Annotated in this window: 53 protein-coding genes and 1 pseudogene (1 of these 54 cut by a window edge); 31 read left to right on the forward strand and 23 right to left on the reverse strand. The window is 70.4% G+C overall.

All coding sequences use genetic code 11. The features are described 5' to 3' along the window. The 6 genes and pseudogenes from G6W55_RS21730 to G6W55_RS21755 all read left to right on the forward strand — a co-directional run. A pseudogene (locus tag G6W55_RS21730) lies at positions 1-752 on the forward strand (translational GTPase TypA); the annotation flags it as partial. 639 nt (positions 753-1,391) lie between these two features. Continuing rightward, positions 1,392-2,426, forward strand: coding sequence for an ABC transporter permease (locus G6W55_RS21735; RefSeq protein ID WP_175522507.1), 1,035 nt, complete (start codon positions 1,392-1,394; stop codon positions 2,424-2,426). Between the two features lie 50 nt (positions 2,427-2,476). After that, positions 2,477-4,282 carry an ABC transporter substrate-binding protein gene (locus G6W55_RS21740; protein WP_175522508.1) on the forward strand — a complete coding sequence of 602 codons (1,806 nt, stop codon included), beginning with the start codon at positions 2,477-2,479 and terminating at the stop codon, positions 4,280-4,282. 99 nt (positions 4,283-4,381) lie between these two features. Then, complete coding sequence (locus G6W55_RS21745; RefSeq protein WP_175522509.1) at positions 4,382-5,362, forward strand: ABC transporter permease; 981 nt, start codon at positions 4,382-4,384, stop codon at positions 5,360-5,362. A gap of 21 nt (positions 5,363-5,383) precedes the next feature. Further along, a complete protein-coding gene (locus G6W55_RS21750; protein ID WP_175522510.1) occupies positions 5,384-6,445 on the forward strand; it encodes an ABC transporter ATP-binding protein in 1,062 nt (353 codons plus the stop codon). Positions 6,446-6,522: 77 nt separating this feature from the next. Further along, positions 6,523-7,647: an ABC transporter ATP-binding protein gene (locus G6W55_RS21755; protein WP_175522511.1), complete on the forward strand. Its 1,125-nt coding sequence runs from the start codon at positions 6,523-6,525 to the stop codon at positions 7,645-7,647. Between the two features lie 159 nt (positions 7,648-7,806). Here the strand turns inward: G6W55_RS21755 and G6W55_RS21760 are convergent, their stop codons facing one another. The 13 genes from G6W55_RS21760 to G6W55_RS21820 all read right to left on the reverse strand — a co-directional run bounded on the left by G6W55_RS21760 (position 7,807) and on the right by G6W55_RS21820 (position 23,029). After that, positions 7,807-8,586, reverse strand: a complete 780-nt coding sequence (locus G6W55_RS21760) for a BTAD domain-containing putative transcriptional regulator (protein WP_309243781.1) — start codon at positions 8,584-8,586, stop codon at positions 7,807-7,809. Between the two features lie 127 nt (positions 8,587-8,713). Beyond that, entirely contained in the window at positions 8,714-10,549 is a 1,836-nt protein-coding gene (locus G6W55_RS21765) for an ABC transporter ATP-binding protein (protein WP_175522512.1), read from the reverse strand. A 21-nt stretch (positions 10,550-10,570) separates the two neighbouring features. Further along, complete coding sequence (locus tag G6W55_RS21770) at positions 10,571-11,089, reverse strand: MauE/DoxX family redox-associated membrane protein (protein WP_175522513.1); 519 nt, start codon at positions 11,087-11,089, stop codon at positions 10,571-10,573. A 91-nt stretch (positions 11,090-11,180) separates the two neighbouring features. Beyond that, the gene (locus G6W55_RS21775; RefSeq protein WP_175522514.1) at positions 11,181-11,387 is read right to left on the reverse strand and encodes a hypothetical protein; all 207 of its coding nucleotides are present in this window, start codon (positions 11,385-11,387) and stop codon (positions 11,181-11,183) included. Positions 11,388-11,467: 80 nt separating this feature from the next. Next, positions 11,468-11,926, reverse strand: a complete 459-nt coding sequence (locus tag G6W55_RS21780) for a S26 family signal peptidase (RefSeq protein WP_175522515.1) — start codon at positions 11,924-11,926, stop codon at positions 11,468-11,470. Between the two features lie 46 nt (positions 11,927-11,972). Beyond that, entirely contained in the window at positions 11,973-12,548 is a 576-nt protein-coding gene (locus G6W55_RS21785; protein WP_175522516.1) for a hypothetical protein, read from the reverse strand. A 56-nt stretch (positions 12,549-12,604) separates the two neighbouring features. Continuing rightward, entirely contained in the window at positions 12,605-13,177 is a 573-nt protein-coding gene (locus G6W55_RS21790; protein ID WP_175522517.1) for a hypothetical protein, read from the reverse strand. 242 nt (positions 13,178-13,419) lie between these two features. Next, positions 13,420-16,647 carry a BTAD domain-containing putative transcriptional regulator gene (locus tag G6W55_RS21795; RefSeq protein WP_175522518.1) on the reverse strand — a complete coding sequence of 1,076 codons (3,228 nt, stop codon included), beginning with the start codon at positions 16,645-16,647 and terminating at the stop codon, positions 13,420-13,422. 214 nt (positions 16,648-16,861) lie between these two features. Further along, a complete protein-coding gene (locus G6W55_RS21800) occupies positions 16,862-17,923 on the reverse strand; it encodes an ABC transporter ATP-binding protein (RefSeq protein WP_175522519.1) in 1,062 nt (353 codons plus the stop codon). A gap of 26 nt (positions 17,924-17,949) precedes the next feature. Next, a complete protein-coding gene (locus G6W55_RS21805) occupies positions 17,950-18,987 on the reverse strand; it encodes an ABC transporter ATP-binding protein (RefSeq protein ID WP_175522520.1) in 1,038 nt (345 codons plus the stop codon). Between the two features lie 53 nt (positions 18,988-19,040). After that, positions 19,041-20,021, reverse strand: a complete 981-nt coding sequence (locus G6W55_RS21810) for an ABC transporter permease (protein ID WP_175522521.1) — start codon at positions 20,019-20,021, stop codon at positions 19,041-19,043. Positions 20,022-20,146: 125 nt separating this feature from the next. Continuing rightward, positions 20,147-21,916, reverse strand: a complete 1,770-nt coding sequence (locus G6W55_RS21815) for an ABC transporter substrate-binding protein (protein WP_175522522.1) — start codon at positions 21,914-21,916, stop codon at positions 20,147-20,149. Between the two features lie 84 nt (positions 21,917-22,000). Beyond that, positions 22,001-23,029, reverse strand: a complete 1,029-nt coding sequence (locus G6W55_RS21820; protein WP_175522523.1) for an ABC transporter permease — start codon at positions 23,027-23,029, stop codon at positions 22,001-22,003. 515 nt (positions 23,030-23,544) lie between these two features. Between G6W55_RS21820 and G6W55_RS21825 the strand changes: the two genes are divergently transcribed. The 5 genes from G6W55_RS21825 to G6W55_RS21845 are packed head-to-tail and all read left to right on the forward strand — an operon-like array spanning position 23,545 to position 29,147. Then, positions 23,545-25,176 carry an ABC transporter substrate-binding protein gene (locus tag G6W55_RS21825; protein WP_175522524.1) on the forward strand — a complete coding sequence of 544 codons (1,632 nt, stop codon included), beginning with the start codon at positions 23,545-23,547 and terminating at the stop codon, positions 25,174-25,176. Between the two features lie 5 nt (positions 25,177-25,181). Beyond that, complete coding sequence (locus G6W55_RS21830; protein WP_175522525.1) at positions 25,182-26,105, forward strand: ABC transporter permease; 924 nt, start codon at positions 25,182-25,184, stop codon at positions 26,103-26,105. Beyond that, positions 26,098-27,123 carry an ABC transporter permease gene (locus G6W55_RS21835; RefSeq protein ID WP_217687212.1) on the forward strand — a complete coding sequence of 342 codons (1,026 nt, stop codon included), beginning with the start codon at positions 26,098-26,100 and terminating at the stop codon, positions 27,121-27,123. The genes G6W55_RS21830 and G6W55_RS21835 overlap by 8 nt, the downstream gene beginning before the upstream one ends. A 7-nt stretch (positions 27,124-27,130) precedes the next feature. Continuing rightward, positions 27,131-28,105 (forward strand): ABC transporter ATP-binding protein, encoded by a 975-nt coding sequence (locus G6W55_RS21840; protein ID WP_175522526.1) that lies wholly within the window; start codon positions 27,131-27,133, stop codon positions 28,103-28,105. Continuing rightward, the gene (locus G6W55_RS21845; RefSeq protein WP_175522527.1) at positions 28,098-29,147 is read left to right on the forward strand and encodes an ABC transporter ATP-binding protein; all 1,050 of its coding nucleotides are present in this window, start codon (positions 28,098-28,100) and stop codon (positions 29,145-29,147) included. Before G6W55_RS21840 ends, G6W55_RS21845 begins: the two co-directional genes overlap by 8 nt. 157 nt (positions 29,148-29,304) lie before the next feature. Here G6W55_RS21845 and G6W55_RS21850 read toward each other — a convergent pair whose 3' ends face one another. Beyond that, on the reverse strand, positions 29,305-31,422 hold the full coding sequence (locus tag G6W55_RS21850) for a S9 family peptidase (protein ID WP_175522528.1): 2,118 nt from the start codon (positions 31,420-31,422) through the stop codon (positions 29,305-29,307). 178 nt (positions 31,423-31,600) lie between these two features. Here G6W55_RS21850 and G6W55_RS21855 point away from each other — a divergent pair, with 178 nt between their 5' ends. The 8 genes from G6W55_RS21855 (at position 31,601) to G6W55_RS21890 (ending at position 39,306) form a co-directional block, all read left to right on the forward strand. Continuing rightward, positions 31,601-31,795: a hypothetical protein gene (locus G6W55_RS21855; protein WP_030783885.1), complete on the forward strand. Its 195-nt coding sequence runs from the start codon at positions 31,601-31,603 to the stop codon at positions 31,793-31,795. Positions 31,796-31,819: 24 nt separating this feature from the next. Beyond that, the gene (gene mshB, locus G6W55_RS21860; RefSeq protein WP_175522529.1) at positions 31,820-32,719 is read left to right on the forward strand and encodes an N-acetyl-1-D-myo-inositol-2-amino-2-deoxy-alpha-D-glucopyranoside deacetylase; all 900 of its coding nucleotides are present in this window, start codon (positions 31,820-31,822) and stop codon (positions 32,717-32,719) included. After that, entirely contained in the window at positions 32,719-33,129 is a 411-nt protein-coding gene (locus tag G6W55_RS21865) for a DUF6113 family protein (protein WP_175522530.1), read from the forward strand. The genes mshB and G6W55_RS21865 overlap by 1 nt, the downstream gene beginning before the upstream one ends. Before the next feature lie 154 nt (positions 33,130-33,283). Further along, positions 33,284-35,668 (forward strand): hypothetical protein, encoded by a 2,385-nt coding sequence (locus G6W55_RS21870; RefSeq protein WP_175522531.1) that lies wholly within the window; start codon positions 33,284-33,286, stop codon positions 35,666-35,668. Between the two features lie 95 nt (positions 35,669-35,763). After that, positions 35,764-36,747 (forward strand): ABC transporter ATP-binding protein, encoded by a 984-nt coding sequence (locus tag G6W55_RS21875; protein ID WP_175522532.1) that lies wholly within the window; start codon positions 35,764-35,766, stop codon positions 36,745-36,747. Then, the gene (locus tag G6W55_RS21880) at positions 36,744-37,484 is read left to right on the forward strand and encodes an ABC transporter permease (protein WP_175522533.1); all 741 of its coding nucleotides are present in this window, start codon (positions 36,744-36,746) and stop codon (positions 37,482-37,484) included. Before G6W55_RS21875 ends, G6W55_RS21880 begins: the two co-directional genes overlap by 4 nt. Before the next feature lie 5 nt (positions 37,485-37,489). Then, complete coding sequence (locus G6W55_RS21885; RefSeq protein ID WP_175522586.1) at positions 37,490-38,692, forward strand: sensor histidine kinase; 1,203 nt, start codon at positions 37,490-37,492, stop codon at positions 38,690-38,692. Further along, positions 38,689-39,306, forward strand: coding sequence for a response regulator transcription factor (locus G6W55_RS21890; protein WP_175522534.1), 618 nt, complete (start codon positions 38,689-38,691; stop codon positions 39,304-39,306). Before G6W55_RS21885 ends, G6W55_RS21890 begins: the two co-directional genes overlap by 4 nt. 20 nt (positions 39,307-39,326) lie before the next feature. On the opposite strand, the gene G6W55_RS21895 is transcribed toward G6W55_RS21890, so the two are convergent. Together G6W55_RS21895 and G6W55_RS21900 are read right to left on the reverse strand one after the other, a co-directional pair. After that, the gene (locus tag G6W55_RS21895) at positions 39,327-40,172 is read right to left on the reverse strand and encodes a transglutaminase-like domain-containing protein (protein ID WP_309243783.1); all 846 of its coding nucleotides are present in this window, start codon (positions 40,170-40,172) and stop codon (positions 39,327-39,329) included. Further along, a complete protein-coding gene (locus G6W55_RS21900; protein ID WP_175522587.1) occupies positions 40,169-41,203 on the reverse strand; it encodes a GNAT family N-acetyltransferase in 1,035 nt (344 codons plus the stop codon). The genes G6W55_RS21895 and G6W55_RS21900 overlap by 4 nt, the downstream gene beginning before the upstream one ends. A 141-nt stretch (positions 41,204-41,344) precedes the next feature. Between G6W55_RS21900 and fdxA the strand changes: the two genes are divergently transcribed. Continuing rightward, positions 41,345-41,665, forward strand: coding sequence for a ferredoxin (gene fdxA / locus G6W55_RS21905; protein ID WP_030783922.1), 321 nt, complete (start codon positions 41,345-41,347; stop codon positions 41,663-41,665). 114 nt (positions 41,666-41,779) lie between these two features. Then, positions 41,780-42,883: a bifunctional succinyldiaminopimelate transaminase/glutamate-prephenate aminotransferase gene (locus tag G6W55_RS21910; RefSeq protein ID WP_175522535.1), complete on the forward strand. Its 1,104-nt coding sequence runs from the start codon at positions 41,780-41,782 to the stop codon at positions 42,881-42,883. Positions 42,884-43,000: 117 nt separating this feature from the next. On the opposite strand, the gene G6W55_RS21915 is transcribed toward G6W55_RS21910, so the two are convergent. Both G6W55_RS21915 and G6W55_RS21920 read right to left on the reverse strand, forming a co-directional pair. Further along, the gene (locus G6W55_RS21915) at positions 43,001-43,465 is read right to left on the reverse strand and encodes an ATP-binding protein (RefSeq protein ID WP_175522536.1); all 465 of its coding nucleotides are present in this window, start codon (positions 43,463-43,465) and stop codon (positions 43,001-43,003) included. A gap of 336 nt (positions 43,466-43,801) precedes the next feature. After that, positions 43,802-44,824, reverse strand: a complete 1,023-nt coding sequence (locus G6W55_RS21920; protein ID WP_175522537.1) for a heavy metal transporter — start codon at positions 44,822-44,824, stop codon at positions 43,802-43,804. Positions 44,825-44,919: 95 nt separating this feature from the next. Here G6W55_RS21920 and dapE point away from each other — a divergent pair, with 95 nt between their 5' ends. Both dapE and G6W55_RS21930 read left to right on the forward strand, forming a co-directional pair. Then, complete coding sequence (gene dapE, locus G6W55_RS21925) at positions 44,920-45,999, forward strand: succinyl-diaminopimelate desuccinylase (RefSeq protein ID WP_175522538.1); 1,080 nt, start codon at positions 44,920-44,922, stop codon at positions 45,997-45,999. A gap of 119 nt (positions 46,000-46,118) precedes the next feature. Then, positions 46,119-46,877, forward strand: a complete 759-nt coding sequence (locus G6W55_RS21930) for a TIGR00730 family Rossman fold protein (RefSeq protein ID WP_175522539.1) — start codon at positions 46,119-46,121, stop codon at positions 46,875-46,877. A 13-nt stretch (positions 46,878-46,890) separates the two neighbouring features. Here G6W55_RS21930 and folP read toward each other — a convergent pair whose 3' ends face one another. Then, positions 46,891-47,751: a dihydropteroate synthase gene (gene folP / locus G6W55_RS21935; RefSeq protein ID WP_175522540.1), complete on the reverse strand. Its 861-nt coding sequence runs from the start codon at positions 47,749-47,751 to the stop codon at positions 46,891-46,893. 129 nt (positions 47,752-47,880) lie between these two features. Here folP and G6W55_RS21940 point away from each other — a divergent pair, with 129 nt between their 5' ends. Together G6W55_RS21940 and G6W55_RS21945 are read left to right on the forward strand one after the other, a co-directional pair. After that, positions 47,881-48,237 carry a DivIVA domain-containing protein gene (locus G6W55_RS21940; protein ID WP_175522541.1) on the forward strand — a complete coding sequence of 119 codons (357 nt, stop codon included), beginning with the start codon at positions 47,881-47,883 and terminating at the stop codon, positions 48,235-48,237. Next, the gene (locus G6W55_RS21945; RefSeq protein WP_175522542.1) at positions 48,234-48,821 is read left to right on the forward strand and encodes a DNA-3-methyladenine glycosylase I; all 588 of its coding nucleotides are present in this window, start codon (positions 48,234-48,236) and stop codon (positions 48,819-48,821) included. Before G6W55_RS21940 ends, G6W55_RS21945 begins: the two co-directional genes overlap by 4 nt. 4 nt (positions 48,822-48,825) lie before the next feature. On the opposite strand, the gene G6W55_RS21950 is transcribed toward G6W55_RS21945, so the two are convergent. Beyond that, positions 48,826-49,617, reverse strand: a complete 792-nt coding sequence (locus tag G6W55_RS21950; protein WP_175522543.1) for an enoyl-CoA hydratase/isomerase family protein — start codon at positions 49,615-49,617, stop codon at positions 48,826-48,828. A 378-nt stretch (positions 49,618-49,995) separates the two neighbouring features. On the opposite strand from G6W55_RS21950, the gene G6W55_RS21955 reads away from it, so the two are divergent. Continuing rightward, the gene (locus G6W55_RS21955; RefSeq protein ID WP_003966491.1) at positions 49,996-50,163 is read left to right on the forward strand and encodes a DUF3117 domain-containing protein; all 168 of its coding nucleotides are present in this window, start codon (positions 49,996-49,998) and stop codon (positions 50,161-50,163) included. Positions 50,164-50,298: 135 nt separating this feature from the next. Here the strand turns inward: G6W55_RS21955 and G6W55_RS21960 are convergent, their stop codons facing one another. Beyond that, positions 50,299-50,997 (reverse strand): O-methyltransferase, encoded by a 699-nt coding sequence (locus G6W55_RS21960; RefSeq protein WP_078637090.1) that lies wholly within the window; start codon positions 50,995-50,997, stop codon positions 50,299-50,301. 236 nt (positions 50,998-51,233) lie between these two features. Between G6W55_RS21960 and sigE the strand changes: the two genes are divergently transcribed. Beyond that, positions 51,234-51,947 (forward strand): RNA polymerase sigma factor SigE, encoded by a 714-nt coding sequence (gene sigE, locus G6W55_RS21965; protein ID WP_078634728.1) that lies wholly within the window; start codon positions 51,234-51,236, stop codon positions 51,945-51,947. Beyond that, on the forward strand, positions 51,944-52,837 hold the full coding sequence (locus G6W55_RS21970; RefSeq protein WP_175522544.1) for a zf-HC2 domain-containing protein: 894 nt from the start codon (positions 51,944-51,946) through the stop codon (positions 52,835-52,837). The genes sigE and G6W55_RS21970 overlap by 4 nt, the downstream gene beginning before the upstream one ends. Before the next feature lie 118 nt (positions 52,838-52,955). Here G6W55_RS21970 and G6W55_RS38815 read toward each other — a convergent pair whose 3' ends face one another. Next, a complete protein-coding gene (locus tag G6W55_RS38815; RefSeq protein ID WP_254876370.1) occupies positions 52,956-53,441 on the reverse strand; it encodes a hypothetical protein in 486 nt (161 codons plus the stop codon). A 177-nt stretch (positions 53,442-53,618) separates the two neighbouring features. Here G6W55_RS38815 and G6W55_RS21975 point away from each other — a divergent pair, with 177 nt between their 5' ends. The 3 genes from G6W55_RS21975 (at position 53,619) to G6W55_RS21985 (ending at position 56,616) form a co-directional block, all read left to right on the forward strand. Continuing rightward, positions 53,619-55,259: a S1C family serine protease gene (locus tag G6W55_RS21975; RefSeq protein ID WP_254876371.1), complete on the forward strand. Its 1,641-nt coding sequence runs from the start codon at positions 53,619-53,621 to the stop codon at positions 55,257-55,259. Positions 55,260-55,379: 120 nt separating this feature from the next. Next, on the forward strand, positions 55,380-55,820 hold the full coding sequence (locus tag G6W55_RS21980; protein ID WP_175522546.1) for a sec-independent translocase: 441 nt from the start codon (positions 55,380-55,382) through the stop codon (positions 55,818-55,820). Positions 55,821-55,956: 136 nt separating this feature from the next. Next, positions 55,957-56,616, forward strand: coding sequence for a hypothetical protein (locus G6W55_RS21985; RefSeq protein ID WP_030783970.1), 660 nt, complete (start codon positions 55,957-55,959; stop codon positions 56,614-56,616). Positions 56,617-56,693: 77 nt separating this feature from the next. Here G6W55_RS21985 and G6W55_RS21990 read toward each other — a convergent pair whose 3' ends face one another. Next, positions 56,694-57,316 carry the 3' portion of an Mrp/NBP35 family ATP-binding protein gene (locus G6W55_RS21990; RefSeq protein ID WP_175522547.1) on the reverse strand. The gene runs 511 nt beyond the window's last position, so the window shows 623 of its 1,134 coding nt (coding positions 512-1,134); the start codon falls outside the window, past its right edge — the gene reads right to left on this strand; its stop codon occupies positions 56,694-56,696.

A 57,316-nucleotide genomic window follows, 5' to 3' on the forward strand; every position in this document is an offset into this window, starting at 1 on the left:
AGGTGCAGGGCCGCGGTGAGCTGGCGCTGGCCATCCTGGTCGAGCAGATGCGCCGTGAGGGCTTCGAGCTGACCATCGGCAAGCCCCAGGTCGTCACCAAGGACGTCGACGGCAAGACGTACGAGCCCGTCGAGCGCATGACGATCGACGTGCCCGAGGAGCACATGGGCGCGGTCACGCAGCTCATGGGCGTCCGCAAGGGCCGGATGGACAACATGTCGAACCACGGCTCCGGCTGGGTCCGTATGGAGTTCGTGGTGCCCTCCCGCGGTCTGATCGGCTTCCGGACGGAGTTCCTGACCCAGACCCGCGGCACGGGCATCGGGCACTCGATCCACGAGGGCTTCGAGCCCTGGTTCGGCACCCTCCAGACCCGTAACAACGGCTCCCTGGTCGCCGACCGCTCCGGTGCCGTCACCGCGTTCGCGATGACCAACCTCCAGGAGCGCGGTGTGCTGTTCACCGACCCCGGCACCGAGGTGTACGAGGGCATGATCGTCGGCGAGAACTCGCGCTCCGACGACATGGACGTGAACATCACCAAGGAGAAGAAGCTCACGAACATGCGGTCGTCCTCGGCCGACTCGTTCGAGGCGATCGTGCCGCCGCGCAAGCTCTCCCTGGAGCAGTCCCTGGAGTTCTGCCGGGACGACGAGTGCGTCGAGGTGACCCCGGAGGCCGTGCGCATCCGCAAGGTCGTCCTGGACCAGCGTGACCGCGCCCGCACCGCGAGCCGCGCCAAGCACGCCTGATGCGCGGGTAGTTCACCGACGCGGCGCATCGCCGAAGCCCGGGTGTCCCCATGGTGGGGGTGCCCGGGCTTTTCGCAACCCATTTTGTCGCGCGAACTGTCCGTATTGCGGAGATCGCCAACCGATACCCATGTAACACGTCCGTTTCGCGCCTTCTCGCGGCAGAGTGTTTGTCCGCTTTTTGGAAGATCTAAGCGGCGGCTGTGACTGAATTGAGATTTAAAGACGGTGGTCGGCGCCTGGCCCATGCCAGATAGTTAGCCGCGTGGCGCTCGGGTCAACGGGTCTCGCGCTGTGGGGGCGGCGCCGACTCATGAGCACCAGGGGGTGTCTGACCCTCCGTCAAGGCTGACGGGGGACAGGCGTGCGCCCCCTCCTGTTGGTGAACGCGGAGTCACGAAGAGGAGTCCCATGCCGTCCCTGCATTCGATACCAGACCCGTCCGTCCCTGTTCGCGGCGTCTGTCACTGAGTTCGACTCCGGCCGCCCCGTGCGGTCGTTCGGCTACGCGCGTCCGGCTGTGGGTTCTCAGCCGCTTCCGGCCGTGATCTGACGTCCCGTCGTGCCAACCGGTCAGCGATCGCGCCTTCGTGCGCAGGTCGCCGTTCGGCGCACCCACACTTGTGAAATGGGCGAACTGTGACAAGTCCTACCGACATCGAGGGCGGCGGCACCCCGCTCCTCGTCGACGGCGATCCGGCGCCGGCGACCGGGCCCGACGCCAAGGTGCCCGTCGGCCGGTCTCCGGGCCAGCTGATGTGGCTCCGCTTCAAGCGCGACCGCGCGGGCGTGATCTCGGCCTACGTCGTCGTGTTCTTCTTCCTGATCGGACTGCTCGCCCCGCTGATCGCCAAGCTCTACGGAAAGAATCCGTACACCGTCTACGCGGACGAACGGCCGGAGCTGTTCGACAGCGCGGGCGTGCCGGTGCAGCCCAACGGCGGTATCAGCGGCGAGTTCTGGTTCGGCCTCGAACCGGGCAACGGCTACGACGTCTTCACCAAGCTGCTCTACGGCATCCGCAACTCGCTCGGCATCTCCCTGGCCGTCACCGTCGCCACCGTGCTCACCGGCATCGTCCTCGGGGTCGCGGCCGGCTACCTCGGCGGCCGGACGGACTTCCTGATCAGCCGGCTCATCGACTTCCTGCTGGCCATCCCCTCCCAGCTGTTCTTCATCGCGAGCATGCCGGTCGCGGTCTCCCTGTTCGTCAGCCCACGCGACGAGACACCGGTCTACGTCCGTGTCGTCGCGCTGATCGGGGTGATGTGGTTCCTCGGCTGGATGAGCCTGGCCCGCATCCTGCGCGGCACCGCCCTCGCCCTGCGCGAGCGGGAGTTCATCGAGGCGGCCAAGGTGAGCGGGGCGCCACCGGGCCGGATCATCCGCCGGGAGATCCTCCCGAACGTGGTCACCCCGATCCTGGTGCAGGCCACGTACATGCTGCCGAACTTCGTGACCGCCGAGGCCGGTCTGTCCTTCCTCGGGGTCGGTCTGGTCGAACCGACGCCGGACTGGGGCCAGATGTTCTCCAAGGCGGCGACCGAACTCGTGATGCAGAACGACATCACGTACATGTTCTTCCCCGGCGTCTCGATGATCATCTTCATCGTGGCGTTCAACCTGCTCGGGGACTCGGTCAGGGACGCCTTCGACCCCAAGACGGCGCGCTGACCCGCACATCACGCACTGCTGAACCGACAGAGATGGGTGGGAAACGAGTGATGGGTAAGGACGGACGCCGCGCGTACGCCGCGCTCTCCCTCTTCGCGGCCGGAGCGCTGGTGCTCTCCGGATGCAGCGAGGGAGGCAGCAAGGAAGGAAGCAACAAGGACGACAAGGACAACGCCGCACGGCAGCAGTCGTCGATCGACTTCGGTGACGCCAAGGCGTCGACCGGCCCGGCCGCCGAGGTCCCCGGCGCCAAGCCGGGCGGCACGATCACGGTGCCACAGCGGGACAGCTTCGCGCACCTCGACCCCGCGCAGATCTACGTCTCGGACGAGATGGCCCTGTCGCAGGTCATCCACAGAGGTCTGACCGGGTACAAGGCGACCAGCGACGACGGCAAGAAGCACGAGGTCGTCGGTGACCTGGCCACCGACAGCGGCACCACCACCGACGGCGGCAGGACCTGGAAGTACACGCTGAAGGACGGGGTCAAGTGGGCCGACGGCTCCGCGATCACCGCCACCGACGTGCGCCACACCTTCGAGCGCCTCTTCGCTCCCTTCATCTCCAACGGCCCGACCTTCATCCAGCAGTGGCTGGCCGACACACCGGGCACCGAGTACCGCAACCTGCTCAAGGACGGTCCGTACAACGGCAAGCACCTGCCGGACTCCGTCCTGGAGACGCCGGACGCGAAGACGATCGTCTTCAAGTTCAAGAAGGCCAAGCCCGACCTGCCGTACGCGCTGGCCATGGCCGGCTACTCGATCGTCTCCGAGAAGAACGACACCAAGGAGAAGTACGACAAGTCCCCGATGACGGCGGGCCCGTACAAGATCAAGGAGTTCAAGTCCGGCAAGTCGATGGTCCTGGTGAAGAACACCAACTGGGACCCGAACACCGACCCGATCCGGCACCAGTACGTCGACCAGTTCAACTTCGCCTTCAACAAGCAGTTCGAGGACTCCACCAAGGCCATCCTCGACGACTCCGGTGTCAATGCCAGCTCGGTCAGCTTCTCCAACGAGGTGGACGCCGGAAACCTCTCCAAGGTCCTCGCCGACGGCTCGCTGAAGTCCCGCACGATCTCCGGCTACCAGCCCTACGTCGGCCAGATCGACATCAATCTGTCGCACCCGGAGATGCAGAACAAGACGGTCCGCGAGGCCATCGCCTACGCGCTGCCGATCACCCCGTTCGTGCGCGCCTACGGCGGCGCCGCGGCCCGCGAGGTCGCCGGCGGTCTGATCAGCCCGACCGTCTCCGGCTACAACCCGAACTTCGACCCCTTCGGCAAGAAGAAGAAGCCCGCCGGTGACCCGGCCAAGGCGAAGGAACTGCTGGAGAAGGCCGGCAAGGTGGGCCTGAAGCTGACCTTCGGCTACATCAACACGCCCGAGGGCCAGCAGTACTCCACCGCCATGGCGGCGGGCCTGGAGAAGGCCGGCTTCGACGTCCAGCGCCAGGAGATCCCGGCCGAGACGTACTACGACCAGATCGGCAAGGTCGAGAACAACTTCGACATCTACCACACCGCGTGGGGCGCCGACTGGCCGAGCGCCTCGACCGTCATCCCGCCGCTGTACGACGGCCGCCAGATCCAGGACGGCGCGGCCAACTACTCGCACATCAACGACGAGAAGGTGAACGCGGACATCGACAAGGCGGCCACCATCACCGACCCGGTGAAGGCCGCGGAAGCCTGGAACGCGATCAACGAGTACATCGTGAAGGAGGTCGTCTCCAACATCCCGACGGCCTACTACAAGCAGACCCAGATCGCCGGCTCCAAGATCGGCGGCCTCGTGTACGACGACGTCATCGGCGGCGTCGACCCGCGCAGGCTGTTCGTGAAGTAACCCCTTCCCGAGCACGGTGCCCGGTGTGTCCCGTCCCACTCGCGCGGCGGGGCGCACCGGGCGGCCGTACGGCCTTCGAGTCCGAAAGCTGCCCTTGAGATGCTGCGCTTCCTCCTTCGCCGGACCCTCGGATCGATCGTGATCCTGGTCCTGCTGACCGTCGTCGCCTTCCTGCTCTTCTTCGGCATGCCGCGCGATCCGGCACTGCTGATGTGCGGCAAGACGTGCACGCCCGACGCGCTGGAGAACATCCACCGCACCCTCGGCATCGACAAGTCGGTCCCCGAGCAGTTCTGGATCTTCCTCCAGGGGCTGGTCATGGGACGGGACGATTTCGCCCAGGGACCCTGCCCCGCCCCCTGCTTCGGCTACTCGTACCACACCAACGAGCAGGTCTGGTCGACCCTGATGGACCGGCTGCCGCTCACGGTCTCGCTCGCCCTCGGTGCGACCGTCGTCTTCCTCTTCGTCGGCCTCGGCACCGGCATGCTGGCCGCCTGGCGGCGCGGGACGCTGGTCGACAAGTCCTTCACCGCGGGCTCGATGGTGCTCAGCTCGATGCAGATCTACTTCCTGGGCCCGCTCGCCCTCGCCGTGCTGGTCTACCAGACGCATCTGTTCGACGAACCCCGGTACACCGAGGTGACCGAGGATCCGCTCGCCTGGTTCACCGGACTGATCATCCCCTGGGTGGTGCTCTCCACGATCTTCGCGGCGCAGTACACCCGTATGGCGCGCTCCTCGATGATCGAACAGCTCCAGGAGGAGCACATCCGTACCGCCCGCGCCAAGGGCATGAGCCGTCGGTACGTCTTCTTCCGGTACGCCTGGCGCGGCTCCCTCATCCCGATCGTCACCATCCTCGGCATCGACCTCAGCTCGATGCTCGGCGGCGCGATCATCACCGAGTACACCTTCGGACTGCCCGGCCTCGGGCATCTGGCGGTGGAGTCGGTGCAGTTCAGCGATCTGCCGCTGCTGCTGGGCGTGATGCTGTTCGCGGCCGCGGTGATCCTGCTGTGCAACATCGTCGTCGACGCCGCCTACGCCTTCATCGACCCGCGCGTACGGCTGTCCTGACCCGCTGTGAGGAGCACTGTCGTGACCACTGTGACCAAGGAGGCCGGGGCGCCCGCACCGGCCGGCGCGGGCGCGTTCCTCTCGGTGCGGGACCTGCACGTCAGTTTCCGCACCGAGGACGGTGTCGTCCGGGCCGTCGACGGGCTCTCCTTCGACCTCGAACGGGGCCGGACCCTCGGCATCGTCGGCGAGTCGGGTTCCGGGAAGTCCGTGACCAACCTGACCGTCCTGGGGCTGCACAACCCGATGTTCACCACCGTCGAGGGGGAGATCCTGCTGGAGGGGCAGGAGCTGACCACGGCCCGCGAGTCGGAGCTGGAGCGGATCCGCGGCAACAAGGTCGCCATGATCTTCCAGGACCCGCTGACCGCGCTCTCCCCGTACTACACGGTGGGCCGGCAGATCGCCGAGCCCTACATGAAGCACCGGGGCGCGTCCAAACGGGCGGCCTGGGAGCGGACGGTGGAGATGCTCGGCAAGGTCGGCATCCCGAATCCCAAGGAACGGGCGAAGGACTATCCGCACCAGTTCTCCGGCGGGATGCGCCAGCGCGCGATGATCGCGATGGCGCTGGTCTGCGATCCCGACCTGCTGATCGCCGACGAGCCGACCACCGCGCTCGACGTGACCGTGCAGGCGCAGATCCTGGACCTGCTCAAGGACCTCCAGCGGGACACCGGTTCGGCGATCATCTTCATCACGCACGACCTTGGCGTGATCGCCGACATGGCCGACGACATCATGGTGATGTACGCGGGCAGCGCCATCGAGCGCGGCACGGTGGACGAGGTGCTGCGCTCGCCCCGGCATCCGTACACCTGGGGCCTGTTGAACTCGATGCCCCGGCTGGACTCGGACCTGAGCACCCCGCTGGCGCCCATCCCCGGCGCCCCGCCGTCCCTGCTGAACCCGCCGCCGGGCTGCCGCTTCCATCCGCGCTGCACCTTCCAGGACCGGGTCGGCGGCGGTCGCTGCGTCACCGAACGCCCGCTGCTGGCACCGGACCGTTCCTCGGCCTGCCATCTGGCGGCGGACCAGAAACGGACCATCTTCGCCGACGAGATCAAGCCCCGGTTGGGATAGCACCCGGTCGTGATGGAGCACCGGTCGTGATGGAGCCACGGCCGGGGACACAGCCCGCCGGCTCTGAGGAGGAGCACGTGACGAAAGAGGAACTTGTCCTTCCCGCTCCCCGGGCGGCCGAGGCCGTCGACGGGGAGCCGCTGTTGGTCGTGGAGGGGCTCACCAAGCACTTCCCGGTCAAGGGCGGCTTCCCGATCCGGCGCACGGTCGGCCAGGTGCAGGCGGTGGACGGCATCGACCTGACCGTGGGGGTCGGGGAGAGCTTCGGGCTGGTGGGGGAATCGGGCTGCGGCAAGTCGACGACGGGCCGTCTGATCACCCGGCTCCTGGAGCCCACCGGCGGACGGATCGCCTACCGGGGGCGGGACATCAGTCACGCCACGCGCAAGCAGCTCGCGCCGATGCGGTCCGAGATCCAGATGATCTTCCAGGATCCCTACTCCTCGCTGAACCCCCGGCAGACGGTCGGCAAGATCATCTCCGGTCCGATGGAGATCAACGGTCTCGATCCGGCGGGCGGCCGCGAGAAACGCGTACGCGAGCTGCTGGAGATCGTGGGTCTCAACCCCGAGCACTACAACCGCTTCCCCCACGAGTTCTCCGGCGGCCAGCGCCAGCGCATCGGTGTCGCCCGCGCCCTGGCCCTGGAACCCAAGCTCATCGTGGCCGACGAGCCCGTCTCCGCGCTCGACGTCTCCATCCAGGCCCAGGTCGTCAACCTGCTCCAGCAGGTGCAGCGCGACCTCGGCATCGCCTTCCTGTTCATCGCCCACGACCTGGCCGTCGTACGGCACTTCTCGCAGCGCGTCGCGGTCATGTACCTCGGCAAGATCATCGAGGTGGGCGACCGGGACTCCATCTACACCCGCCCCCGGCACCCCTACACCCACGCCCTGCTGTCCGCGGTCCCCGAGGTGTCCGTCACCGAGGGCGCGGCGCCGCAGCGGGAGCGGATCCGGCTGGCCGGGGACGTGCCCTCGCCCATCTCCCCGCCGTCCGGCTGCCGGTTCCGCACCCGGTGCTGGAAGGCACAGGACAAGTGCCGCACCGAGGAACCGCCGTTGGTCCGTATCGCCGGCAACCACGAGGGGCATCTGACGGCCTGCCACTTCCCGGAGGAGCCGACGATCGAGGCCCGGGACGAGGACATCGTGCTGGACCCGGCACTGGCGGCGCTGGAGGAGGGGCAGGGGGAGCCGTAGCCCCGGGGCCGGTTGCCGGCACGGCACAGGGCGACACGGAGAGGCCGTTCTCGTGCTTCGCGACGTCGACATCCCGAAGCGCCGACAACGGCCGCCCCCACCGCCCCGACGAGCACCGCGGATCACCGGGGCGGGTGACGGGCGAGCACAATGCCGAACTCAGAACACGACGAGCTCGTGACCCGGTTCGAGCGAAGGATCTCTGCACAGAACCTTCTGCTGCAGTTCCCGGAGAGCGGCGCCCGGTTCGTCTCCCAGTTGGTCGATCAGGCGACGGCGCATCAGGTCGAAGCAGCCCAGGGCCTCGGTCTGACGCCCGCTCCGGTACAGCGCGAGCATGAGCATCTCGGCGATGGCCTCGTCGAACGGGTGGTCCGCAGCGAGTCGATGGAGCACGGGGACGTTCTCCATGTGGTGGCCCAGCCGCAAGTCGATCCTGAGCCGACCGATCACATTCGCAAGCCGCTCCTGTTCCAGCGAGATCCGTGCCGCGGCCGCCCAGGGGGAACCGAGGTCCGACAGCGGGATGCCGCTCCAGAGTTCGAGCGCACTGTCGTACAGAGCGACTGCGGCGACGGGATCCCCCTCGCGTGCCGCGTTCCGCGCCTGGCAGACGAGGCGTCGAGACCGGTGCAGGTCGATGCAGCCGGGATCGACCATGAGGACGTAGCCGCCCGCCCGCCGGATCACGGGACACGGTGCGTCCAGCCGGCGTTCCGCGAAGGCACGACGCAACCGGGTGGCACAGGTGTAGAGGGCGTCACGAGGACGCTGGGGCGGGTCGTCCCCCCAGACCTGTTCCACAGCCGCGTCGTCCGCGACGAAACTGTTCGGACGCCATGCCAGGGCGGCCAGGAACCGTCGGACCCGCTCCGGCATCACGGATGTCTCCTCCCCGGGCCCGCACAGCCCCACCGGACCCAGAATGCGTATCTCCACCGCTTCTCCTACCGTCGGTCGAATGGTGCCGGTAGGACTGTGGCAGCCCGATGCAGGAACGCTGCATGGAATCTGCATGGGTGGTGGGACCGGCAGCGAGCGGCGCGCTGTGGTCATCGCGTTCCTGTCAGGGAACCTCCTGCGGCGAGTAGCCGGCCGCCTGGGCCCGGAAGAGCTTCGCGTAGACGCCCTCGCGGCTCATCAGTTCTTCGTGCGACCCCGATTCCGTCACTATCCCCTGTGCCAGCACGACAATGTGGTCCGCAGTTCGAACAGTGCCCAGTCGGTGAGATATCACCAGGCTGGTGCGCCCTTCTCGGAGCGCTTTCAGCGCCGAGTGCAGCTCGTACTCGGCCTCCGGATCGAGTCCTGAGGTCGGCTCGTCGAGGATCAGGAAGTCACGGTCACTGCGCAGGAACACACGAGCCAGGGCCACACGCTGCCATTCTCCTCCGGAGAGGAGCACTCCGGAATCCTCGAGTCCTTTCTCGGACTCCAGATAGAAGGTTCTCGAGAGCAATGTGTCGTAGCCGCGAGGAAGACCGGAGATCTTCTTGTGGATTCCAGCGTGTTCGGCTGCGTCGTGGAGGCGCGCAATGTCGCCCAGCGCGCTCAGATCACCCAGTGCGATGTTTTCGCCGGCGGTCATGTCGTAGTGCATGAAGTCCTGGAACACGGCGCCCATTCTGCTGCGCAGCTCGTCCACGTCGAAGTGCCTCAGGTCGACACCGTCCCAGAGGATGCGGCCGCGCGTGGGATCGTAGAACCTGCACAGGAGCTTGACGAGCGTGGACTTGCCGGCCCCGTTCAGACCGACGATCGCGACGGAACGTCCCGCCTCGATGCTCAGGTTCACTCCACGCAGCACCCAGTCGGCGTCCTCCGCATACCGGAACCAGACGTCATGCAGCTCGATCCTGCCGGTCAACGGGGCGATCGCCCGGGGCGCCACGTCGACCACCAGATCCGGCTCGGCACGGGTGACGGCCTCGTAGTGGCCGAACATCACCAGCGCCTCGTGTGCCACGGCAGTCTGCGCGGCGAACTGTGCCAACCCGGACTGTACGGCCGCGATCGCGGCGACCAGCATGGTGATGTCCCCGAGCGTCAGCCGTCCCGAGTCCACCGCACGCACAGCCCACAGCAGCCCGGCTCCAGCCACCAGCGCCGCCATCAGTCCCAGCCCGGCCTGAACGCGGAACGTGTGCCGATCCATCTTCTGCCGCGCGGAGTTGATGAGCCGTTTGTCGTCGAGCATCCGGTTGCGCAGGAAGCGCCCCAGCGAGTGGAGGCGGATCTCCTTGGCCGCATCGACGTTGGAGAGCAGCTGGTTGTAGAAGAGTTCCCGCCGCTCGGTGGGGCTGATGCCCCACATCATCGCGGCTCGCTTTCGCGCCAGGAGCACCTCGGCGAAGATGACGGGAAACCCGAAGACGACGACGAAGACGGACAACTCCGGTGACACGACCGACAGGGAACCGACGAAGGCCGCCATGGTGACCACCGACCTGGATGCCCCGACGAATCCGTCGACCACCTGCAACGGCGCTCTTCCACCGGCCTGTTTGGCAAGGCTCAGACGATCCAGAAAGGCGGGGTTCTCGAAGGGGCCGAGCCCGATGATCCGCCCCACGGCCTCGAAGAGCCGGGTCTGGGCATGGAGCCCGACCTGCCTTTCCAGGCAGCCGCGCACATAGGACGCGGCATGCGGCAGAATGCCGGCGATCAGGCCTCCGACCGCCAGTGCCGCTGCCGGTGCGACGGCCTGCTCCGGGGAGCTTCCCGCCGACAGTTCGTCGAGTGTCAGTTTGGTGAGCCACGCCATGGCGACCGGCAACAAGGCAGCGACGACGGCCGTGGCGATGTGGACGCACAGCAGCCGTGGTGCGGCCGAGACGCTGAGGCGGGCCGCACTGCCGATCTTTCGGACGGCCGGGCTCGCTCTCCTGATCGCCGTCTTCATGGGAACAGCTCCATACCTGTGTCAGCTCGAACGGGTGTATTGCGGAGAGAAGAACTGGCTCATCTCGTCCAGCCAGAGCATTCCGGCGCCGAAGAGCGCGGCGGGCGCGGCGACGATCAGATTGATGGCCACCGGACCGGAGTGGCTGTGAGGTGCCATCAGGAGGCCGGCGGCCGCCACTGCCAAGAGGATCGCGTTCCGGATCAGGTGGATCGCGGAGACCTGGGCATCGGAACTGCCTGCGCAGGCGCAGGACGTTGCTGTTCCCGAGGTGAGCACGCGAGCCAGGTGGACGGTGAACCCGGTGAGCAGAACGAGCGAGGCGGCGAAGCCGAGACGTGGTGCCGTGAAAAGGGCGACGACGATGGCCGCCTCCGCCGCCACGGTCGACATCGCGAGTGTCCGCGCGGCCCGGCCCCCCAAAGGCAGTGTGAGCACGAGGTGGGCGACAAGCGGGCTCAAGTCCCGCGCTTTCATGACGGCCGATACACCGAAAAGGGAAACGAGCGATATTTTACTGAAAGCGAAAAGGATGTCCATGTTCCTCTGCGACCCCCGCGGTGGATATGACTGTGACCGACGGCGACGCCGGCCGGAAGCGGGATGAACCGGCTTCCGGCCGACGTGGTGTCTACACCAGGTGGCAGTAGATCTTGCAGTTCTGTTCCTCGCAGCACGCCTTCAGACAGGGGTTGCTGCCGCCGCCGTTGGGCGGGCAGTTGGTTCCGCCCCAGGTGCAGCGATCACACCAGCACTCACGTGCACAGCCTGCTGCGGCCTCGGTCTTCGGCAGAATGCGCTCGGCCACCTTCGTGCCGAGAGTTCGAAGAATTCTCATTCTGATTCATCTCCTTCACCTGTTGGGAAATTTTCCGCGCAGAATCCGGGTCCTGTCGCGGAGCTCATGCGGGCGCCTCGTCAGAGTGTCCGCCAGACCTTTCCGAGAATTCGGCTCTCTGGAAAGAACCCGATCTGCCTGGAATCCAGGCTCACCCGGGCGTTGTCACCGAGGAGAACGAAGTGGCCCTCGGGGACGCACCGATCGGTGACGTCCCGGTTGCCGAGCTGGCCGGGGAGCACGGGATCACCCGCCACAGCGGCCACGCGTTTGATCAGCCACCTGCGGTTGGACAGCGGCTCGTGCCGGCAGCCGAGGCCCGCCGGTTCGTACGGCCATGCCTCTCCCTTCTGGGAGGGCTGTTCCACCACCACCAGCTGTCCCCGCTTCGGCAGTGCTCCACGCCGGACGAGTACGTGGTCTCCACTGTGGAGTGTGGGCTTCATGCTCTTCCCGTGGACCGTGATGAGAACGGTGGTGCGGGAGGCCCACGTGATCACCAGGGCGAGGCCCGCGGCGACGGCCGACAGCACCAGCATGGTGTGATCGCTCCTCGTTCGTTCCGGTGGTTGCTTCGCAGCGCGGTCAGGCGGCTGGAGCCGATGCGCGCACGGTGTTGCGTGGATCGGGCGCTGTCAGGCGCGCCGAACTCCGTGTCGAGAACAAGACTCGGTCGTCGGGACCGACGACGAGGTAGGTGGGCCAGTGGCTGATCTGCAGGTTCGCGACGACAGGTGAGTTCTGGTCGACGTGCACGACGCGGCCCACCCCGTCCAGGCCGCTTCGCAACCAGCCGAGGTCGGCCGGGTCCCCGATCGCGAGTGAGATCGCCCGCTCGGCCGGTACGCCGTGCTCCTCGAGGAACTTCCGGTAGCCGGGCAGCTGCTGTCGGCATCCTGCGCAGCCCAGCGACTGGAAGGCGAGCACCCAGGGCTGCGCCGACCCCACGGGAAGGGAGAACGGCTCACCGGCCACATCGACCAGCCCGTCGAGGCCGGCGATCCGAGTGCCCTGCTCCACCGACACCTCGGCGGCCGAGCGGATCGAAGCGACGTCGGGGGTCGCACCGATGACCTTTTTGACCCGGGCCGTCAGTGCCCAGGCGAGCGCGCACGCCGCACAGGAGGCGAGCAGTGCGAGAACCAAGAGGATGAAGAGCACAGACCTGCTGCTTCCTTGGAGAGGTTCAGGGGGATCGAGTTCGGCCCGGCCCGCCGTCAGGCGGTGATCGGCGTACGGGCCTCGGTGGCTGCGAGCTCGGGAAGACGCGCGACGTCCTCCGTCGCGAAGCTCACCGATCGGTCCGATGAGACGATCAAGAACGTAGGCCAGATGGAGACCTTGAGGTCCGTGGCGATGGACGGCAATTCGTCCGCGTGCACGATGTGGCTCAGGTCGCCGATCTCGTCGGTGTACATGCCGAGTTCGTCTGCTTCTCCCCACACCACGGAGATCACCCGGTCCCGGGGGACGCCCTGCCCACGGAGGTAGTCCCGGTAGCTCGGCAGCTGTGCCTTGCAGCCACTGCATGTGGTGGAGAGGAAGGTGAGGATCCAAGAGCCGTCCGGGTCGGCGCCCAGGGTCACCGGTTTGCCGTCGATGTCGGTCAGCTGTCCGTAGTCAGGGACCTCCGTACCGATGGCCACCGTCGGCGGGCGACTGGGGCTGAAGGCGCCTTCCTCGATGAGCGGATCGAGGACCTTCTTCACCCTGAGGGAAACCATCAGGGAGAGAGCACACGCGGTGCAGGCGGCCAGCAGGGCGAGAACGGCGATCGGGTACAGCGCCATGGCACATCTCCATTGCGGATGTGGGTGTGTGAGAAGGGCCCCTGGTGGTTCCGGGAGACGAGCTCCACTGTTGCCGCTGCCTCTGTCGCGGATCTTTCGTCGGTCTGTCGACCGCGGTCCGGGCGGGTCGGTGCGATCGTCGTCGGCCGGACCGTCTCCATCGCCGCGGGCAGGCCCCTGCGCCCCAGGACACGCAGCGGGTGCCTGGCGCATCGGGGCGGTTCACGGCTTTCGCCGCCCGGCTACAGGGCCAGAGGGTCGGCGGTCTCGCGGTCGGGGAGGGCCAGGTCGGTCAGTAGTGCGCGGGCGGTTGCCGGGTCGACGGAGGGGTCGATGCGCGCCTGCAACAGCCGGGAGCGGGCTTCGTCGAGGAGCTGGCCGGTTCGCAGGGCGGCCTCGATGCTGTGTCCGCATGCCTGGAGGGCCGCCGCGGTGTCCCCTCGAGTGTGGTGGACGACGGCACGGAGGCGGTGGATCCGGGCGAGGTCGAGTTCGCTGCCCTGCTCGGCGGCCCGGAGCGCATCGTGAAGGTGCGCCGCGGCGGCGTCCTGGTTGCCGAGCAGGTGGTGGTAGTGGGCGAGGTGGTAGTCGACGCTGACGCGCTCGGCGCCGGTCCGATGTGCCAGTTCCTGCGCCGGCCGAAGGTATTCGATGGCCTGGTCGGGCCGGCGTTCGGCCAGTTCCACGGCCGCCATGCCGCAGAGCGAGGCGATGTGGCAGGTGCGGTTTCCGACCTGTACGGCGAGGGACAGCGCCGAGCGGAACGAGTCCATGGCGGCTTCTCCCCGGCCGGCTGTGCAGTACGTCCAGCCGAACGTCTCGTGGATGACTGCCTGGGCATAGGGAAGGGCGGAGGTGACGGAGTGGTCCAGGGCTTCGGTCAGTACGGCCAGGGCCCGGTCGGCGCGCCCTTGTTGCTGCCAGACAAGACCGAGGTTGACGAGCATCAGGGCCTGGAGGCTGACGTCGCCGGCGGCGTCGGCGAGCGGGCGGCCGATGAGCAGCTGCTCTTCGGCCGCCTGAAGGCGTCCTTGCGAAATGTAGGTCGAGGCCAGGTTGTTCAACGCGGCCGCCCGGCCCCTGTCGTTGCCGATGGCCTGGTTGATCTCGGCGCACCGCCGGTGCTGGTCGAGGGCTTGCGACACGTGCCCGAGGCGCTTGAGCGCGACGCCGCCGGCTTGCAGGAGCAGTGCCTCCCCGTGCCGCCAGCCGCTCTCCCTGGCGAGGGACAACCCTTGCTCACAGGAGCGCAGGGCCGCCGCGAAGTCGGCCGTTCGCCAGTGGACCAGCGCCTGTGCGTGGTGCATGGCGGCCTGGCCGACCGGGTCCTCGGCCGCGACGGCCGCCTGGAGTGCCAAGCCGGCGTAACGGAGCCATTCGGTGGGGCCACGGCGCTGATGGAGGAGGTCCTGCATCACGTCGACCATGAGCCAGGCGTAGTGGTGCGGCCCGTTCTCGGCGGTGTGGGTGATCAGCCGTGAGATGTTCTCCCACTCCTGGTCGAACCATTCGACGGCGGCTTGCGGGCCGGCGAACGTGCGGGGAGAAGCACCCTCGGCCGGTGCGGGGTGAGGCAGGTCGGCCGGCTGGTGACGATATGTCGTGGCGACGTTCGTCACCGTGTGGAGGTAGTGGTCCAGGAGCCGGTGCACGGCCAGGGCGCGGGCGGCATCGTCGTCGTCCTGCCGGGAGCGGTTGCGGGCGTACTCCCTGACGAGGTCGTGCCAGTGGTAGGTGTCCGGTGTCTGTTCCCTGATCAGATGGACGCCGGCCATGGCTTCGAGCTGGTACCCGGCGTCGTCGCGATCGAGGCCGGCGAGAGCGGCGGCCGACGGTGTCGAGATGCTCGCCAGCGGCATGAGCCCGAGCAGGCGCAGCATCCGTCGGGCGGGCGGGGGCAGGACGCCGTAGCTGAGGTCCAGTGCGGCGGTGACGGCATGCCTTCGGTCGCCGTCGATGCGGAGCCGTGCCAGGATCCCGTGTTCGCGGAGTTCGCCGACCAGGTGGTGGGGGGTGCGGTGCGGCCCACCCTTGATCCAGCCCAGGGCGATGCGCAGGGCGAGCGGCAGTCGGCCGCAGAGTTCGAGCAGTTCCTCTGTCGCGTGCGCGTCGGCGTCGACCATGGCGTCGCCGAGGTGACGCGCCATCAGTTCGGCGCCCTCGCGCGGGGTCAGCCTGTCGAGGCTGACCCGGTGCGCTCCGTCGAGCGCGACGAGTTCTGCGAGGCGGTCACGGCTGGTGACGAGGGTCAGGCAGGCGGGTTCGGCGGGAAGCAGCCGCCGGACCTGGCTCGGATCGCCGACGTTGTCCAGGAGCATCAGGATCCGCTTGCCGTTCGTGAGCGTACGCAACAGCCCGGCCTGGGCCTCGACACCCAGCGGGATGTCACGCGTGCTGCATCCCAGGCCCTGCAACAGCAGCGGCAGTGCCTCCGTGTCCGTCATCGGATCGCCCGTGCAGAAGCCGCGCATGCTCAGGAACAGCTGGCCGTCGGGGTACTGGCGGGCAGCGTGGTGGGCCCATCGAGCGGCGAACGAGGTCTTGCCCACCCCTGCCTCCCCGACGATCAGGATGAGGCGTTCGGGCGCTCGGACGAGGGTGTCGAGCAGGTCCGTCTCGGCCTGCCGGCCGACGAACCCCGCGGGCACGGGCGGCAGTTGCCGGGGCGTCGACCGGGAGGCGGCAGCGGGCCGGCGGCCCGCCGGGACGGTGCCGGCGTTCGCCTCGTCCTCGGTGAGCAGCAGATGGTGCAGCTTGCGCAGTTCCGGGCCGGGTCCGACACCGAGCTCGTCGACGAGGAGGGAGCGGAACTCCTGGTAGGCGGCCAGTGCCTCGGGGCGCCGACCGAGCCCCGCCAGGGCACGCATGTACAGAGCGCGGGGCCGCTCCCGCAGGGGTTGCTCGGCCACCAGCTTGGAGAGTTCCGCAGCCACCAACTCGAAGTGTCCGAGCGCGATGGTGGATTCCGCCCATCCCTCGACCGCGGTCGTACGGTACTCGGCGTACCGGTGGCGTTCGGGCACCGCCACCAGGTCCGCCAGGTCGGTGAACGGCTCGCCGCGCCACAGCCTCATCGCCCGGGCGAAGTAGGCGCACGCCTGGTCGTGGACGCCCTGCCGCGCGGCGCGCACACCGACGCCGAGCAGGTCGTCGAGGACCTGGAGGTCCAGCTCGCCGGGGTCGCAGCGCAGCAGGTAGCCGGGGTTGCGGGTGAGGATGCGGGACGGCTGCTGCGGGCCGAGGGCGCGGCGCAGTTCGGTCACCAGCGCGCGGACCCGGGCGGACGGCGCGGCAGGCATGTCCTCGCCCCACAGGGCGTCGGCGATGTGCTCGACGGAGACGACCTGATTGGCCTTCAGCAGAAGGGTGGTCAGCAGTGCGCGTTGTCTGCTCGTGAGCGGCACGGCCGTTCCGTCGATCGAGACTTCGGCGACCCCGAGAAGCCTGAACTGCATGGAGGCCTGCTGCATGACAGCAGGATAGTCGTGGGCTCGACGCGGCCGGAGCGCCCGCCTGCCCCACCGCGACGGCAGGGGCCCGGCAGACCCCGCACCCGCTGGGTGCCGGTGTCGTACCGGGCCCTGCACCGGCGTCGAACCGGGCGCAGCACTCACACGTCGTCGGTCCTCGGCGACGGCGACATCACGTCGCTGAGGCCGAGGACCGACGGTGAAGGCGTGTGTGTCAGGCCGCCGTCTCGGGGTCCTTCGCCAGACGCGGGGCCGGCACCGTGACCTTGGCGTCCGTCGTCTCCGGGTAGTGGCACGCGGTCAGGTGGCCGGGCTTGTTGCCGTCGACCTGGACCAGCGGGGGTGCCTCGGTCGCGCATTTCTCCGTCGCCTTCCAGCAGCGGGTGCGGAACCGGCAGCCGGTGGGCGGGTTGATGGGCGAGGGCACGTCGCCGACCAGCCGGATCCGCTCGCGGGACGGGGTGCCCTCGTCCTCCACGGTGGCCTCGGGCACGGCCGACAGCAGCGCCCGCGTGTACGGGTGGCGCGGGTTGCCGTACAGGTCGTCGCGGTCGGCGATCTCGACGATCTTGCCGAGGTACATGACCGCGACGCGCTGCGAGAAGTGTCGTACGACGGCCAGGTCGTGGGCGATGAAGACGAACGCGATGCCGAGGTCGCGCTGTACCTGCTGGAGCAGGTTGACGACCTGGGCCTGGATGGAGACGTCGAGCGCGGAGACGGGCTCGTCGGCCACGATGAGCTTGGGTTCCAGGGCCAGCGCCCGTGCCACGCCGATGCGCTGGCGCTGGCCGCCGGAGAACTCGTGGGGGAAGCGGTTGTAGTGCTCGGGGTTGAGACCCACGATCTCCAGCAGCTCACGCACCCGCTTCTCGTGGCCGCCCGCCGGGTTGATGCCGTTGATCTCCATCGGACCGGAGATGATCTTGCCGACGGTCTGTCGGGGGTTCAGCGACGCGTACGGGTCCTGGAAGATCATTTGGATCTCGGAGCGGACCGGCGCGAGCTGCTTGCGGTTGGCGTGGGTGATGTCCTTGCCGCGGTAGGCGATCCGTCCGCCGGTGGGCTCCAGGAGCCGGGTGATCAGACGGCCCGTGGTCGACTTGCCGCAGCCGGACTCGCCGACCAGACCGAGGGCCTCGCCCTCGTTGACCTGGAAGTCCAGCCCGTCGACCGCCTGCACGGCACCGACCGTGCGCCGGATCGGGAAGCCGCCCTTGATCGGGAAGTGTTTGGTGAGCCCGGAGACGTCCAGGAGGGGAGTGGTGCTGCTCATGGTTGTGAAATCCCGTCTCTTGTACGTCAGTTCGCCGCGCTGCCGGCGAGGTCGGAGAAGTACTCACCGCGCTGGTCGGCGGTCAGGTGGCAGGCGGAGCCACGTCCGTCCAGAACTTCCAGGAGTGGCTGCTCCTTGGCGCACAGGCCGCCCTCGACCTTCTCGGCGAAGGTGCACCGGGGGTGGAAACGGCAGCCCGACGGCGGGTTCAGCAGGGAGGGCGGCGACCCCGGGATCGGGTTGAGCGGCACGTCCACCGGGTGGTCCAGGCTCGGCATCGAGCTGAGCAGACCCACCGTGTAGGGGTGCTGAGGAGTCTTGAGGACCTCGCGCTTGGTGCCGCGCTCCACACACCGGCCGCCGTACATCACCAGGACGTCGTCGGCGATGTCGGCGATCACGCCCAGGTCGTGGGTGATGAAGATGATCGCGGTGCCGAACTCCCGCTGAAGATCCTTGAGCAGGTCCATGATCTGCGCCTGCACGGTCACGTCGAGCGCGGTGGTCGGCTCGTCGGCGATCAGCAGCTCCGGGTCGCAGACCAGCGCCATCGCGATCATCGCGCGCTGGCGCATACCGCCGGAGAACTGGTGCGGGTAGTCGTCCACCCGGGTCTCCGGCTGCGGGATCCCGACCCGGCGCAGCATCTCGACGGCCCGGTCCCGGGCCTCCTTCTTGGAGCAGCCCGTGTGCTTGCGGTACGTCTCGCCGATCTGCCGGCCGATGGTGTGGTACGGCGAGAGCGAGGCCAGCGCGTCCTGGAAGATCATCGACATCTTGTTGCCGCGGAGCTTCTCCAGGGTGCGTTCCGGGGCCCCGTTCAGCTCCTGGCCGTCGAGGACGATGGATCCCTCGACCTTGGTGCTGTCCGGGTTGTGCAGACCCAGGATGGTCAGGTTGGTGACCGACTTGCCGGATCCCGACTCACCCACGATGCCCAGCGTCTTGCCGCGTACGAGGTCGAAGGAGAGGCCGTCGACGGCCTTGACGGTGCCGTCCTCGGTCGAGAAGTGCACCTTCAGGTCCTTGACGGACAGGAAGGGCTGCTGTTCGGTGCTCGTCACGGGGACGCTCCAGAGGGGGGTCATGCGGGGGTGGGCGGCGAGGGCGGGTGAGGTCAGGCGAGCCGGATGCGCGGGTCGATCAGCGCGTAGCAGGCGTCCACGATGATGTTGGCGACCACCACGAAGGACGCGGTGAGGACCATGACACCGAGAAGCATGGGCAGGTCGTTCGTGGAGACCGACTTCACGGCGAGCATGCCGATGCCCTGGATGCTGAAGGTCTTCTCGGTGATCATCGCGCCGCCGAGCAGGACGCCCAGGTCGATGCCGAAGATGGTGACGATCGGCCCGAGCGCGCCGCGCCAGGCGAAGCGGAAGAAGACGGTGCGCTTGGAGAGACCCTTGGCCCGGGCGGTACGGACGTAGTCCTCGCTGAGCGTCTCGACCATCTGGGAGCGCGTCATACGCGTGTAGTTCGCGGTGAAGATCAGGGCGAGCACCAGCCACGGGAGGAGCAGCCCGCTGAACCAGGCGGCCGGGTTGTCGCTGAACTTCGTGTACGAGGGCTGTTCGAGGAGCTGCCACTGGTAGACGAAGAAGTACAGGGCCAGGGTGCCCACGAAGTAGATCTGCATCGACGAGGCGACCAGCGAGGCGCTGGAGGCGATCTTGTCGGTCGCCCTGCCCTGCTTGACGGCGGCCAGCATGCCCATGCCGACGCCGAAGATGAGGAAGACCACCGCGGCGCCGATGGCCAGGGAGAACGTGGTCGGGAAGCGGTCCATCACCGTCGCGAGCACGGGCTCGCGGTTGACGAAGGAGTATCCCAGGCAGGGCGCGTCGCAGGAGCCGAAGCCGGGGTACTCGCGGCCCAGGAAGATGCCCGAGAGCCAGTGCCAGTACTGCGTCGGCAGCGGGTCCGAGATCCCCATGTTGTGGCGGATGAGCTCCAGCGTCTCCGGCGTGCAGACCTTGCCGCAGGCGATCCGGGCCGGGTCGCGCGGCACGGCGTAGAAGAGCATGAACGTGACCGCGCTGATGATCAACAGCGTGATCACGGCGCCGAGGAACCGGCGGGCGAGGAAGCGAAGCATGGGGGAGTGGCTTTCCTGGGAGGGCCGTCGTGCGGAACGGGCCGGGCCGGGGTGACCGGAGGCCCGGAGGACGAGAGCCGAGGGTGGGGACGGCCGGTCGGCCGCCCCCACCGCTCAGTGCTGGATCAGGACTTGACGTACAGCTTGTAGAGCATGCAGCCGTCGAAGTTCGGGTCCATCTTCACGTTGCCGAGCTTGGAGCCGTGCAGGTAGATGCGCTTCATGTACACGTCGGGGATGAAGGCGCCGGTCTCGGTGACCTGCTTGTCCAGGGCGGCCCACATCTTGTTGGCCTTCTCCTGGTCGGGCTCGGCGGTGGCGGCCTTGATGGCGGCGTCCACGGCCGGGTCCTTCAGGTGCGCGTAGTTGGTGCCCTGGTCCGTGACGTTGGCGCTGTCGAACAGCGGCTGGAAGACCGAGTAACCGGTCGGCCAGTCGGCGCCCCAGCCGCCCCAGTAGATGTCGAACGGGTTGTCGAGCTTGCCGATCTGGTCGTACCAGGTCGTGGAGTCGATCGGCTTGGTGACGACCTCGAAGCCGGCCGCCTTCAGGGCGTTCTCGACGACGACCTTGACCTTGGCGTTCGTCGGGTCGTTCATGTACGCGTAGACGACCTTGGTGCCGGTCTTGCCGGCCTTCTCCAGGACCTTCTTCGCCGCGGCCGGGTCACCGGCCGGCTTGGCCAGCTTGCCCCAGACGTCCTGCGACTCGTAGCCGGCGACGAGCGGGCTCATGATGCCGGTCGCGTAGTCACCGCGGTTGGCGCCGCCCTGGAGCTGACGGATGCTGGCGGTCGGCCAGGCGCGGATGATCGCTTCGCGGACGGCCTTGTCGGTCACCCGGGTGGTGTTGATCCAGTAGACGCTGGTGCCGCTGCCCAGGTCGGAGAAGACACGGTCCTTGGCCTGCGCGGTGGCCTTGGCGACGCGCTCGACCGGGATGGTGCGCCACGAGACGGCGAACTGGTCGTTGCCGGAGTCGGCGAGCAGACGGTCGGCCGCGGTGAGCGCCTCGATGCCGAAGGTGAAGTCGAACTCGTCCGGGTAGGCGTTGCGGATCGGGTCGGTCGCGGCGTCCCAGTGCTCGTTGCGGACCAGGACCATCGACTTGTCGGTGACGTGGGTCTTGATCTTGTAGGGGCCGTTCGACACCGGCTTCTTGTCGTAGTTCTGCTTGGTGTCCTTCTTCACCGGGGTCGGCGCGTAGGAGTGCATCGCGACGACGTAGTTGAAGTCCGGACGGGCCTCGGAGAGGCGGAACGTGATCGTCTTGCCGCTGATCTCGATCGACTTCAGGTGCTTGCCGCTGTACGGGCCGGAGTACGACTTGCGGAAGTCGGCGGAACCGCTCAGCCACATCTGGGCGTAGGACGCGCCCTCGGTGATGAAGCTGGCGAAGCCGCGCTCGAAGCCGTGGCGGACGTCGTCGACGGTGACGTCGGAGCCGTCCTCCCACTTGACGCCGTCCTTCAGCGTGAAGGACCAGGTCTTGCCGCCGTCCTTCATCGTGCCGACATCGGTGGCGAGGTCGCCGACGAGGGTCATCGAGCCGTCCTCGCCGATCTTGTAGCCGGTGAGGGTGCGGGACAGGACCACCGCGGCCAGCGAGTTCCAGGCGTAGTAGATGCGCTGCGGGTCGAGGTGCGAGAAGTCGTCGTCGTTCAGAAGGAAGACCTTGCCGCCCTTCTTCGCGCCGGAGACCTCGGGGGCCGGACCCTTGGAGTCCTCGGCAGTGCCGATCTTGATCTCGGTCGCGTTGGCCTTGGCGGCTTCCTGCTTGCCGACCCCACCGCCGGTGCCACTGCTGGAGTCACCGCTGCTGCACGCGGTCAGCACGGAGCCGGCCGCGACGGCCACACCGGTGGCTATCAGGAAGTTTCTGCGCGAAAAGGACATCGCATCCTGCCTAGGGAAGTGAGTTGAGTGAGAGGAGGGGTTCCGGCGCCCGGCGCCTTTGCCGTTGTGCTGAAAGGGCCGGAGTCAGCGCTTGGTCTTCGGGTCGAGCGCGTCGCGTACCGAGTCACCGAGCAGGTTGAACGCCAGGACGAAGATCACCATCGTGACGCCCGGGAAGAGCAGGAAGGTGATGTCGTCCTGGTAGAACTGGGCGGCGTAGCCGATCATGACGCCCCAGTCGGGGGTCGGGTCCTGGAGGCCCACGCCGAGGAAGGCGAGACCGGCCTCCGTGGTGACCATCAGGGGGAGGGCGAGGGTCGCCTGGATGAGGATCGGCGTCCACAGGTTCGGCAGCAGCTCCTTGAAGATGATGCGTGCCGGAGAGGCGCCGGTGACCTTCGCGGCCTCGACGAACTCACGCTCGCGCAGGGCGAGTACCTGGCCGCGCAGCAGTCGGGCGATGGACGCCCAGCCGAAGGCGGTGAGCAGGCCGATGAGGCAGACGACCGTCAGCCAGACCGGTGTGTTCTCCTCGGGGGCCACGAAGAGGGCGATGACCACCGGGGTGAAGGCCACGAAGAAGAGCTGTGACGGGAACGCCAGCAGGATGTCGATGACACGGCCGAGGAGCCAGTCCGTCTTGCCGCCGATGTAGCCGGCGGTCACACCGATCACCACGCCGAAGATGATGATGAGGACCGTGATGGCGGTGGCGATCATCAGCGAGTTGCGGATCGCGTAGAGCAGGAAGGTGAAGACGTCGCGGCCGAGCTGCGGGTCGATGCCGAACCAGTACTCGCTGCTCATGCCGCCGTTGGGGCCGGTGGGGAAGCTGTTGTCGCCGAGCAGGCCCGGCGTGTTCAGCCCGTAGGTGGTGTAGGGGTCCTTGCCGTACACCTTGGCGATCAATGGCGCGGCCAGCGCGACCACGAAGAACGCGATCACGATGAACGCCGATATGACGCCTGTGCGGTCCCGCTTGAACCGGCGCCAGGCGAGCTGCCCGGGCGAGCGGCTCTCGTTGGCCTTCGGGGCGTCAGAAGTGGTCGACTTCTCGACGCTCTCGTCGGTCACCTCGAGCGGGGCAGCCGCTGATGGAGTTGGGGGGGTCATGGTGCTCCTGGCCCAGGGAGGGTCTGATGACTCCGCAGGGCACTCCCCTACGGGCTACGCGGGACTTTTTCAACGCAATTCGTTCAAGGTCAATAAATTCTGGTTCGCCTTGGTCTTCTCTTTACTTTTTTTGCCTTTTCTTGACTGAATCGTAGCTACGCGGGTAGCGCGCCGTAATCGTTCCGTGTCCGAACTCGGATGAATTGTGAATACTCGGACAACGCGTCCGATATGCGGGCGCCGTGGTATCGGATTGCGTACACCAGGTGGTCGCGATTCGACGGTTCCGTGTGAGATGCCGGCAGTTCCTTGCGTCCGGCTCCCAAGATCCATTGTGACCTGCGAAGAAGATCCTTTTCGACCCTTCCGGAGCCGGTCGCGTCTCGAGCCGGTCATCGAACGGGTGCGGTGCGCATGCGCGATGGGGGGAATTGCGTTGCTATGGACCGATAAAGGATCAATGCACTCGGTCCGGACGCACGGCGCTCAGGTAGAGCAAGCAAGAGGAGGCATCCATGCGTGGAGCCACGCACGCCAAGTGGGCCGCATGCGCGGCGGCGGTCGCCCTCGTGGCGACGGCCTGCGGGGGCGGGAGCGACAACGGCGGCGGTGACAGCGGCGCCACGCTCAGCTCCTCCTGGGGCGACCCGCAGAACCCGCTGGAGCCCGCCAACACCAACGAGGTGCAGGGCGGCAAGGTGCTCGACATGATCTTCCGCAGCCTCAAGCGGTACAACCCGGAGACCGGTGCCGCCGAGGACTGGCTCGCCGAGAAGATCGAGACCACCGACTCCCAGAACTTCACGATCACCGTGAAGGACGGCTGGACCTTCAGCAACGGCGAGAAGGTGACCGCCAAGTCCTTCGTCGACGCCTGGAACTACGGCGCCGACCTGAAGAACAACCAGAAGAACGCGTACTTCTTCGAGTACATCGACGGCTACAGCAAGGTCCACCCGGACGACGGCAGCGCCCCGAGCGCCGGCACCCTCTCCGGGCTGAAGGTCACCGACGAGATGACCTTCACCGTCAAGCTCAAGCAGAAGTTCTCGACGTTCCCCGACACCCTCGGCTACCCCGCCTTCGCACCGCTGCCGCAGAGCTTCTTCTCCGACCACGCGGGCTGGCTGAAGAAGCCGATCGGCAACGGGCCGTACACCATCGACTCCTACACCAAGGGCTCGCAGATGGTGCTGAAGAAGTGGGACGACTACCCCGGTGAGGACAAGGCCGAGAACGGCGGGGTGACCCTCAAGGTCTACACCGACAACAACACCGCCTACACCGACCTGCTGGCCGGCAACCTCGACCTGGTCGACGACGTGCCCGCCGCCCAGCTCAAGAACGTCAAGAACGACCTCGGCGACCGCTACCTCAACACCCCCGCCGGCATCATCCAGACCCTGGCCTTCCCGTTCTACGACCCGAACTGGAACAAGAGCGGCTCGGACAAGGTCCGCACCGGCCTCTCCCGGGCCATCGACCGCGACCAGATCACCAAGACGATCTTCCAGGACACCCGCACCCCCGCCAGCGACTGGACCTCCCCCGTGCTCGGCGAGGAGGGCGGCTTCGAGGAGGGCTTCTGCGGGGACGCCTGCGAGTACGACCCGGCCGAGGCCAAGAAGCTCATCGAGGAGGGCGGCGGACTCCCCGGCGGCCAGGTCAAGATCACGTACAACGCGGACACCGGCTCGCACAAGCAGTGGGTCGACGCGGTCTGCAACTCCATCAACAACGCCCTCGACAACGAGACGGCGTGCGTCGGCAACCCCGTCGGCACCTTCGCCGACTTCCGCTCGCAGATCAGCGACCGCAAGATGAGCGGCCCCTTCCGGGCCGGCTGGCAGATGGACTACCCGCTCATCCAGAACTTCCTCCAGCCGCTCTACTACACCAACGCCTCCTCCAACGACGGCAAGTGGTCCGACAAGGAGTTCGACGGCCTCGTCGACCAGGCCAACGCCGAGACCGACACCGCCAAGGCCGTCGACACCTTCAAGGAGGCCGAGGGCGTCGTCCGCGACAACATGGCCGCCATCCCGCTCTGGTACCAGAACGGCAGCGCCGGCTACTCCGAGCGCCTCTCCAACGTCAAGCTCAACCCGTTCTCCGTCCCGGTCTACAACGAGATCAAGGTGAGCTGACCGCGATGGGGCGGTATGTGATCCGGCGGCTGCTCCAGATGATCCCGGTGTTCATCGGGGCCACGCTGCTGATCTTCCTGATGGTGAACGTGATGGGCGACCCCATCGCGGGACTCTGCGGCGACCGGGAGTGCGACCCGGCGACCGCGGCCCAGCTCGAAAAGGAGTTCGGCCTCGACAAGCCCGTCTGGCAGCAGTACCTGACCTACATGGGGAACGTCTTCACCGGAGACTTCGGTACGGCGTTCAACGGCCAGCCGGTCACCGAGCTGATGTCGACCTCGTTCCCCGTCACCATCAGGCTGACGATCGTCGCCATCCTCTTCGAGATCGTCATCGGCGTCACCCTCGGCGTGGTCACCGGACTGCGCCGGGGCCACCCCGTCGACACCGGCGTCCTGCTGCTCACCCTCGTGGTGATCTCCGTCCCCACCTTCGTCACCGGTCTGCTGCTCCAACTGCTGCTCGGCGTCGAGTGGGGATGGATCAAACCCTCGGTCTCCACCGAGGCCACCTTCGGCGAGCTGATCGTGCCGGGCCTGGTGCTGGCCTCGGTCTCCCTCGCCTACGTCACCCGGCTGACCCGGACCTCCATCGCCGAGAACAAGCGCTCCGACTACGTCCGTACCGCCGTCGCCAAGGGCCTGCCGCACCGGCGGGTCGTCACCCGGCATCTGCTGCGCAACTCCCTCATCCCGGTGGTCACCTTCATCGGAACCGACATCGGCGCCCTGATGGGCGGTGCGATCGTCACCGAGCGCATCTTCAACATCCACGGGGTCGGCTACCAGCTCTACCAGGGCATCCTGCGCCAGAACACCCAGACGGTGGTCGGCTTCGTGACCGTCCTCGTGCTGGTCTTCCTGGTCGCGAACCTGCTGGTCGACCTTCTCTACGCCGTACTCGACCCGAGGATCCGCTATGCCTGAGCCGACCCCGGAGCCGCCTGACAAGCGGCCGCACGTGCCCGGCACGGCCCGCACCCCGGAGGAGGGCGTCATCGCCGACACCGGCGCCGGCGGCGCGATGGACCTGGCCACGGCCGAGGGCGAGACGCTGGAGAACTCCACCGACGAACCCCAGGGCACCGGCCCGGCGGAGAAGCCCCGCTCCCTGTGGTCCGACGCCTGGCGCGATCTGCGCCGCAACCCGGTCTTCATCATCTCCGGGCTGATCATCCTGTTCCTGGTCTTCATCTCCCTGTGGCCCGGGGCCATCACCTGGATGAGCCCCCTCAAGTGCGACCTCGCCAAGGCCCAGGAGGGCTCCCAGCCCGGCCACCCCTTCGGCTTCGACGGCCAGGGCTGCGACGTCTACACCCGGACCGTCTACGGCGCCCGCACCTCCGTCGCCGTCGGCGTCTGCTCCACCGTCGGCGTGGCCCTGCTGGGCAGTGTGCTCGGCGGGCTGGCGGGCTTCTTCGGCGGCGTCGGGGACTCGATCCTGTCCCGGATCACCGACATCTTCTTCGCCATCCCCGTCGTCCTCGGCGGTCTGGTCCTGCTCTCGGTGGTCACCAGCAACACCATCTGGCCCGTCATCGGGTTCATGGTGCTGCTCGGCTGGCCGCAGATCTCCCGTATCGCCCGCGGTTCGGTCATCACCGCCAAGCAGAACGACTACGTCCAGGCCGCCCGCGCCCTCGGCGCCCCCAACTCCCGCATCCTGCTGCGGCACATCGCCCCGAACGCCGTCGCCCCGGTGATCGTCGTGGCGACCATCGCGCTCGGCACCTACATCGCCCTGGAAGCGACCCTGTCCTACCTCGGCGTCGGCCTCAAGCCGCCCAGCGTCTCCTGGGGCATCGACATCTCCGCCGCCTCCCCCTACGTCCGGAACGCCCCGCACGCCCTGCTGTGGCCCTCGGGCGCCCTCGCCGTCACCGTCCTGGCCTTCATCATGCTCGGCGACGCGGTCCGCGACGCCCTCGACCCGAAGCTGAGGTGATGAGCGGATGCTGCTCGAAGTACGCGATCTGCACGTGGAGTTCCGCACCCGGGACGGCGTCGCCAAGGCCGTCAACGGGGTGAGCTACGCCGTCGACGAGGGGGAGACGCTCGCGGTGCTCGGCGAGTCCGGCTCCGGCAAGTCCGTCACCGCGCAGGCCGTCATGGGGATCCTCGACATGCCGCCCGGCCGGATCGCCGGCGGCGAGATCCTCTTCAAGGGCCGCGACCTGCTCACGCTCAAGGAGGACGAGCGGCGCACGGTCCGCGGCGCCGAGATGGCGATGATCTTCCAGGACGCGCTGTCCTCCCTCAACCCGGTGCTCTCCGTCGGCGAGCAGCTCGGCGAGATGTTCACCGTGCACCGGGGCATGTCCCGCAAGGACGCGCGGGCCAAGGCCGTGGAGCTGATGGACCACGTCCGCATCCCGGCCGCCAAGGACCGCGTCAAGGACTACCCCCACCAGTTCTCCGGCGGCATGCGCCAGCGCATCATGATCGCCATGGCGCTGGCCCTGGAACCGGCCCTGATCATCGCCGACGAACCCACCACCGCCCTCGACGTCACCGTCCAGGCCCAGGTCATGGACCTGCTCGCGGAACTCCAGCGCGAGTACCGGATGGGGCTCATCCTCATCACCCACGACCTCGGCGTGGTCGCCGACGTCGCCGACCGGATCGCCGTGATGTACGCGGGCCGGATCGTGGAGTCGGCGCCCGTGCACGACATCTACAAGGCGCCGGCCCACCCGTACACCCGCGGCCTGCTGGAGTCCATCCCGCGCCTGGACCAGAAGGGCCAGGAGCTGTACGCCATCAAGGGCCTGCCGCCCAACCTCATGAACATCCCGCCCGGCTGCGCCTTCAACCCGCGCTGCCCGATGGCCCAGGACGTCTGCCGCACGGACGTACCGCCCCTGTACGAGGTCTCCGACGAACGCAGGAGCGCCTGCCACTTCTGGAGGGAGTGCCTGCATGGCTGAGCCGATCCTGGAGGTCAGCGGGCTGGTCAAGCACTACCCGCTGACCCAGGGCATCCTCTTCAAGAAGCAGGTCGGATCGGTGAAGGCCGTCGACGGCGTCGACTTCACCCTCGGCCGCGGTGAAACCCTCGGCATTGTGGGCGAGTCCGGCTGCGGCAAGTCCACGGTCGCCAAGATGCTGGTCCATCTGGAACGGCCGACCCAGGGGACGATCCGCTACAAGGGCGAGGACATCACCAAACTGTCCGGCCGGGCCCTGCGCGCCGTCCGCCGCAACATCCAGATGGTGTTCCAGGACCCGTACACCTCCCTCAACCCCCGGATGACGGTCGGCGACATCATCGGCGAGCCCTACGAGATCCACCCCGAGGTGGCCCCCAAGGGCGACCGGCGCAAACGGGTCCGCGAGCTGCTGGACGTCGTCGGGCTCAACCCCGAGTACCTCAACCGCTATCCGCACCAGTTCTCCGGCGGCCAGCGCCAGCGCATCGGCATCGCCCGCGGCCTCGCCCTGCGCCCCGAGGTGATCGTCGCCGACGAACCCGTCTCGGCGCTGGACGTCTCCGTGCAGGCCCAGGTCATCAACCTGCTCGACCGGCTCCAGGCCGAGTTCGAGCTGTCGTACCTGTTCATCGCGCACGACCTGTCGATCGTCCGGCACATCTCCGACCGGGTCGGGGTGATGTACCTCGGCCGGATCGTGGAGATCGGCCGGGACGCCGAGATCTACGACCATCCCACCCACCCCTACACCCAGGCGCTGCTCTCCGCGGTCCCGGTGCCGGACCCGGAGGCACGGGAGCACCGGGAGCGGATCATCCTCTCCGGCGACGTCCCGTCCCCGACGAACATCCCCTCCGGCTGCCGCTTCCGCACCCGCTGCTGGAAGGCCCAGGAGAAGTGCGCCCAGGAGGTGCCGTTGCTCGCGGTCCCCGCGCAGTTCCGGCTCGACAGCGGACCGGCGGCGCACGACTCGGCGTGCCACTTCGCCGAGGAGAAGCGGGTGGTACCGCCGGACGATCTTGAAGAAGGCCGGGAATAGCTACCCAAACACGGATCAACCGCGTTAACACACAGGCAACTTGGCCGACCCGGTTCCGATATACGGACGGGCCACTCTGAACAGCGTACGGCCGTGCGGGTGCCGTGAACGGGCCGGGACGCAGCCATGTCGTCCCGGCCCGTTACCCGTACCGGGGTCAGGTCAGCCCGAGAGAACGCTTCAGGAAGTCCACCTGGAGCAGCAGCAGGTTCTCCGCGACCTGTTCCTGCGGGGTCATGTGCGTGACGCCGGACAGCGGCAGCACCTCGTGCGGGCGGCCGGCGGACAGCAGTGCCGAGGACAGCCGCAGGGCGTGCGCGACCACCACGTTGTCGTCGGCCAGCCCGTGCACGATCATCAGCGGCCGGTGCGGCTCGGCCGGCGCCGAGAGGCCCTCGTCGGTGACGAGCGAACTCTTCGCGTACACCTCCGGCAGCGCCCCGGGATCACCGAGATAGCGCTCGGTGTAGTGGGTGTCGTAGAGCCGCCAGTCGGTCACCGGGGCGCCCGCGATGCCCGCGTGGAAGACGTCGGGGCGGCGCAGCACCGCGAGACCGGCCAGCCAGCCGCCGTACGACCAGCCGCGGATCGCCACCCGGCCCAGGTCCAGCGGATGGGTCTTCGCGAGGTCCTGGAGCGCCTCGATCTGGTCGTCCAGGCTGACCGTGAAGTCGTGGTGGACCGCCTTCTCCCAGGCGGGGGAGCGGCCCGGGGTGCCCCGGCCGTCGGCGACGACCACCGCGAAGCCCTGGTCGGCGAACCACTGCGAGGTGAGGTGGGCGTTGTGCGCGGCGAGCACCCGGGGGCCGTGCGGGCCGCCGTAGGGGTCGAGCAGGACGGGCAGCGAGGTGTCACCGGGGTAGTCCCTAGGCATAAGCACGGCGCACGGGATCCGTCGTGCGCCCCCCTCGGTGAGGGTCACGCGCGGGGACAGACCGGGATCTTCCGCATGGGAACGGACCGTCGCCACCGGCTTCCCGTCCCGCAGCACCCGCGCCACGCTCCCCGGCCGGTCCGGTGTCGCCGAGACCAGGACGGTCACGCCCCCGGCGCGTACCGCGGTGTGCACGCCGGGTTCCTGGGAGATGCGCTCGACCCCCAGTTCGTTGACCCGGTAGACATGCACCTCGCCGATTTCCGGGCGTTCCGCGTCCTGCCCGGCCGAGGCCGAGACCAGCACGTCGTCCGAGGTCACGTCGAGCACCGCCCGAACGTGCAACTGGGCGCCGGTCAAAGGGCGTTCACCCACCGCGAGGACCCGTGCGCCCCCCTCGTCGGCGATCCGCACGAGCCGTCCCGAGGGGCTCCAGCAGGGCACTCCAGGGAAAAGATCCAGCCAAATCGGATCTTCGTCGGCGTGCACCATCCGGGTCGCGCCGGTGTCGCCGTCCACGGCCAGAAAGAGCTGGCTGCGCTGATCGCGCGCCTGCACGAGCAGCAGCGGCGCACCCGCCCCTGACCAGTGCACTCGCGCCAGGTACGGATAGCGGGCCCGGTCCCAGACGACCTCGGTGCGCACCCCGTCGAGGCCGAAGACGAACAGCCGGACCTCCGCGTTCGCCGTCCCGGCAGCCGGATACGGCACGTGTTGTGGGTCACGTTTCGGCTGGGCCGGATCCGAGATCCACCACCGCTCCACCGGCGTGTCGTCCACCCGCGCCACCAGCAGCCGGTCCGACTCCGGCGACCACCAGTGACCCCGCGAACGGCCCATCTCCTCGGCCGCGATGAACTCGGCCAATCCATAGGAAACCGACTCCGACTCCGGCTCGGCCACCGCCCGGTCGTCCTCGCCCTCCGCGCCCACGACCCGCAGCGCGCCACCCGACACATACGCGACGAGCCGCCCGTCGGGGGAGGGCCGGGGGTCGATCACCGGCCCCGGCACGGACAGCGCCCGCGCGGTACCGGCCCGCAGCTCGGCCGTGAAAAGCCGCCCTGACAAGGCGAAAGAGGCCAGCTCCACGGCGTCGTCGGTGGCGTATCCGACGATCCCCGCGCTCCCCTCGCGGCTGCGCTCGCGGCGGGCCCGCTCGGCGGGCGAGAGATCCTCCGAGGCGCCGCCCAGCAGCGCGTGCGGATCGGCGGCCAGATGCTCGGTGCCGTCCGAAGGGTCCAGCACCCAGAGGGAGTTGGCGCGGTCCGTGCCGGAGGCCGAGCGCAGGTACGCGACCCGGGAGCCGTCGGGAGCCACCGTGAACGAACGCGGCGCGCCGAGCGTGAAGCGCTGGGTGCGCGCGTGCCGGCGGGGGAAGGAGTCGGACTCGGTCGTCATCCCCCGACCATATTGGCCATGCGCCCCCTTGTGCGGCCGTGCGCCGAGAGATGCGCACGCACTCATAGTTATGATCACTAGCGCTGTGTGGGTATGAACCTGCTGGCAGTTGTACGGATGTACAGGGTCCCTCGTTCTGTTTTCCCCCACGTTCCCGGGTTCTTGGAGGTGAGCCGCCGTGGCACTCTCGATTTCGGCGGTGGTGCTGCTGGCGATCATCGTCTTCTTGTTGATCAAGAAGTCAGGACTGAAGGGCGGTCACGCCGTTGTCTGCATCCTGCTCGGCTTCTACCTCGCCTCCTCGACGATGGCGGGCACGATCAACGACCTGACGACCAGCGTGGCCAGCATGATCGGCAGCATCAAGTTCTGACGCCCCGGGGAATAGGGTTGGGGCATGACGGAACTGCCCGCCCGGCGTCTGCTCCTGGTGCACGCGCACCCGGACGACGAGTCGATCAACAACGGCGCCACCATGGCCCGCTATGCGGCCGAGGGTGCCCATGTGACCCTGGTCACCTGCACCCTCGGGGAGCGCGGCGAGGTCATCCCGCCGGAGCTGCGCCATCTCACCGGCGCCGCCCTGGGCGAACACCGCCTGCGTGAACTCACCGCCGCCATGGCCGAACTCGGCGTCGAGGACGTCCGCCTCCTCGGCGGAGCGGGGCGCTACGGCGACTCCGGGATGATGGGGCTGGCCGACAACGACGACCCCGACTGCTTCTGGCGGGCCGACGTCGACACGGCCGCCGCCACGCTCGCCGAGGTGATCCTGGAGATCCGCCCCCAGGTCGTCGTGGCGTACGACGACAACGGCGGCTACGGCCACCCCGACCACATCCAGGCCCACCGCGTCGCCCTGCGTGCCGTCGAGCACGCCGCCCGCGCCGGCTGGACGGTCCCCAAGGTCTACTACAACCGCGTCCCGCGCTCCGTCGCCGAGGCCGCCTTCGACCGGCTCCGCGAGGAACTGCCCGCGCTGCCCTTCCCCAAGAGCGCCGCCGTCGCCGACGTGCCCGGTGTGGTCGACGACGCCCTGATCACCACCGAGATCGACGGCACCGCGTACGCCGCCGCCAAGGCCGCCGCCATGCGTGCGCACGCCACCCAGATCGACGTCGCCCCCGGCGAGCACGCCTTCGCGCTCTCCAACGAACTGGCGCAGCCCCTCTTCACCACCGAGTACTACCAGCTCGTCCGGGGCGAACCCGCCCCCGGCGAGGGCCGGAACAGGGAGAGCGACCTGTTCGCCGGGACCTTCACCGGGACCTTCACCGGGACCGGGGAGGTGGCCTGATGCCGGACCGCGGCTCCATGCTCGCCCAGCCCCTGCGCATGCCGTCCCCCGGACGCCTCGTCGCCTATGTCGTCCTCGTCCTGCTCGGCGCCGTCACCGGACTGGCCGGGGCGCTCGTCCAGGCCGGCTGGTTCCCCGGCGGACTGCTGCTCGGACTCCTCGGCGCGGCCGGTCTGTTCCTCGGCGGCGCCCGGGCGCTCGACAGCCGGGGCGGGGCCGTCGCGCCCGCCGCCGGCTGGATGGTCGGCGTCATCGTGCTCACCGCCGGCCGCCCCGAGGGGGACTTCCTCTTCGGCGCCGCGGGCGGCTCCTATCTCTTCCTGCTCGGCGGCATGGCACTCGCTGTGATCTGCGCCACCCTCGCGCCCGTGCGGCAACCGGTGCGCGACGACGTCCGACTTGGGAAGTGACGTACCACTTCGCCATGGCGTGGCCGTGCGGGTCCGGTGCGGGTTTCCACGACGGTCACGGGATACGCGCCAGAAGTGGCCAGTATGGTGGTGCGCGCCGCCGATTCGCCCGTGAGGACGTGGTGCGCGGCGGAGCCAACCTGGAGAACCTGCCTTGAGTCGTGAAACTGACAGTCCGTCCTCCGGGCCCAACGGGCGCGGCGGAGCCGCATACCCGTCGGGTACGCCGCCGTACGGCACCCCCGTGGTGTCCGACGCCGGTGCGGACGCGGGCCGTTCGGCCGCCCCGCCGGAAGAACGCAAGACCGAGACCACGCTGACGACCCGGATCCGGATCAACATCCCCGGTTCGCGGCCCATTCCGCCGGTCGTCGTGCGCAAGCCCGTCGGGGACACCGAGGGCGCGGGCGCCGACACCGCCGCGCCGCAGACGCCCGCCGCCCCGGGATCCGGTGCGGACACCACCGGGACCTTCGAGGCGCCCGTCGCCCCGGCACCGGCCCCGGCGGCCGCGCCCGCTCCGGCGCCCGCCGCCGAGGAGAAGACCAGCGACTGGTTCGCGCCGCGCAAGTCCGGCCCGGCCAAGGGCGGTCCGGGCGGCGGCACGAACGGCGCGGGTCTGCCGGGCGGTCCGGCCGCGGGCGCCCTGCCCGGCGGCCCCACGGGCGCCGGCCCCGGTGCTCCCGCGCCCGGTGCCCCGGCTCCCGGCGCCCGTCCCGGCGCGGGCCGGCCGGGCGGCACCGCCGGTCCCGGTCCGTCCACCGGGCCGATCGGCGCCATAGGGCCCCGCCCCGGCGGCAACGGCGGCGCGGGCCTGCCCGGCGGCGCCACCGGCGGTCCGGTCGCCCCCGGACACGGCGGCGGCACGGGCTCCTTCGACGTCACCGAGGCGCTCGCCGCGGGCCCGCTCCAGGGCGGCACCCGTCCGGCCCGGAGCGGCGCCCCCGCCGAACCCCGCCGCGACGAACTGCCGTACTTCACCGGCAACGGCCAGAACGGCCAGGCCGGGCACAACGGGCAGAACGGCCAAGGCGGTCAGAACGGTTACGCGGGTCCGGGCGGCCCCGCCGACCAGCACGGCTTCGCCGGCCCCGGCAGCTCGTACGACTTCAACGGCCCCGACCAGCCCGGCGGTCCGCGCGGCCGGGGCGGCCCCCAGGGCCCCGCGGGACCGACCGGAGGCCCGGTCACCGGCGACGGCCCGATCGTGCCCCCGATGACCCCCGGCGACCACGGCATGCCCGGCGCCCCCGGTGGCCCGCGCGCCGCCGCCCCCGGTGCGGCTCCCGGTGCCGCCCCCGGTGCGGCTCCCGGTGCCGCCCCCGGCACCCGGCGCCCCGGCAGCGGGTTCAGCGACGACACCGCGCAGCTCACCCCCCAGTTCCAGGCCCCCGGCGCCGGCGGCTACGGCGCCCGTCCGGCGGACAACGTCTCCGGGCACACCGTCACCAGCGGCATCCCCGTCGTCCCCTCCGCCGGCCCGGCCGGTCCGGGCGGCCCCGGCAGCGGCGGACCCGCGGCGCAGACCGCGCCGAAGCGGCCCGCACCGGCCGCGCAGAGCACCTCCACCGCCGGTGCCAAGAAGAAAAAGAAGGGCCGCAGCAAGCTGGTCCTCGTCGGCGCCCTGCTGGTCGTCGGCGGCATCGGTGCCTACGGCGCCGGTCTGCTGATGAACCACTCCGACGTGCCCAAGGGCACCACCGTGCTCGGCGTCGACATCGGCGGCAGCACCCGCGACGAGGCCGTCAAGACGCTGGAGGACGCCTTCGACAAGCGGGCCGACCAGCCCCTGAAGCTGTCCGTCGGCGGGGACACCATCAGCCTCAAGCCGGACCAGGCGGGCCTCCAGTTCGACATCCAGGCCACCGTCGACGGCGTCACCAAGAGCGACTACAACCCGGTCTCCGTGATCGGCACGCTCTTCGGCCAGGAGCGGGTGGTCGAGCCGCAGATGCCGGTCGACGAGGAGAAGCTCCAGGCGGCCCTCACGTCCGCCGCGGGCGGCTCCGGATCGTCCAACGACGGCACCATCACCTTCCAGGCGGGCAAGGCCGTCGCCGTCTACGGCAAGCCCGGCCAGGGCGTCGACGCGGCCGGGGCCGAGGAGTCCGTCGTGGCCGCCTACCGCACCCAGGTCGAGACGGGCACCAGCACCGCGGTGAAGGTCCCGACCGTCACCAAGCAGCCGACGATCTCCAACGCCGAGGTCGACCGGATGATGAAGAAGTTCGCCGAGCCCGCCATGTCGGGCCTGGTGACCGTGCGGGCGCCCAGCGGCCAGAGCGTGTCGTTCAGCCCCCAGAAGTCCCTGTGGAAGTTCCTGGGCGTACAGCGGGTCGACGGCAAGCTCGTCGAGACCTACGACAAGAAGGCCCTCACCGAGCTGTACGGCGACACCTTCGACGGCGTACTGATCACCCGCGGCACCGGCGCCAAGACCGGCGTGACCGTCGAGGACGTGATCGGCGCCCTGCGCCCCGCGCTCCTCGGCAAGACCCCGGCCGAACGCACCGCGACGATCGACACCGACCCGAGCTGACCCGCCCCCGGTGCCGCATGACATGACATCTGTCATGCGGCACCGAGGACAGCCGACACTGCCGCGGCCGTTCCCGCCGGGCGACGATTGCTGTCATGACGACGACCGCACCGACGACCGCACCGACGACCGCACCGACGACCGCACCGAGGACAGCACGGCGGACGGCACCGGCGACCGCCCCGGCCGTCACCTGCGACCAGGTGACCAAGAGCTACGGCGACGTACGCGCCGTCGACGGCCTCACCCTCACCCTGCACCCCGGTGAGACCGTGGCCCTGCTCGGCCCCAACGGCGCCGGCAAGTCCACCACCCTCGATCTGCTGCTCGGCCTCAGGCAGCCCGACAGCGGCACCGTCCGCGTCCTCGGCACCGGCCCGCGCGAGGCGATCGTCGCCGGCCGGGTCGGCGCGATGCTCCAGAGCGGCGGGCTGATGGACGAGGTCACCGTCGCCGAACTGGTCACGCTCGCCTGCGGACTGCACCCGCGGCCGTACCCGCCCTCCGAGGTGATGTCCCGGGCCGGGGTCTCCCAGATCGCCGGCCGCAAGGCCGACAAGCTCTCCGGCGGCCAGGCCCAGCGGGTCCGCTTCGCCCTCGCCACCGCGGGCGACAGCGACCTGATCGTCCTGGACGAACCGACCACCGGAATGGACGTCACCACCCGCCAGGCGTTCTGGGCCACCATGCGCGAACAGGCCGACCAGGGCCGTACGGTCCTCTTCGCCACCCACTACCTGGAAGAGGCCGACGCGATAGCCGACCGGGTGCTCGTCCTGCACCGGGGACGGCTGCTCGCCGACGGCACCGCCGCCGAGATCAAGGCCAGGGCGGGGGCCCGCCGGATCGCCTTCGACCTGGACGGCGAGATCGACGAGGCCGCCCTGCGCGCCCTGCCGTCCCTCACCGCCCTCGACGTGTCCGGCCACACCGTGCGCATCCAGTCCGCCGACGCCGACACCACCGTCCACGCGCTCTACGCCCTCGGCCTGCGCCCCCGCAATCTGGAGGTCGCCGGGCTGGGCCTGGAGCAGGCGTTCGTCGCCCTCACCACCGCCGAGGAGGCGAAGACCAAGTGAACGGCCTGATCAAGCTGGAACTCGTCCGCGCCCTGCGCAACCGCAAGTTCCTGTTCTTCTCGGTGATCTACCCGTCCGTGCTGTTCCTGCTGATCGCGGGCAGCGCCGACGCCACCACCGAGGTCGACGGCACCGGCCTCACCCTGCCGACCTACATGATGGTCTCCATGGCCTCCTTCGGGGCCCTGACCGCCGTCCTGATGGGCAACAGTGAGCGCATCGCCAAGGAACGCGAGAGCGGCTGGGTCAGACAGCTCCGGCTGACCACGCTCCCGGGCCGCGGGTACGTCCTGGCCAAGACGGCGAGCGCGGCCGTGGTCAGCCTGCCGTCGATCGTGATCGTCTTCGCCGTCGCGGCCGCCGTGAAGGACGTCCGCCTGGACGCCTGGCAGTGGCTCGCCCTCACCGGCGCGATCTGGGCCGGCAGCCTGGTCTTCGCCGCCCTGGGCGTCGCCCTCGGCTATCTGACCAGCGGGGACGCGGTCCGCCCGGTCACGATGATCACCTACTTCGGGCTGTCGATCCTCGGCGGGCTGTGGATGCCGACGACCACCTTCCCCGCCTGGCTCCAGGACATCGCCGAGTGGGTCCCCACACACGCGTACGCTGCGCTGGGGCAGGCCATCGAACGGAACCAGGCCCCGCACGCCCGGGACATCGTCGTCCTCGCCGTCTTCTTCGCCCTGTTCACGGGCGGCGCGGCCTGGCTGTACCGGAAGGACACCTTGAAGGCGTGAGCGCCATGACGGACGACGACCTGCTGCCCGAGGCGGTCCGGCGGGAGATGACCGTCCCGCTGGGCCGGACCGCCCGCACCCGCCGCGAGCTGTGGCGGCGCAAGGCCCTGTGGATCGGCGTCTGGCTGGTCTTCCTCAGCTCGCCGGTCCACGACCTGGTCTCCGGCCGCCACACCTCCGCGGGCACCGCGGCCGGCTCACTGGGCCTCGCGGTGTTCGTCAGCGTCTATCTCGCCCTGCTGTTCCGGAACATGGGCGAGGCGCCCTACCCGCCGCGGCTCATCGCCACGCTCATCGGCTCCATGGCCGCCCTCGCCGTCGCCCTCTCCCTCACCCTCGGCGCCCCCTGGCTCGGCCTGTTCTGCTACGTCTCCGTGGCCTGCGGGATGGTGCTCCCGCCGCGCGCCGCGTTCTGGGCGATCCCGGCGACGGCCGCCACGATGATGCTGACCGGCCTGCGCACCGGCGTGGAGCAGGCGGCCGACCTGCTGGTGCTGGTGCTGCTCATCGGCCTCGCGATGACCGGCGTCAGCCAACTGGTGCGCACCACCATCGCGTTGCGCGAGGCCCGCGCCACCGTCGCCCAACTCGCCGCGAACGAGGAGCGGCTGCGGCTGGCCAGGGATCTGCACGATCTGCTCGGCCACTCCCTGTCGCTGATCACCCTCAAGAGCGAGCTGGCCGGCCGGATGCTGCCCGAGCACCCCGAGCGGGCCGCCCGGCAGGTCGCCGACATCGAACAGGTCAGCAGACAGGCCATGGTGGACGTCCGGGAGGCCGTCACCGGCTACCGGCGGCCCCGGCTGGCCGCCGAACTCGCCGGCGTCCAGGTCGCCCTGGCCGCCGCCGGTGTCACCGCCCACGTGCCCGCGGAACCCGATCTCGACGGGGTCCCCGAGGAGAGCGAGTCCGCCCTCGCCTGGGCGCTGCGCGAGGCGGTCACCAACGTCGTACGGCACAGCGGCGCCGGCCGCTGCACGGTGGACGTGGTCCGCCGCCAGACCCTGGACGGACCGATCGTGGAACTCTCCGTCGAGGACGACGGCTCCGGCGGCCCCGGCACGGGCCCGGGCAACGGCCTCACCGGTCTGACCGAACGGCTGGAGAAGACCGGCGGCACCCTGGAGGCGGGCCGGACCAGGCACGGCTTCCGGCTGGTCGCCCGGGTCCCGGCGGGCGGCGGCGCGGACATAGGATCCCCGGCATGACCGGTGACGTGATCAAGGTCCTGCTGGCCGAGGACCAGTCGATGGTCCGCGAGGCGCTGGCCGCCCTGCTCGGCCTGGAGGACGACATCGAGGTGGTCGCCCAGGCGGCCCGCGGCGACGAGGTCCTCGCCGCCGCCCGCGCCCACCGGGTCGACGTGGCCCTCCTGGACATCGAGATGCCGGGCGCCACCGGCATCGAGGCTGCCGCCCAGCTCCACCGGGAGCTGCCGCACGTCAAGCTCGTCGTGCTCACCACCTTCGGCCGCCCCGGCTATCTGCGCGGCGCCATGGAGGCGGGCGCCGACGCCTTCCTCGTCAAGGACGCCCCCGCCGCCCAGCTCGCCGAGGCCGTCCGCAAGGTGCTGGCGGGGGAGCGCGTCATCGACCCCACCCTCGCGGCGGCCGCCCTCGCCGAGGGCGCCAACCCGCTGACGGACCGCGAGCGCGAGATCCTCCGGGCGGCGGCCGACGGCTCCACCAACGCCGAACTCGCCCACACCCTGCACCTCTCCCAGGGCACGGTCCGCAACTACCTCTCCACGGCCATCCAGAAACTGTCGGTCCGCAACCGGGCGGAAGCGGTGCGCACCGCGAGGGAGAAGGGCTGGCTCTGACAACACCCTGCGCGGCGGCGTCAGTTCAGCATCGCGCGGGCCGCGCGGGCCTCGTTCCGCACCCGTTCCGCGGTGGGCTCGTCGACGACCTCCACCAGGTCGGCGTACTCCTCCAGTTCGGCGGCGCCCGCCACGAATTCGCCGCGCCGGACCAGGAGTTGGCCCTTCTCGTGACGCAGACGGGCCGGGTGGTGCGGGATCAGGAGGGACAGCTCGACCGCCCACAGGGCGACGTCGGAGCGCTCCGGGCGGGCGGCGGCCCAGGAGCGGATGTTGTTGAGGATCCGGATCACCACCTCCAGCGGCTCCGCGGGCTCCAGCATCGACGGCTCCAGCACCGCCCCCGTCGCCCCGGCGACCAGCTCGCCCGCCTCGCCCTCGCCCAGCACCCGGCCCCCGTCGAACGGATCCACCAGCACCTGCCCGTCCGCGGGCCCGAGCCCGACCACGAAGTGCCCCGGCAGGGCGACCCCGTACACCGGGGCCCCGGCCCGCCGGGCGACCTCCACCCACACCACCGACAGCAGGATCGGCAGCCCCCGCCGCCGTACCAGCACCCGGTGCAGCAGCGAGGAGTCCAGCCGCTGGTAGTCCGCGGGGGCGCCGCCGAAGCCGTACCGCCCGCCCAGCAGATCGCGCAGCGCCACCGCCCAGTCGTGCGGGCCGCCCGGCCGGTACGGCATCTCCCCGGCCAGCCGGTCCAGTTCCGCCTGCGCGGCGTCGAGCCCGGCCGGACCCAGCCCCGGGTCGGCCTCCGCGCCGATCAGCAGGCACAGCACGGCGAGATCGGGCCGCTCGGCCCGTGCCTCCTCGGCGAACAGCCGGCGCACCTCACCGTCCTCGAAGCCGTCCACGGGCTCGCTCACGAGGAAGCCTCCCGCGGCTCCCGGTAGTGGTGGTACGCGTGGTGCGCCGCCAGGCCCAGACGCCCGTACAGCGCCCGCGCCCCCGCGTTGTCCGCCTCGACCTGGAGCCAGGCGGCCGACGCGCCCTCGTCCAGCGCCCGCCGGGCCAGCGCGGCCATCACGGTCGTCGCGAGCCCGCGCCGTCGCTGTGCCGGGTCGACCTCGACCGCGGCGAACCCGGCCCACCGCCCGTCCACCACACACCGCCCGATCGCGGCGGGCGCCTCGCCGGACGCGCCGGGCACGGTCGCGAACCACACCGACGGCCCGCTGCCCAGCACCTCGAGGGCCACCTCGCTCACCCCCTTGCGCTGATACCGGGACAGCCACGCCTCGTCCGCCGAACGCGCCAGCACGACCGGCGGGGCCGACGAGACCGATGCGTCCGCGTCCGGCGCGGCAGTGTCCGCGAGCGGCGCCAGCGCCCCGATCCACAGCTCCGCGGTCACCTCGCGCACCCAGCCGCGCCGCTCCAGCTCCCCGCAGAGCAGCTCCAGCGTCCCCTCGGCGCCGGTCGCGGTCTGCGCGTACGCGGGCAGCCCCCGCGCCGCGTACCAGCGCCGTACGGCGTCCAGGGCCGCGTCCAGCGGGAGCCCCGGGTCGCCGATCGGCAGGACGGAGTTGGCCCGCCGGGTGAACCCGGAGGCGGCCCGCAGCTCCCAGTCGCCGAGCCGCTCGCTCTCCACCGGCCGCCAGGCCCGCGCCGCGATCCGGGACAGCTCCTCGAACGACGCGGCGGGCCCCCGGCGGCGGGCCGGCGCGGGCGGCACGACCTTCCCCGCGACCAGCGAGGACGCGTCAATCCGGACGCTGTCCCCGCTCTTCCGTGTGATCACCAGCACACCGTCGTCCCATGATGTGAGAACACCCACCGTGTCGGTGAATTTCCCCTCGGTGACACCCGGGTCGGTCAAACGCCGCACGGAGACACGTTTGCCCACGTCAGCGGCGGTGATACGGACCTCGAGGCGTCCTGCGGCCGAGATTTCCACAGGTCGGTTCACCCCTCCTGTTCGGATCATGCCCAAGAACGGAGATACTAGGTGCGGGCATCGACGACGCCGCGCTCCCGCGCGCCAGGCGGCGGAGCCTAGGAAAGGCCCGCCAGCGCCCTATCGAGGAGGAACGACAGCGTGACCTACGTCATCGCGCAGCCTTGTGTAGACGTGAAGGACAAGGCGTGCATCGAGGAGTGCCCGGTCGACTGCATCTACGAGGGCTCCCGGTCCTTGTACATCCACCCGGACGAATGCGTCGACTGCGGCGCCTGTGAACCGGTCTGCCCGGTCGAGGCCATCTTCTACGAGGACGACGTGCCGGAGGAGTGGAAGGACTACTACAAGGCGAACGTCGAGTTCTTCGACGAGCTCGGTTCTCCGGGCGGCGCCAGCAAGCTGGGCGTGATCGAGCGCGACCACCCCTTCGTCGCCGCGCTGCCGCCCCAGGCCGAGTAGTCCGCGACCAGCGGCCCGCACATCGTGCCGCCTCGGTCCCGTACGGCCTGATCGCCTCGATCGCCGCCGTACGGGACCGAGGCGTTTCCCGTACCTGAGAGAGCGAGCATCACCGTGTCCTCCGTAGTCTCCGACCGCCTCCCCGCCTTCCCTTGGGACAAGCTGGAGCCGTACAAGAAGACGGCCGCGGCGCACCCGGACGGCATCGTCGACCTCTCCGTCGGCACCCCGGTCGACCCGGTCCCCGAGCTGATCCAGAAGGCGTTGATCGACGCGGCGGACTCGCCCGGCTACCCCACGGTCTGGGGCACCCCGGCCCTGCGCGACGCGATCACCGGCTGGCTGGAGCGCAGGCTCGGCGCCCGCGAGGTCACCCACCGCCATGTGCTGCCGATCGTCGGCTCCAAGGAACTCGTCGCCTGGCTCCCGACCCAGCTCGGCCTGGGCCCCGGCGACCGGGTGGCGTACCCGCGGCTGGCCTATCCGACGTACGAGGTCGGCGCCCGGCTGGCCCGCGCGGACCACGAGGTCTACGACGACCCCACCGAGCTGGACCCCGAGGGCCTGAAGCTGCTCTGGCTGAACTCCCCGTCCAACCCGACCGGCCGGGTGCTGCCGAAGGCCGAGCTGACGAGGATCGTCGCCTGGGCCCGGGAGCACGGCGTCCTGGTCGTCTCCGACGAGTGCTATCTGGAGCTGGGCTGGGAGGCCGACCCGGTCTCGGTCCTGCACCCCGACGTCAACGGCGGCTCGTACGACGGTGTCGTCGCGGTGCACTCGCTGTCCAAGCGCTCCAACCTGGCGGGCTACCGCGCGGCCTTCCTGGCCGGTGACCCGGCGGTCCTCGGCCCGCTCCTCGAGATCCGCAAGCACGGCGGCATGATGACCTCGGCGCCCACCCAGGCGGCGGTGGTGGCGGCCCTCGGCGACGACACGCACGTCCAGGAGCAGCGCGCGCGGTACGCCGCCCGCCGCACCCTGCTGCGCGAGGCGCTGCTCGGCCACGGCTTCCGTATCGAGCACAGCGAGGCCAGCCTCTACCTGTGGGCGACCCGGGGGGAGTCCTGCTGGGCCACGGTCGCCCGTCTCGCCGACCGCGGCATCCTGGTGGCGCCCGGCGACTTCTACGGCACGGCGGGCGAGCAGTTCGTCCGCGTGGCCCTCACGGCGACGGACGAGCGTGTCAGGGCGGCTGTGGAGCGGCTCGCCGCTCCGTAGCGGCGCCGGGCGCCCAGCCCTCGTACGCACGACGGGGCCCGGGGGGACGACCCCGGACCCCGTCCGTCACGGCTTCGGCGCGGCGTCGGCCGACCGTGACGTCAGCCGTTCGCGGTGTCAGCCGATCGGCAGCGTGCCCGCGCCCGGCAGGCCGCCCTGGGTGAGGCCCTGCGTCGGCAGCCCGCCCTTCGTGACCGTCTTGGCGGCGTCACCGAGCAGGCCCGCGGCGCCGGCGGCCTTGCCGGACTTGCCGGCCGTCTTCCCGGCAGTCTTCCCGGCCTTCTTGGCCGGTGCGGCGGGCTTCTTCGCCGCCTTGCCGCCGGGCTTCTTCGCCGCCGGCGCCACCTGCTTGACCGCCTTGCCGCCGGCTACGTCCGCGAGCCCGGTCGCGGTGTGCGTCGCACCGTCGAGCGCGGTGCCGACGTTCGCCGCGTCCAGGGCGGTCAGCCCGCCGAGGTCCGGGGCGGCGGGCAGGGCGGCGGGGGCCGCGTTGGCGGAGCCGGCCGCACCGACCCCGGCGGCCGCTCCCGCAGCGACAAGCAGCGCGGCACGGGCGATCCGGCGGGTCAGGGGGAGGGACATGATGCTCCTTCGACGGGAGAGAACAGGTTCGGAGAACACAGAGCGAAAACTGTCTGTCCGGGCCCGGACGCAGTGACTACCGCTCGAAGCCCACGAAGGTTGCGCACGGCCGACGTAAAGAGTTGGCAATGCGTCGCATTATCGGCTGTGGATAAAAACGGGCAAAAACCGCCCGATATGAAAGTCCGTCAAACCCGCGGAGTCCTTTGTCCGCAAGGGATCCGCCACGATCGAGGGTGACGGCGCGAAAACCTGAGCACACCGCCGTCCGGACCACGGGGCACCACCCGCCGGAGTGAACCCCCGCACCGGTGTCCGTACCACCGCGTCACCGCTCTACCGTGCGGTGACGATCCGCACACTTCCGGTGTCGTCGCCCGCGCCCGCGGCCCCGCCGGTGCCCGCGGCCTCCGTGCCGCCCGAGGTGACCGGACGCCACCGGCTGTCGGTGTGGCCCGCCTTCCACTCCTGGCCCGCGTAGGTCACCTTCTGGATCCGCAGCGCCGAGGCGTTGGCCACCGCCCAGTGCGCGAGCTGCCAGCCGCGCTCGCGGACGTCGCGTCCGGCGGCCGCGGTGTCCTCGGTGACGGGCAGGATCACCGTGCGCCCGTCGGTCACCGCGCGCGGCGCGTCCGCACTGCTTCCCTCGCCGTCCTCGGTCGTCGAGGACGCCTTGTCGTCGGAGACCTCGGCGCCCGCCTCGCGCAGCGCGTCCCGCCCGAAGTCCCGCAGCAGCGCCGCGCGCACCCCGTCCGGGCCGGTGCTCGCCGTGGTCCGCGGGGTGCCCTCGCAGGTCAGCGTGGCCGCCGAGGAACCGGTGAGCGCGGCCGCCAGCAGCGTCGCGTCCGGCTCGTGCTTGGCGTACGCCTCCGGGTAGCCGCTGCGCTGCACCCGCTGGGCGGCGACGGTCAGCGGAAGTTCGGTGTAGTCGGGCACCTTGGCGAGGTGCCGGTAGAAGATGTCCGCCGCGTACGCCGGGTCCGTGACCTGCTTCGGCGTGCCCCAGCCCTGCGAGGGCCGCTGCTGGAAGAGCCCGAGGGAGTCCCGGTCGCCGTGGTCGAGGTTGCGCAGCCCCGACTCCTGGAGCGCGGTGGCCAGCGCGATCGTCACGGCCCGCTCGGGCATGCCCCGGTTGGTGCCGACGGCCGTGATGGTGGCGGCGTTGACCGCCTGCTCCGGGGTGAACTCGTACGCCGTCCCGCCGGCCTTCGCGGGGACGACCCGGCACCCGGGAGCGCCCGAGCCCCCGGTGACGTACTGGACCACCACATAACCGGCGACCGCGGACAGGACCACACAGGCCGCCGCGGAACGCAGCAGACGGCCACGGCGCTTGGAGGAGGAGGTCGGCTCTGGCACGCGTACAAGGTACTGGACGGTAGGCGGACATGGGGGACGCGTGTGCGACGGAGGGGCGAGCGAGCCGGGACGTATGGCGCGTTAGGGTCGAGGCCATGGCCGACACCCCGCTTGACCTGACTCTGGACGCCGCGGCGCTCACCGCCCAGCTCGTCGACCTCCCCTCGGAGAGCGGCACCGAGAAGCCTCTGGCGGACGCGATCGAGACCGCCCTGCGCGCGCTGCCCCACCTCACGGTGCACCGCTACGGCAACAACGTGATCGCCCGCACCGGGCTGGGCCTGCCGCAGCGCGTGATCCTCGCCGGCCACATCGACACCGTCCCGATCGCGGACAACGTCCCCTCGCGCCTCGACGAGGACGGCGTCCTGTGGGGCTGCGGCACCTGCGACATGAAGTCCGGCGTGGCGGTCCAGCTCCGCATCGCCGCGACCGTCCCCGCCCCCAACCGCGACCTGACCTTCATCTTCTACGACAACGAAGAGGTCACCGCCGACCTCAACGGCCTCAAGCACGTCGCCGAGGCGCACCCGGAGTGGCTGGAGGGCGACTTCGCGGTGCTGCTCGAACCCTCCGACGGGCAGGTCGAGGGCGGCTGCCAGGGCACGCTCAGGGTGCTGCTGCGCACCTCGGGCGAGCGGGCCCACTCGGCGCGGAGCTGGATGGGCTCGAACGCGATCCACGCGGCGGCGCCGATCCTGGCCCGGCTGGCCGCCTACCGGCCGCGCAACCCGGTGATCGACGGCCTGGAGTACCGCGAGGGCCTCAACGCGGTCGGCATCCGCGGCGGCGTCGCCGGCAACGTCATCCCCGACGAGTGCGTGGTCACCGTCAACTTCCGCTACGCCCCCGACCGCAGCGAGGAGGAGGCGCTCGCCCATGTGCGGGAGGTCTTCGACGGCTGCGGGGTGGAGGAGTTCGTGGTGGACGACCACAGCGGCGGCGCCCTGCCCGGTCTCTCCCACCCGGCCGCGGCCGCCTTCATCGAGGCGGTGGGCGGCACCCCGCAGCCCAAGTTCGGCTGGACGGACGTCAGCCGGTTCTCCGCGCTGGGCGTCCCGGCCGTCAACTACGGTCCCGGCAACCCGCACCTGGCGCACAAGCGGGACGAGCGCGTCGACACCGCGAAGATCCTCGCCGGCGAGGAGCGGCTGCGGGCCTGGCTCACCGCCTGAGCCGGTCCGGGGCCGGTCCCGGACCCGGGCTCTGCGCACCGGTCACACCGACGTCCCCCCTCCGTAACCCGCGTAGATCTACGCTGAGGTCCGAACAACCGCAAGCGGAGGGAGTCCACATGGCTACCGGCAACCCCGAGGGCAAGAAGCAGCCACCGGAGGAACAGCGCCTGGGCCCGGTTCTCCGACGGCGCAGTCAGGTCACGGCGAGCACCACCGACCAGCGGCTGCTGGACGCCGGCGGCCCCTCCGACTGGGTGCACACCGACCCCTGGCGGGTCCTGCGCATCCAGTCGGAGTTCATCGAAGGCTTCGGCACCCTCGCCGAACTCCCCCCGGCGATCAGTGTGTTCGGCTCCGCCCGGACCCCGGCCGGCTCCCCGGAGTACGAGGCGGGCGTGCGGCTGGGCAGCGGCCTGGTCGAGGCGGGCTGGGCGGTCATCACCGGTGGCGGTCCGGGCGCGATGGAGGCGGCCAACAAGGGCGCCTGCGAGGCGGGCGGCACCTCGGTCGGCCTGGGCATCGAACTGCCCTTCGAGCAGGGGCTGAACCCCTACGTCGACATCGGCCTGAACTTCCGGTACTTCTTCGTCAGAAAGATGATGTTCGTCAAATACGCTCAAGGGTTCGTGGTGCTGCCCGGCGGGCTCGGCACCCTCGACGAACTCTTCGAGGCCCTCACGCTCGTCCAGACCCAGAAGGTCACCCGCTTCCCCATCGTGCTCTTCGGCACCGAGTACTGGGGCGGCCTCGTCGACTGGCTCCGCAACACCCTGGTGGCCCAGGGCAAGGCGGCCGAGAAGGACCTCCTGCTCTTCCACGTCACGGACGACGTGGAAGAGGCCGTCGCCCTCGTCTCGAAGGAAGCCGGCCGCTAGACGGCGTCGCGGGCTACGCGAGTCCCCGGCGGGCCACCGCCGGGGGCCGGTGGCCCGCGATCGACGCGACCATGTCGAGCACCTGCCGGGTCTCCGCCACCTCGTGCACCCGGTACACCTGGGCCCCCAGCCACGCCGACACCGCCGTGGTGGCCAGGGTGCCGAGCACCCGCTCCTTCACCGGCCGGTCCAGCGTCTCCCCGACGAAGTCCTTGTTCGACAGGGACACCAGCACCGGCCACCCCGTCTCCACCATCTCGCCCAGCCGCCGCGTCGCCTCCAGGCTGTGCCGGGTGTTCTTGCCGAAGTCGTGCCCCGGATCGATCAGCACCGACTCCCTCGGCACCCCCAGCGCCACCGCCCGCTCCGCGAGCCCCACCGTCACCCGCAGGATGTCGGCCACGACGTCGTCGTACGTCACCCGGTGCGGACGCGTCCGGGGCTCCGCGCCACCCGCGTGCGTGCACACCAGCCCCACCCCGTACCGCGCGGCGACCTCCGCGAGCCCCGGATCGACGCCGCCCCACGCGTCGTTCAGCAGATCCGCGCCCGCCTCGCACACCGCCTCGCCGACCTCGGCCCGCCAGGTGTCCACGCTGATCACCACCTCGGGGAAACGCCGCCGCACCTCGGCCACGAAACCGACCGTGCGCCGCGCCTCCTCCTCGGCGCTCACCTCGTCACCGGGACCGGCCTTCACCCCGCCGATGTCGATGATCGCGGCGCCCTCCGCCACCGCCTGCTCCACCCGGGCCAGCGCCGGCTCGTCCCGGAAGGTGGCGCCCTGGTCGTAGAACGAGTCCGGGGTCCGGTTCACGATCGCCATGATCACCGGCTCGTGCGCCCCGAATTCCCGCCTGCCCAGCCTGAGCATCGCCTGTGACCTTTCCTCGAACATCCTGGTACGTCCCCACCCAACCACCGCCTGCGACCCTAACTGTCCGACCGTCATGGCACGATCGGACCCACACACAGTTCGACACCGAGCGTGGGGGCCCCACCGATGGTTATGTTCCTGTTCCTGGTCATCGCGCTCGCCGTGGTGGTCGCCGCGGTGACACTCGCCGTGGTGGGCGGCGGCGAGGGCACCGGACCGCTGCCCGACGCGGAGCCCCAGCGGCTGCACGACCCGCTGCCCCCGGACCGCCCGCTCGACCGCGCCGACATCGACCGGCTGCGCTTCCCGCTCGCCGCCCGCGGCTACCGCATGGCCGACGTGGACGACGCCCTCAACCGCCTCGCCGCCGAACTCTCCGAACGGGACGCCCGCATCGCCGACCTGGAGTCCGCCCTGACCGGTGCCCGCGCTGCCGGACCGCAGGTCTCCTTCGAGAAGCCGGACCAGGAGGACCAGCCGTGAGCGACGGCACCGCCCTCGCCGGACCGGACGGCGCCGCCCGCTGCCCCTGGGCGCTGTCCACCCCGGACTACGTGACCTACCACGACGAGGAGTGGGGCCGCCCGGTCCACGGCGACGACGCCCTGTTCGAACGGCTCAGCCTGGAGGCGTTCCAGTCGGGCCTGTCCTGGATCACCATCCTGCGCCGCCGCCCCGGCTTCCGCGCCGCCTTCGCCGGCTTCGACATCGCCTCCGTCGCCGCCTTCACCGACACGGACCGCGAGCGCCTCCTGGCCGACGCCGGCATCATCCGCAACCGCGCCAAGATCGACGCCACCCTCGCCAACGCGCGGGCGCTCGCCGGCTGGGCCCCGGGCGAGCTGGACGAACTGATCTGGTCCCACGCCCCGGACCCGGCCGGCCGCCCGGTCCCGCGCACCCTCGCCGACGTGCCCGCCGTCACCGCCGAGTCGACGGCCCTGTCGAAGGCCCTCAAGAAGAAGGGCCTGCGGTTCGTCGGGCCGACGACGGCCTACGCGCTGATGCAGGCATGCGGCCTGGTCAACGACCACCTGACGGGCTGTGTGAGCAGAAGCGCCGCCTAGGACCTCACCGGCCCAGGTAGCGCGGCTCCTCCTTGTTCACGAACGCCCGCACCGCGATCGTGTGGTCCTCCGAGGCGCCCGCGCGCGTCTGGAGCTCGTCCTCCTTGTCCAGCGTCTCCGCCAGCGAGTGGGAGAACCCGTACGCCATCGACTCCTTGATCGCGGCGTACGCCACGGTCGGACCCGAGGCCAGCATCCGCGCCACCTGCTCGGCGGCCGTGTGCAGCGAGGCGGCCGGCACCACGCGGTTGGCGATGCCCAGCTCGTACGCCTCCGGCGCCTTGATCGTGCGCGGGAAGAGCAGCAGGTCGGCGGCGCGCCCGGGGCCGATCACCCGGGGCAGCGTCCAGGAGATCCCGGAGTCCGCGGTGAGCGCGACCCCCGCGAACGACGTGTTGAAGGACGCCGTGTCGGCCACGACCCGGTAGTCCGCGGCGAGCGCGAACCCGAAACCGGCGCCCGCGGCGACGCCGTTCACCGCGGCCACCACCGGCTTCGGCGCCTCGGTCAGCGCCCGCACGATCGGGTTGTAGTGCTCCTTGACGGTGCTCATGACCTGCCCCGAGCCCTCGGCCAGCAGCCCGATGTGCTCCTTGAGGTCCTGGCCCACGCAGAACGCCCGGTCCCCGGCGGCGGTCAGCAGCACGGCCCGTACGGCGTCGTCCTCCGCCGCCGCGCGCGCCACGTCCCGCAGGGCGACCTTGGTCGCCACGTTCAGCGCGTTCATCGCCTCCGGGCGGTTCAGGGTGATGGTCGCGAGCCCGTCGCTCACCTCGTAGAGCACGGTGTCGGCCATGGTGTATCCCCTCCGTGTCGCGGCTCGGGCGTACTACTCGTCGGTACGTCCGGGTTACGAGGAAAGCATGGCGGAGATCGTTGTCCGAGGACCGGACCCGACGTGTGACCTGCGTCAAACAATTCGGACTCGATTCCGGCGGCCCGATGTCCGCGCGGCGGCGCAGTATCGCAGTCACATCCCCGAATTGAGTGGTTTTGCTCGCGCGCGTTGTCCAAGCGATGCCGACCGATGTTGGTCATCGGGTCCTGAGATGCGGGATAATGGCTGGGAAGCAATGTGTTCGATGCCGGTGTCGCGTGTCCCACGCTGGACAGCGCGTGCCCTCCCAGGGGCCGTCGGCTGTGACGTGAGCTGGTTTCAGGAAGGGGAACGAGCATGGCGGCCATGAAGCCGCGGACGGGCGACGGCCCGCTCGAGGTGACCAAGGAGGGGCGGGGCATCGTCATGCGCGTTCCGCTCGAAGGCGGCGGTCGGCTTGTCGTCGAGCTGACCCCGGACGAGGCCGACGCGCTCGGCGACGCCCTCAAGAAGGTCGTCGGCTGACGCGGAAGCGACCATACCCCTTCAGTCGCCCCGGCATCCTCTTGGGTGCCGGGGCGACTGCTGTGCCGCACCCGCCTCCCCCGGACGGCCCAGCGCCCGCCGTCCGGCGGGCCGCTCCCCGTCCCAGCGGGTCGCTCAGCGCTTGACCGCGCACAGCAGGCCGTCGCCCACCGGCAGCAGCGACGGCACCAGCTCCTGGCTCTCGCGCACCGCCCGCAGCAGCTCCCGGATCCTGGTGACCTCGGTCGGCTGCGGCCCCGAGTCGACGGTGCGGCCGTTGGCGAAGACGCCCTCGAAGACCACCAGACCGCCAGGCCGCAGCAGGCGCAACGATTCAGCGAGGTAGTCCAGGAACTCCAGCCGGTCCCCGTCGCAGAAGACGAGGTCGTATCCGGCGTCCGCGAGCCGCGGCAGGACGTCCAGCGCCCGGCCGGGGATGAAACGGGCCCGGTTGCTGGCGAAACCGCACGCGCGGAACGCCTGCCGGGCCGACTGCTGGTGCTCGGGCTCCGGATCGACGGTGGTCAGGACGCCGTCCGGGCGCATGCCGTGCAGCAGATGGATCCCGGAGACACCGGTGCCGGTCCCGATCTCCGCGACCGCTTTCGCGTCCACGGTGGCGGCGAGCAACCGCAGCGCGGCGCCCGTGCTGGGCGACACCGAGCGCAGCCCTGCCTCGCGGGCCCGGTCACGGGCCCAGCGCAGCGCCTCGTCCTCGGCGGCATAGGCGTCTGCGAACGCCCAGCTTGCCTGCCGGTTGCCGGTAATGAGCCTCTCCTGTCCCCGTGGTTGCCTCGGCGTGACTGTATCCGCTGCCGCCGGGAACCCGCAGATGGGACCGGGCGTTTGTAGGGGTGGGAACGACGACCGGGGGGACACAGTTGGATCACGACCAGGGACGACGGTCCCAGCACGTGCTGACGGAGCCGTACGAGCCGGATCAGCGCCGATCAAATTCTCGTAAAACCGCTTATCCGGAGCTAACGGGCGAGGTGGCTATGGTAGGGGCTCCACTGGACACCACCAGAGCCGACAGGGGAGGTGCGGCCGCGCCCGTGGATCGGGGAGGAGTGCTGCGGCGCTTTCTCGGTTCGGCAGGCAGGCCGAAATCCGTGAACGACACCGCTGCTGACCACAGCCAGGCCGCAGGTTTCACCTCCGGCCCCGCCCAGACCGCGACCTTCTCCACCGACGCGGACGGGCAGGCGTGGACTCCGCCCACGTGGGAGGAGATCGTCAGCATGCACAGCGGCCGGGTCTACCGGCTCGCCTACCGCCTCACCGGCAACCAGCACGACGCCGAGGACCTCACGCAAGAGGTCTTCGTCCGGGTCTTCCGCTCCCTGTCGACGTACACGCCGGGCACCTTCGAGGGCTGGCTGCACCGCATCACCACCAACCTCTTCCTGGACATGGTCCGCCGCAAGCAGCGCATCCGCTTCGACTCCCTCGGGGACGACGCGGCCGAGCGGCTGGCCGGCAAGGAGCCCTCCCCGCAGCAGATCTTCAACGACGCCCACTTCGACGCGGACGTCCAGCAGGCCCTCGACACCCTGGCGCCCGAGTTCCGCGCCGCCGTCGTCCTCTGCGACATCGAGGGGCTGTCCTACGAGGAGATCGCCGCGACCCTCGGCGTCAAGCTCGGCACCGTCCGCTCCCGGATCCACCGCGGCCGGTCGCAGCTCCGCAAGGCCCTCGCCCACCGCTCGCCGGAGGCCCGGGAGAAGCGCCGCTCCTTCGCGGCCCGTGTTCCCGCTCTGGGAGGAGGGGGCGCGACCGCGTGAGTGAGACCCGACGCAACCCCGCAGAGGGCCTCCTCGCGGAACAGCACCTGGGAGACCGTCTCTCCGCCCTGGTGGACGGCGAGCTCGGTCATGACACGCGCGAGCGTGTACTGGCGCATCTGGCGACCTGCGCGAAGTGCAAGTCCGAGGTCGACGCCCAGCGCCGGCTGAAGAACGTCTTCGCGGAAGTGGCCCCGCCCGCCCCCTCCGAAAGCTTCCTCGCCCGCCTCCAGGGACTCCCCGGCGGCGGCGACGCCGACAGCGGCGGCTCACCCCTCGGCGGAGGAGCCTTCGGCGGTGCCGGTGGCAGCGGCGGAGTCTTCGGCGTGCGGGGGGACGAGCCGTTCGAGTTCGGCTATGTGCCCGCGGGCGGCCATGGATCCGTCCTCGCGCCCTCCGACCGCGGCTTCCGTATCCATCCGGTCGGCCGCCCCGACGCGGAGCGCTCCCGAGGACTGCGGTTCGCCTTCGTCGCCGCGGGCGCGGTGTCGCTGGCCGCGATCGCCCTCGGCGGGGTGTACACCGGCGTCCCGGACACCACCGACGCCCGTGGCGGCTCCGGCAACGGCAGCAATGTCACCCCGGCCCGCTCGCCCGGCTCGGGCGCCGCCACCACCCCCGACAGCCAGCGGCGCCGCACCACCGGGCCGCTGCTCGCCCAGGGCGGCAAGCTGCTCGGGGACAGCCCGGCCGCCCCGACCGCGGTGTCCGCCCCGCTGCTCCCCGGCGGGCCCACCCCGGCCACGGGGCACACGCTCACCACCCCCGTGGTGGCGGGCGCGGCCGCGATGTCCCCGTTGATACGTCCGCTCCCGGCGACCCCGCCGGTCTCCCTCATCACCTGGGCGCCGGACGCCTCCTCCTCGGCTCACAGCGCCGGTCGGCACTGAACCTGGTTGAATCCAGGAAGGGACCGCCGACTGTGGGGAGAGCATGGACGAGGGGAAGCCCGCGAAGGCGAAGTGGTGGAGCCGTCCTCGGCCACAGACCCCTTCGGACCGGACGGAGTCACCCGCCGACAGTGACGGTGACGGTGACTTCGAACTGGCCCGCCCACAGCCACCCGCCGCCGGCCCCGACTCCGGCGACGGCGACGGCGACTATGAGCTGAGCGGGCCGGTGAGCACCGCGATACCCGCGACTCCGTCCGACGGGCGGGTTCCGGGTCCCGCCGGGGCCGAGGAGACGCACGAGGCCCCGTCCGCCGGGCCTGCGGCCGCCACGGGTGCCCCTCTCGCGGACGGTGACGAGGGCGAGGCGCAGTCCGGCACGCATGCGGCTTCCCTCGGGGGTGCTTCTGCCGGTGCGGCGATTCCGTCGGCCGGTGGAGGCCGTGGTGAGCCGCAGCCCGGCGCGCTGCCTGCGGCTTCCACCGGGGGTGCTCCCGTTGATGCGGCGGCTCTGCCTGTCGACGGCGGCGTTGGCGGGGCGCAGTCCGGCGCGCGTGCAACTTCCGCCGGTGCGGCGGAACTTCCCGCCGACGGCGACAGCCATGGCGCTGCGGCTCCGGGCGGCAGGGCGGCTCCTACGGCCGACGGCGACTGCCTTGCCGCTGGGGCTCCAGACGGCGCGGCGGCTCCTCCGGCCGACAGCGACGGTCGTGACGCTGCGGTTCCGGGCGGCGCGACCCCCTCCGAGCCTCCGCCGCCCGTCGCGGAGCGGCCCAAGCCCTTGCACGACCCCGACGCCTACAGCACCCCTCCGTACGGTGAGCCGGGCCCCTGGGCGCCCGCGCCGCCGGTCCAGCACCCGGCGGTGGCCTCGCCCGGCCACCTCACCCCGCCGCCCGCCGTCTCGCCCCACCTCGGCCAGGCGTCCGCCGCTTCGCCCCACCTGGGCCAAGCACCCACCGCACCCCACCTCACCCCGCCTCCCGCTGCCCCGTCCCACCTAGGCCAGGCACCCGACGCCTCGCCTCACCTCACCCCTCCGCCTGCCGCACCGTCCCACCTCGGTCCGGCACCCGCCCCCGCCCCTGCGCCCGGCTCAGCCCCGGCGCCCGCCCCCGGTCCGTCCCTGCAATCCGCCCCCGGGCCGGCCAACGCCACTGAAGCCGCCGCCGGCCAGCCGCTCGACCCCGCCCCGGGAGAGCCCGCCTCCGATCCCTGGCGTCGCTACGACCCCTGGTCCCCGACTCCGCTCGCCGGTGCCGGGGCCCTGCATCAGACCGGGGCCGCCGTGCCCAGTGCGGCTCAGCGGCGGCGCAAGGTGCGTAAGGGGATCGTCGGGGGTGCGCTGGCGCTCGCGCTCGTTTCCGGGGTGCTGGGCGGGCTCGTGGGGGCCCATCTGGAGCGCAACGGCGGGTTCGAGCACGTGGAGCTGCCCCAGGCCGCCGCCGAGCCCACCGGACGCGCCGCGGACAGCGTCGCCGGGATCGCCGCCCGGGCCCTGCCCAGCGTCGTCACCCTGCATGTGTCCGGCAGCGAGGAGTCCGGCACCGGCACCGGGTTCGTGCTCGACACCCGCGGCCACATCCTCACCAACGACCACGTCGTCGAGCCCGCGGGCGACGGCGGCGAGATCACCGTCGTCTTCAACGGAGGCCAGACCGCCGAGGGCAAGGTCGTCGGCCGGGACAGCGGATACGACCTCGCCGTGGTGAAGGTCAGCGGGGTCAGCGGCCTCGCACCGCTCACCCTGGGCAACTCCGACGGCGTCCAGGTCGGCGACCCGGTCGTCGCCATCGGCGCCCCCTTCGACCTGGAGGGCACGGTCACCTCGGGCATCATCAGCGCCAAGGAACGCCCCATCACGGCCGGCGGCGAGAGCGGCGACGGCAGCGACGTGTCGTACGTCGACGCCCTCCAGACCGACGCGCCCATCAACCCGGGCAACTCCGGCGGCCCGCTGCTCGACGCGCACGGCCGCGTCATCGGCATCAACTCCGCCATCCGCTCCGCCACCGACGGCTCCGACCCGGAGAACGGCCAGGTCGGGTCCATAGGGCTCGGCTTCGCCATCCCGATCAACCAGGGCAAGCGGGTCGCCGAGGAGCTGATCAACACCGGCCGGGCGACCCACCCCGTCATCGGCATCACCCTCGACATGGACTACACCGGCGACGGCGCCCGGGTCGGCACCAAGGGCGGTGACGGCGGCGCCCCGGTCTCCCCGGGCGGCCCCGGCGACCTGGCCGGCATCGAGCCGGGGGACGTGATCACCGAGGTCGACGGACAGCGCGTCCACTCCGGGGACGAACTGATCGTCAAGACCCGGGCGCACCGCCCCGGCGACCGTCTGGAGCTGACCGTCGAGCGCGACGGCGCGGAACGCACCCTCTCCCTGGTCCTCGGCTCCGCCGACGGCGACTGAGCGCGACGCGGGCGGCACGGTACCGGTCGGACAGGTGCGACAGGTACCGTGGACCCGGCCCGGACCACGGAAGAGACCGACCGAGGGCCGAGGACCCGCGGACATCGCAAGGAGCTTCAGGTGTTCAATGACATAGGACCGCTCGAGCTGGTGACGATCGTCGTCCTGGCCGTGCTCGTCTTCGGTCCGGACAAGCTCCCCAAGGTCATCCAGGACGTGATGCGCACCGTCCGGAAGATCCGCGAGTTCTCCGAGAGCGCCAAGCACGACATCCGGCAGGAACTCGGCCCGGAGTTCAAGGACTTCGAGTTCGAGGACCTCAACCCCAAGACGTTCATCCGCAAGCAGTTGGACAACGACGAGCTGGGGCTCAAGGAGATCCGCAACGGCTTCGACCTGAAGAAGGAGATGGCCGAGGTCACCGACGCCGTCCACAGCCGGGACGGCGAGTCCGCGGCCGGTTCCGCGGGCGGGCCGGCCGGCGGCCGGATCGACATGACGAAGAAGCCCGAGAATCCGGCCACGGACGACCGTCCGCCGTTCGACGCGGACGCCACCTGAACGACGACGCCGGGCGGCTTCACCGCCGTCCGTGACGGGGTGGCTATGCTGCCTGGTTGTTGTGCGGAGCGGACGAGTACGCCCGAAGGGGGGCGGGCCGGACCACTCCGCCGAGAGCGAGGAGGCGTCCGGGCACATGGAGACGACGAGTCGGGCTGTCGAACAGGCGCCGGCCGCGGAGGGTGGACAGCAGGTCCCCTCCGCCCGGCGTACGGTCGACGGCTACCTTGAGGCGCCCTTTCCCTGGTACGGCCTCGACGAGGCGTTCACGGGGCGGCGCTGGCTGATGCAGGTCGGCGCGGGCGCCGACGGGGCGGTGGAGCACGGTTCCGTGGGGCACGGCGACGAGCCGTCCGTACGGCACGAGACGGCGGGCGAGGACCGCGGACGGTTCGCGGTCGTGGTGACCGTCGCCGCCAACCCGGTGCGGCGCAGCGCCGACGGCACGGGTGTGATGGAGGCCACCTCGGTCTCCTCGGCGGCCTGGCTGGCGGGGGTGGGGCTGCTGTCCTTCACCTGGCCGGGCCAGATGGACCACAGCCTGCGCGACGACTGGCTGGACCAGCAGACCGAGACCGCGTGGGTGCTGGCCGACGATCTGGCGGGGCCGGACTGGTCGACGCTGTCCCTGCCGGTCGACGGCGTGCCGACGCCGTTCCACTACCGGGAGTCCGAGTTCGGCTGGGTGCTGGCCGGCTCCACCGAGGCGGGCGTGCACCTGGGGGCGTACGGACGGGGGATGAGCGCCTACGGCCTCGGCTTCTCCGTGATCAAGGACATCGCCGAGTACGCGTAGCGCGCCCGCGCCCGGACACGACGAAGGGTGCCCCCGAAGAAGTGGGCACCCTCATGGTCGTAGGACGGAAGACGTCCTCAGAACTTGTTCCGCGGGGTGATCCCCAGGGAGAGGCCCGACAGGCCGCGCTGGCGGCCGCCGAGCTTGCCGGCGATGGCCCGCAGCGCGGAGCCCGCGGGGGAGTCGGGGTCGGTCAGGACGACCGGCCGGCCGTCGTCGCCGCCCTCGCGCAGCCGGACGTCGATCGGGATGGAGCCGAGGACCGGAACGGTGGCGCCGGTCGTGCGGGTCAGGCCGTCGGCGACCGTCTGGCCGCCGCCCGTGCCGAACACGTCGACCATCTCGTCGCAGTGCGGGCAGGGCAGGCCGGACATGTTCTCGACCACGCCGACGATCTTCTGGTGGGTCTGCACCGCGATGGACCCGGCGCGCTCGGCGACCTCGGCGGCCGCCTGCTGCGGGGTGGTGACGACCAGGATCTCCGCGTTCGGCACGAGCTGGGCGACCGAGATCGCGATGTCACCGGTGCCCGGCGGGAGGTCGAGCAGCAGCACGTCCAGGTCGCCCCAGTACACGTCCGCGAGGAACTGCTGGAGCGCGCGGTGCAGCATCGGGCCGCGCCAGACGACCGGGGCGTTGCCCGGGGTGAACATGCCGATGGAGATGACCTTCACGCCGTTCGCCGACGGCGGCATGATCA

Source organism: Streptomyces sp. CAI-85 (assembly GCF_013363615.1).
In the GTDB taxonomy this organism is placed as follows: Bacteria; Actinomycetota; Actinomycetes; order Streptomycetales; family Streptomycetaceae; genus Streptomyces; species Streptomyces antibioticus_B.

Coding starts and splice junctions, on each gene's coding strand:
- G6W55_RS21810 (WP_175522521.1), bottom strand. CDS start 20,021: ATGCTTCGCTTCCTCGCCCGCCGGTTCCTCGGCGCCGTGATCACGCTG.
- G6W55_RS38815 (WP_254876370.1), bottom strand. CDS start 53,441: ATGGCTGTCGCCGTCGGCGGGAAGTTCCGCCGCACCGGCGGAAGTTGC.
- G6W55_RS21800 (WP_175522519.1), bottom strand. CDS start 17,923: ATGAGCAGCACCACTCCCCTCCTGGACGTCTCCGGGCTCACCAAACAC.
- G6W55_RS21795 (WP_175522518.1), bottom strand. CDS start 16,647: ATGCAGCAGGCCTCCATGCAGTTCAGGCTTCTCGGGGTCGCCGAAGTC.
- G6W55_RS21840 (WP_175522526.1), top strand. CDS start 27,131: ATGCTGCTCGAAGTACGCGATCTGCACGTGGAGTTCCGCACCCGGGAC.
- G6W55_RS21820 (WP_175522523.1), bottom strand. CDS start 23,029: ATGACCCCCCCAACTCCATCAGCGGCTGCCCCGCTCGAGGTGACCGAC.
- G6W55_RS21950 (WP_175522543.1), bottom strand. CDS start 49,617: ATGGCCGACACCGTGCTCTACGAGGTGAGCGACGGGCTCGCGACCATC.
- G6W55_RS21865 (WP_175522530.1), top strand. CDS start 32,719: ATGCCGGACCGCGGCTCCATGCTCGCCCAGCCCCTGCGCATGCCGTCC.
- G6W55_RS21775 (WP_175522514.1), bottom strand. CDS start 11,387: ATGAGAATTCTTCGAACTCTCGGCACGAAGGTGGCCGAGCGCATTCTG.
- G6W55_RS21915 (WP_175522536.1), bottom strand. CDS start 43,465: ATGTCCCTCCCCCTGACCCGCCGGATCGCCCGTGCCGCGCTGCTTGTC.
- G6W55_RS21930 (WP_175522539.1), top strand. CDS start 46,119: ATGGCTACCGGCAACCCCGAGGGCAAGAAGCAGCCACCGGAGGAACAG.
- G6W55_RS21955 (WP_003966491.1), top strand. CDS start 49,996: ATGGCGGCCATGAAGCCGCGGACGGGCGACGGCCCGCTCGAGGTGACC.
- G6W55_RS21890 (WP_175522534.1), top strand. CDS start 38,689: ATGACCGGTGACGTGATCAAGGTCCTGCTGGCCGAGGACCAGTCGATG.
- G6W55_RS21740 (WP_175522508.1), top strand. CDS start 2,477: ATGGGTAAGGACGGACGCCGCGCGTACGCCGCGCTCTCCCTCTTCGCG.
- G6W55_RS21745 (WP_175522509.1), top strand. CDS start 4,382: ATGCTGCGCTTCCTCCTTCGCCGGACCCTCGGATCGATCGTGATCCTG.
- G6W55_RS21780 (WP_175522515.1), bottom strand. CDS start 11,926: ATGCTGGTGCTGTCGGCCGTCGCCGCGGGCCTCGCCCTGGTGATCACG.
- G6W55_RS21830 (WP_175522525.1), top strand. CDS start 25,182: ATGGGGCGGTATGTGATCCGGCGGCTGCTCCAGATGATCCCGGTGTTC.
- mshB (WP_175522529.1), top strand. CDS start 31,820: ATGACGGAACTGCCCGCCCGGCGTCTGCTCCTGGTGCACGCGCACCCG.
- dapE (WP_175522538.1), top strand. CDS start 44,920: ATGGCCGACACCCCGCTTGACCTGACTCTGGACGCCGCGGCGCTCACC.
- G6W55_RS21985 (WP_030783970.1), top strand. CDS start 55,957: ATGGAGACGACGAGTCGGGCTGTCGAACAGGCGCCGGCCGCGGAGGGT.
- G6W55_RS21770 (WP_175522513.1), bottom strand. CDS start 11,089: ATGGACATCCTTTTCGCTTTCAGTAAAATATCGCTCGTTTCCCTTTTC.
- G6W55_RS21875 (WP_175522532.1), top strand. CDS start 35,764: ATGACGACGACCGCACCGACGACCGCACCGACGACCGCACCGACGACC.
- folP (WP_175522540.1), bottom strand. CDS start 47,751: ATGCTCAGGCTGGGCAGGCGGGAATTCGGGGCGCACGAGCCGGTGATC.
- G6W55_RS21765 (WP_175522512.1), bottom strand. CDS start 10,549: ATGAAGACGGCGATCAGGAGAGCGAGCCCGGCCGTCCGAAAGATCGGC.
- G6W55_RS21790 (WP_175522517.1), bottom strand. CDS start 13,177: ATGGCGCTGTACCCGATCGCCGTTCTCGCCCTGCTGGCCGCCTGCACC.
- G6W55_RS21885 (WP_175522586.1), top strand. CDS start 37,490: ATGACGGACGACGACCTGCTGCCCGAGGCGGTCCGGCGGGAGATGACC.
- G6W55_RS21825 (WP_175522524.1), top strand. CDS start 23,545: ATGCGTGGAGCCACGCACGCCAAGTGGGCCGCATGCGCGGCGGCGGTC.
- G6W55_RS21845 (WP_175522527.1), top strand. CDS start 28,098: ATGGCTGAGCCGATCCTGGAGGTCAGCGGGCTGGTCAAGCACTACCCG.
- G6W55_RS21940 (WP_175522541.1), top strand. CDS start 47,881: ATGGTTATGTTCCTGTTCCTGGTCATCGCGCTCGCCGTGGTGGTCGCC.
- G6W55_RS21835 (WP_217687212.1), top strand. CDS start 26,098: ATGCCTGAGCCGACCCCGGAGCCGCCTGACAAGCGGCCGCACGTGCCC.
- G6W55_RS21815 (WP_175522522.1), bottom strand. CDS start 21,916: ATGTCCTTTTCGCGCAGAAACTTCCTGATAGCCACCGGTGTGGCCGTC.
- G6W55_RS21850 (WP_175522528.1), bottom strand. CDS start 31,422: ATGACGACCGAGTCCGACTCCTTCCCCCGCCGGCACGCGCGCACCCAG.